Source organism: Kitasatospora sp. NPDC005748 (assembly GCF_040630735.1).
Lineage (GTDB): Bacteria > Actinomycetota > Actinomycetes > Streptomycetales > Streptomycetaceae > Kitasatospora.
In genome coordinates this window covers 113852-170423 of the sequence record NZ_JBEXYD010000009.1, presented here as the reverse complement: position 1 = coordinate 170423, position 56572 = coordinate 113852, and the positions used below count along the sequence as shown (strand labels likewise).

48 protein-coding genes and 2 pseudogenes (1 of these 50 only partly in view) are annotated in these 56572 nt (G+C 75.0%); 20 read left to right on the top strand and 30 right to left on the bottom strand.

The genetic code is table 11. From position 1 onward, the window contains the following. From ABZ495_RS10465 to ABZ495_RS10455, 3 genes and pseudogenes are all read left to right on the top strand, one after another. Positions 1-391: pseudogene (locus tag ABZ495_RS10465) on the top strand (glycosyltransferase family 2 protein) (its annotated part extends 302 nt beyond the left edge of the window); the annotation flags it as partial. After that, positions 371-1123: a DUF2064 domain-containing protein gene (locus tag ABZ495_RS10460; protein ID WP_359835313.1), complete on the top strand. Its 753-nt coding sequence runs from the start codon at positions 371-373 to the stop codon at positions 1121-1123. The pseudogene ABZ495_RS10465 and the gene ABZ495_RS10460, both read left to right, overlap by 21 nt. Then, the gene (locus ABZ495_RS10455; RefSeq protein ID WP_359804565.1) at positions 1120-1788 is read left to right on the top strand and encodes a class I SAM-dependent methyltransferase; all 669 of its coding nucleotides are present in this window, start codon (positions 1120-1122) and stop codon (positions 1786-1788) included. Before ABZ495_RS10460 ends, ABZ495_RS10455 begins: the two co-directional genes overlap by 4 nt. Here the strand turns inward: ABZ495_RS10455 and ABZ495_RS10450 are convergent. From ABZ495_RS10450 to ABZ495_RS10440, 3 genes are read right to left on the bottom strand one after another with little or no spacing between them, the layout of a single operon-like run. Beyond that, positions 1763-2416, bottom strand: coding sequence for a cytochrome b/b6 domain-containing protein (locus ABZ495_RS10450; RefSeq protein ID WP_359835275.1), 654 nt, complete (start codon positions 2414-2416; stop codon positions 1763-1765). The genes ABZ495_RS10455 and ABZ495_RS10450 overlap by 26 nt on opposite strands. After that, a complete protein-coding gene (locus ABZ495_RS10445; protein ID WP_329485856.1) occupies positions 2400-3113 on the bottom strand; it encodes a molybdopterin-dependent oxidoreductase in 714 nt (237 codons plus the stop codon). Before ABZ495_RS10445 ends, ABZ495_RS10450 begins: the two co-directional genes overlap by 17 nt. A 53-nt stretch (positions 3114-3166) precedes the next feature. Beyond that, on the bottom strand, positions 3167-4555 hold the full coding sequence (locus tag ABZ495_RS10440; RefSeq protein WP_359835273.1) for a hypothetical protein: 1389 nt from the start codon (positions 4553-4555) through the stop codon (positions 3167-3169). A gap of 178 nt (positions 4556-4733) precedes the next feature. On the opposite strand from ABZ495_RS10440, the gene ABZ495_RS10435 reads away from it, so the two are divergent. Continuing rightward, entirely contained in the window at positions 4734-5846 is a 1113-nt protein-coding gene (locus tag ABZ495_RS10435) for a molybdopterin-dependent oxidoreductase (protein ID WP_359804615.1), read from the top strand. Further along, the gene (locus ABZ495_RS10430) at positions 5843-6274 is read left to right on the top strand and encodes a hypothetical protein (RefSeq protein ID WP_359804561.1); all 432 of its coding nucleotides are present in this window, start codon (positions 5843-5845) and stop codon (positions 6272-6274) included. The genes ABZ495_RS10435 and ABZ495_RS10430 overlap by 4 nt, the downstream gene beginning before the upstream one ends. Here the strand turns inward: ABZ495_RS10430 and ABZ495_RS10425 are convergent. Continuing rightward, positions 6240-7097: an S-methyl-5'-thioadenosine phosphorylase gene (locus ABZ495_RS10425; RefSeq protein ID WP_359835271.1), complete on the bottom strand. Its 858-nt coding sequence runs from the start codon at positions 7095-7097 to the stop codon at positions 6240-6242. The genes ABZ495_RS10430 and ABZ495_RS10425 overlap by 35 nt on opposite strands. Positions 7098-7415: 318 nt before the next feature. On the opposite strand from ABZ495_RS10425, the gene ABZ495_RS10420 reads away from it, so the two are divergent. Beyond that, the gene (locus ABZ495_RS10420) at positions 7416-8021 is read left to right on the top strand and encodes a GDSL-type esterase/lipase family protein (protein WP_359804560.1); all 606 of its coding nucleotides are present in this window, start codon (positions 7416-7418) and stop codon (positions 8019-8021) included. 33 nt (positions 8022-8054) lie between these two features. On the opposite strand, the gene ABZ495_RS10415 is transcribed toward ABZ495_RS10420, so the two are convergent. The 3 genes from ABZ495_RS10415 to ABZ495_RS10405 form a co-directional block, all read right to left on the bottom strand. Next, on the bottom strand, positions 8055-8483 hold the full coding sequence (locus ABZ495_RS10415; RefSeq protein WP_359835269.1) for a DoxX family protein: 429 nt from the start codon (positions 8481-8483) through the stop codon (positions 8055-8057). 195 nt (positions 8484-8678) lie between these two features. Next, positions 8679-9440 carry a hypothetical protein gene (locus ABZ495_RS10410; RefSeq protein ID WP_359804558.1) on the bottom strand — a complete coding sequence of 254 codons (762 nt, stop codon included), beginning with the start codon at positions 9438-9440 and terminating at the stop codon, positions 8679-8681. A gap of 16 nt (positions 9441-9456) precedes the next feature. Then, positions 9457-10905: a hypothetical protein gene (locus tag ABZ495_RS10405; protein WP_359835268.1), complete on the bottom strand. Its 1449-nt coding sequence runs from the start codon at positions 10903-10905 to the stop codon at positions 9457-9459. Between the two features lie 368 nt (positions 10906-11273). On the opposite strand from ABZ495_RS10405, the gene ABZ495_RS10400 reads away from it, so the two are divergent. Both ABZ495_RS10400 and ABZ495_RS10395 read left to right on the top strand, forming a co-directional pair. After that, a complete protein-coding gene (locus ABZ495_RS10400; RefSeq protein ID WP_359835266.1) occupies positions 11274-11912 on the top strand; it encodes an ATP-dependent Clp protease proteolytic subunit in 639 nt (212 codons plus the stop codon). Between the two features lies 1 nt (position 11913). After that, positions 11914-12516, top strand: a complete 603-nt coding sequence (locus ABZ495_RS10395; protein WP_359835264.1) for an ATP-dependent Clp protease proteolytic subunit — start codon at positions 11914-11916, stop codon at positions 12514-12516. A gap of 103 nt (positions 12517-12619) precedes the next feature. On the opposite strand, the gene ABZ495_RS10390 is transcribed toward ABZ495_RS10395, so the two are convergent. From ABZ495_RS10390 to ABZ495_RS10380, 3 genes are all read right to left on the bottom strand, one after another. Continuing rightward, positions 12620-13078: a helix-turn-helix domain-containing protein gene (locus tag ABZ495_RS10390; RefSeq protein ID WP_359835263.1), complete on the bottom strand. Its 459-nt coding sequence runs from the start codon at positions 13076-13078 to the stop codon at positions 12620-12622. 249 nt (positions 13079-13327) lie between these two features. Continuing rightward, positions 13328-14308 carry a zinc-binding dehydrogenase gene (locus tag ABZ495_RS10385; protein WP_359835261.1) on the bottom strand — a complete coding sequence of 327 codons (981 nt, stop codon included), beginning with the start codon at positions 14306-14308 and terminating at the stop codon, positions 13328-13330. Between the two features lie 87 nt (positions 14309-14395). Next, positions 14396-14980 carry a helix-turn-helix domain-containing protein gene (locus ABZ495_RS10380; protein WP_359835259.1) on the bottom strand — a complete coding sequence of 195 codons (585 nt, stop codon included), beginning with the start codon at positions 14978-14980 and terminating at the stop codon, positions 14396-14398. Positions 14981-15293: 313 nt separating this feature from the next. Here ABZ495_RS10380 and ABZ495_RS10375 point away from each other — a divergent pair, with 313 nt between their 5' ends. After that, complete coding sequence (locus ABZ495_RS10375) at positions 15294-16442, top strand: beta-propeller fold lactonase family protein (RefSeq protein WP_359835257.1); 1149 nt, start codon at positions 15294-15296, stop codon at positions 16440-16442. A gap of 90 nt (positions 16443-16532) precedes the next feature. Here ABZ495_RS10375 and ABZ495_RS10370 read toward each other — a convergent pair whose 3' ends face one another. The 3 genes from ABZ495_RS10370 to ABZ495_RS10360 form a co-directional block, all read right to left on the bottom strand. After that, the gene (locus tag ABZ495_RS10370; protein ID WP_359835255.1) at positions 16533-18386 is read right to left on the bottom strand and encodes a S8 family serine peptidase; all 1854 of its coding nucleotides are present in this window, start codon (positions 18384-18386) and stop codon (positions 16533-16535) included. 223 nt (positions 18387-18609) lie between these two features. Further along, positions 18610-19362: an alpha/beta fold hydrolase gene (locus tag ABZ495_RS10365; protein ID WP_359804551.1), complete on the bottom strand. Its 753-nt coding sequence runs from the start codon at positions 19360-19362 to the stop codon at positions 18610-18612. Between the two features lie 124 nt (positions 19363-19486). Then, positions 19487-20170: an AAA family ATPase gene (locus ABZ495_RS10360; RefSeq protein WP_359804550.1), complete on the bottom strand. Its 684-nt coding sequence runs from the start codon at positions 20168-20170 to the stop codon at positions 19487-19489. A gap of 191 nt (positions 20171-20361) precedes the next feature. Here ABZ495_RS10360 and ABZ495_RS10355 point away from each other — a divergent pair, with 191 nt between their 5' ends. The 5 genes from ABZ495_RS10355 (at position 20362) to ABZ495_RS10335 (ending at position 25439) form a co-directional block, all read left to right on the top strand. Beyond that, positions 20362-21972, top strand: a complete 1611-nt coding sequence (locus ABZ495_RS10355) for an AMP-binding protein (protein ID WP_359835253.1) — start codon at positions 20362-20364, stop codon at positions 21970-21972. Positions 21973-22213: 241 nt separating this feature from the next. After that, a complete protein-coding gene (locus ABZ495_RS10350) occupies positions 22214-22399 on the top strand; it encodes a hypothetical protein (RefSeq protein WP_359804548.1) in 186 nt (61 codons plus the stop codon). A gap of 97 nt (positions 22400-22496) precedes the next feature. Then, positions 22497-23528, top strand: coding sequence for a TIGR04222 domain-containing membrane protein (locus tag ABZ495_RS10345; protein WP_359835251.1), 1032 nt, complete (start codon positions 22497-22499; stop codon positions 23526-23528). A gap of 212 nt (positions 23529-23740) precedes the next feature. Further along, complete coding sequence (locus tag ABZ495_RS10340) at positions 23741-24550, top strand: aldolase (RefSeq protein ID WP_359804546.1); 810 nt, start codon at positions 23741-23743, stop codon at positions 24548-24550. 1 nt (position 24551) lies between these two features. Continuing rightward, on the top strand, positions 24552-25439 hold the full coding sequence (locus tag ABZ495_RS10335) for a dihydrodipicolinate synthase family protein (protein WP_359804545.1): 888 nt from the start codon (positions 24552-24554) through the stop codon (positions 25437-25439). Between the two features lie 7 nt (positions 25440-25446). Here ABZ495_RS10335 and ABZ495_RS10330 read toward each other — a convergent pair whose 3' ends face one another. From ABZ495_RS10330 to ABZ495_RS10315, 4 genes are all read right to left on the bottom strand, one after another. Beyond that, the gene (locus tag ABZ495_RS10330) at positions 25447-26010 is read right to left on the bottom strand and encodes an XRE family transcriptional regulator (protein ID WP_359804544.1); all 564 of its coding nucleotides are present in this window, start codon (positions 26008-26010) and stop codon (positions 25447-25449) included. A gap of 124 nt (positions 26011-26134) precedes the next feature. After that, complete coding sequence (locus ABZ495_RS10325; RefSeq protein WP_359804611.1) at positions 26135-27070, bottom strand: ABC transporter ATP-binding protein; 936 nt, start codon at positions 27068-27070, stop codon at positions 26135-26137. A 214-nt stretch (positions 27071-27284) separates the two neighbouring features. Next, positions 27285-30158, bottom strand: a complete 2874-nt coding sequence (locus tag ABZ495_RS10320; RefSeq protein ID WP_359835249.1) for a hypothetical protein — start codon at positions 30156-30158, stop codon at positions 27285-27287. Continuing rightward, the gene (locus tag ABZ495_RS10315) at positions 30155-33427 is read right to left on the bottom strand and encodes an FtsX-like permease family protein (protein ID WP_359835247.1); all 3273 of its coding nucleotides are present in this window, start codon (positions 33425-33427) and stop codon (positions 30155-30157) included. The genes ABZ495_RS10320 and ABZ495_RS10315 overlap by 4 nt, the downstream gene beginning before the upstream one ends. A 356-nt stretch (positions 33428-33783) precedes the next feature. Between ABZ495_RS10315 and ABZ495_RS10310 the strand changes: the two genes are divergently transcribed. Then, a complete protein-coding gene (locus ABZ495_RS10310) occupies positions 33784-34494 on the top strand; it encodes an ABC transporter ATP-binding protein (protein WP_329485883.1) in 711 nt (236 codons plus the stop codon). Positions 34495-34609: 115 nt separating this feature from the next. Here the strand turns inward: ABZ495_RS10310 and ABZ495_RS10305 are convergent, their stop codons facing one another. From ABZ495_RS10305 to ABZ495_RS10295, 3 genes and pseudogenes are all read right to left on the bottom strand, one after another. Further along, positions 34610-34885 carry a hypothetical protein gene (locus ABZ495_RS10305; RefSeq protein WP_329485884.1) on the bottom strand — a complete coding sequence of 92 codons (276 nt, stop codon included), beginning with the start codon at positions 34883-34885 and terminating at the stop codon, positions 34610-34612. A 614-nt stretch (positions 34886-35499) separates the two neighbouring features. Next, positions 35500-35649: pseudogene (locus ABZ495_RS10300) on the bottom strand (LUD domain-containing protein); the annotation flags it as partial. An 87-nt stretch (positions 35650-35736) separates the two neighbouring features. After that, entirely contained in the window at positions 35737-36279 is a 543-nt protein-coding gene (locus ABZ495_RS10295; RefSeq protein WP_359835245.1) for an EF-hand domain-containing protein, read from the bottom strand. Between the two features lie 261 nt (positions 36280-36540). Here ABZ495_RS10295 and ABZ495_RS10290 point away from each other — a divergent pair, with 261 nt between their 5' ends. Further along, positions 36541-37890, top strand: coding sequence for a hypothetical protein (locus ABZ495_RS10290; RefSeq protein ID WP_359835243.1), 1350 nt, complete (start codon positions 36541-36543; stop codon positions 37888-37890). Here ABZ495_RS10290 and ABZ495_RS10285 read toward each other — a convergent pair. Together ABZ495_RS10285 and rho are read right to left on the bottom strand one after the other, a co-directional pair. Then, positions 37815-38345, bottom strand: coding sequence for a terpene synthase family protein (locus ABZ495_RS10285; protein ID WP_359835312.1), 531 nt, complete (start codon positions 38343-38345; stop codon positions 37815-37817). The two genes, ABZ495_RS10290 and ABZ495_RS10285, sit on opposite strands and share 76 nt — an antisense overlap. Before the next feature lie 35 nt (positions 38346-38380). Continuing rightward, the gene (gene rho, locus ABZ495_RS10280; RefSeq protein WP_359835241.1) at positions 38381-39823 is read right to left on the bottom strand and encodes a transcription termination factor Rho; all 1443 of its coding nucleotides are present in this window, start codon (positions 39821-39823) and stop codon (positions 38381-38383) included. A 632-nt stretch (positions 39824-40455) separates the two neighbouring features. On the opposite strand from rho, the gene ABZ495_RS10275 reads away from it, so the two are divergent. The 3 genes from ABZ495_RS10275 (at position 40456) to ABZ495_RS10265 (ending at position 47587) form a co-directional block, all read left to right on the top strand. Continuing rightward, a complete protein-coding gene (locus ABZ495_RS10275) occupies positions 40456-41715 on the top strand; it encodes a phospholipase D-like domain-containing protein (protein WP_359835239.1) in 1260 nt (419 codons plus the stop codon). A 320-nt stretch (positions 41716-42035) separates the two neighbouring features. Next, positions 42036-42536, top strand: a complete 501-nt coding sequence (locus ABZ495_RS10270; RefSeq protein ID WP_359804538.1) for a hypothetical protein — start codon at positions 42036-42038, stop codon at positions 42534-42536. Continuing rightward, complete coding sequence (locus ABZ495_RS10265) at positions 42533-47587, top strand: tetratricopeptide repeat protein (protein WP_359835238.1); 5055 nt, start codon at positions 42533-42535, stop codon at positions 47585-47587. The genes ABZ495_RS10270 and ABZ495_RS10265 overlap by 4 nt, the downstream gene beginning before the upstream one ends. A 176-nt stretch (positions 47588-47763) precedes the next feature. On the opposite strand, the gene ABZ495_RS10260 is transcribed toward ABZ495_RS10265, so the two are convergent. From ABZ495_RS10260 to ABZ495_RS10250, 3 genes are all read right to left on the bottom strand, one after another. Further along, complete coding sequence (locus ABZ495_RS10260) at positions 47764-48741, bottom strand: alpha-L-glutamate ligase (RefSeq protein ID WP_359835236.1); 978 nt, start codon at positions 48739-48741, stop codon at positions 47764-47766. Between the two features lie 308 nt (positions 48742-49049). After that, positions 49050-50927 (bottom strand): asparagine synthase (glutamine-hydrolyzing), encoded by a 1878-nt coding sequence (asnB, locus tag ABZ495_RS10255; protein WP_359835235.1) that lies wholly within the window; start codon positions 50925-50927, stop codon positions 49050-49052. Between the two features lie 36 nt (positions 50928-50963). After that, entirely contained in the window at positions 50964-52223 is a 1260-nt protein-coding gene (locus tag ABZ495_RS10250) for an MFS transporter (protein WP_359835233.1), read from the bottom strand. Positions 52224-52314: 91 nt separating this feature from the next. Here ABZ495_RS10250 and ABZ495_RS10245 point away from each other — a divergent pair, with 91 nt between their 5' ends. Beyond that, positions 52315-52854: a TetR family transcriptional regulator gene (locus tag ABZ495_RS10245; RefSeq protein ID WP_352294059.1), complete on the top strand. Its 540-nt coding sequence runs from the start codon at positions 52315-52317 to the stop codon at positions 52852-52854. Positions 52855-52998: 144 nt separating this feature from the next. Here ABZ495_RS10245 and ABZ495_RS10240 read toward each other — a convergent pair whose 3' ends face one another. The 5 genes from ABZ495_RS10240 to ABZ495_RS10220 all read right to left on the bottom strand — a co-directional run bounded on the left by ABZ495_RS10240 (position 52999) and on the right by ABZ495_RS10220 (position 56412). Next, a complete protein-coding gene (locus tag ABZ495_RS10240; RefSeq protein WP_359804532.1) occupies positions 52999-53421 on the bottom strand; it encodes a holo-ACP synthase in 423 nt (140 codons plus the stop codon). Positions 53422-53506: 85 nt separating this feature from the next. Continuing rightward, on the bottom strand, positions 53507-54667 hold the full coding sequence (locus ABZ495_RS10235; protein WP_359835231.1) for an acyl-CoA dehydrogenase family protein: 1161 nt from the start codon (positions 54665-54667) through the stop codon (positions 53507-53509). Further along, positions 54660-55301, bottom strand: a complete 642-nt coding sequence (locus tag ABZ495_RS10230) for a hypothetical protein (RefSeq protein ID WP_359835229.1) — start codon at positions 55299-55301, stop codon at positions 54660-54662. Before ABZ495_RS10230 ends, ABZ495_RS10235 begins: the two co-directional genes overlap by 8 nt. Further along, on the bottom strand, positions 55301-56146 hold the full coding sequence (locus ABZ495_RS10225) for a hypothetical protein (RefSeq protein ID WP_359835227.1): 846 nt from the start codon (positions 56144-56146) through the stop codon (positions 55301-55303). The genes ABZ495_RS10230 and ABZ495_RS10225 overlap by 1 nt, the downstream gene beginning before the upstream one ends. A gap of 11 nt (positions 56147-56157) precedes the next feature. Then, the gene (locus ABZ495_RS10220) at positions 56158-56412 is read right to left on the bottom strand and encodes a phosphopantetheine-binding protein (RefSeq protein ID WP_329485900.1); all 255 of its coding nucleotides are present in this window, start codon (positions 56410-56412) and stop codon (positions 56158-56160) included. Positions 56413-56572 lie beyond the last annotated feature (160 nt).

Sequence of the window (56572 nt, the reverse complement as noted above, 5' to 3'; positions counted from 1 at the left end):
GCCGCGGGTGGCCGCGCCGGTCCTGGCCGGTTCGGCGGACCTCGTGCTGGGGCGGCGCATGCCGGCGGCCGCCGGGGCCTGGCCGCCGCACGCCCGGCTGGCCAACGCCGTGCTGGCCCGCCGGCTGCGGGCGCGGACGGGGGCGCCGCTGCACGACCTCGGGCCGATGCGGGCCGCCCGCCGTGAGCGGCTGCTGGCCCTGGGACTGGGCGACCGCCGCTCCGGCTATCCGCTGGAGATGGTGCTCGCCGCCTCGGCGGCGGGGATGCGGATCGCCGAGACGCCCGTCGACTACCTGCCGCGCACCGGTCGCTCCAAGGTCACCGGTACCGTGCGCGGCACCCGGCAGGCCGTCCGCGACATGCGGGCCGTGCTGGCCGCGCCGCCGGCCACCCTGCTGGTGATCGCCAAGTCGCCCGTCCCGGGGCGGGTGAAGACCCGGCTCACCCCGCCCTGCACACCCGAGCAGGCCGCGGCGCTGGCCGAGGCCGCGCTCGCCGACACCCTGGCCACCCTCGGCCGGGTGCCGGCCGGGCGGCGGCTGCTCGTGCTGGACGGCGAGGCCGGGCGCTGGCTCCCGCCCGGCTGGCAGGTCGTGCCGCAGCGGGGCGGCGGGCTGGACGAACGGCTGGCGGCCGCCTTCACGCACGCCGCCGAGGCCGCCCCGGAGGCGCCGGCGCTGCTGGTCGGCATGGACACCCCGCAGGTGGACGCGGCGCTGCTCGCCGAGCCGCTGTCGCCGGCCCGGCGCGGGGGCGCCGACGCCTGGTACGGGCCGGCCGCCGACGGCGGGTTCTGGGCGCTCGGGCTGGCCCGGCCGACCGGGGAGCTGGCCCGGCGGCTGCTGCTGGGGCTGCCGATGTCCACGCCGGAGACCGGGCGCGCCCTGCTCGGCCGGCTGACGGCCGAGCGGCTCGCCGTCCACCACCTCCCGGTGCTCACCGACGTGGACACCGTCGCCGACGCGCGGCTGGTCGCCGCCGAGGCTCCGCACAGCGGCTTCGCGGCCCGCCTGCGCGCGATGAGGCTCGCCGACGCGATCGAGGCGGCCGACGCGCTCGGGACAGGTGGCCCGGAGCAGGCCGACGACGCGCACGGGACCACCTCGGAGGTGACGCGATGACCGTCGCCGCCGGAGCGTGGGTGGACGACCCGTTCGCCGAGGCCGTCCGCGCCGGGCGGGGCCCGCTCTGGCTGCGCGGCGAGGACGGCCACCGGATCCCGCTCGACGTCGAGCGCTGGTGCGCACCCGCCGCCGGGGCGGACCACGGGCTGCTGGAGCGCTGCCGCCGGCTGACCGCGCCGGTGGTGGACCTCGGCTGCGGACCCGGCCGGCTGGTCGCGGCCCTGCTGGAGCTGGGCGTACCGGCGCTCGGCGTCGACATCACCGGAGCGGCGGTGGACCGCACCCGGCGCCTCGGCGGCCCGGCCCTGTGCCGCTCGGTGTTCGACCGGCTGCCCGCCGAGGGCCGCTGGGGCGGGGCGCTCCTCGCCGACGGCAACCTCGGCATCGGCGGCGACCCGGGGCTGCTGCTGCGCCGCGGCGCCGAACTCCTCGCGCCGGGAGGCGTGCTGCTGGTCGAGGTGGATCCGCGGGAGATCGACGAACGGATCACCGTCCGGGTGGAGGGCTACGACGGGCGGCTCGGGCCGCCGTTCGCCTGGGCCCGCTGCGGCGCGGCGGCCACCGCCCGCCGGGCCGAGCGGGCCGGGCTGGCCGAGACCGAGCGCTGGTCCGCCCTCGGCCGCCGGTTCCTCGCCTTCAGGAGGGCGGACCGTCCCCGCTGACGGGCACCGCTTCGGCGTCCGCCGCCGGGCGCTCCTCCGACCACAGCGGGTGCTCGCGCTCGGCCCAGCGCCGGTCGACCAGCCCGGTCCGCATGCCGCGCCGGGCCTCGGGGTCCCGGACGGCCATCCAGACGTGCCCGGCGGTCACCGCGGCGATGGCCGCCGCGAGCCAGTCATGGACGAAGGTCGCGCCGGTCCGCCAGGCCGTCGGCGCCAGGTGGGTGAGCCACATCAGCAGGCCCGTCCCGAGGATCACCAGCATCGCGCCCAGCGTCCACTGGGCGTAGAGCTTCTGCCCGGCGTTGAACTTCCCCGCCGGGCGGTACGAGGCTCGGGCCCGGGTCGCCCGGAGCCAGACCCAGTCCACCGGGTGGAAGCGGCTCAGCCTCGACACGTCCGCCCGCACCGCCCGGAAGGCGAGCCCGGGCAGCAGCGGCACCGGCAGGGCCAGTCCGCACCAGACGTGCACGGTGACCACCAGGCGCCGGCGGCCGACCAGTTCGGCCAGCGGCGCCAGGTAGAGGCAGGCGGCGGTGGCCAGGCAGACCAGCATCAGGGCCGCGGTGGTGCGGTGCACCCAGCGCTCGACGCGGGCGAAGCGGAGCAGGAGGTCAGGCGGTCGGGGCATCGTCACGTCCGTTCGAGCGGCCGACCCAGGCGTCGACGTCGTAGCCGTTGCGCTCCCAGTACCCGGGCTCCACGGTGTCGGTCACGGTGATGCCCGACAGCCACTTGGCCGACTTGTAGAAGTACATCGGCGCCACGTACAGGCGCACCGGTCCGCCGTGGGAGTGGGAGATCGGGGCGTCCTGGAGCTTGAGCGCGACCACCACGTCGTCCCGCCGGGCCTGCTCCAGGGTGAGGCTCTCGGTGTACTCGCCGTCGAAGCAGCTGAACCGGACCGCCCGGGCGCCCGCCGAGACGCCGGCGGCGTCCAGCAGGTGTGCCAGCGGCACGCCCTCGAACGGGGTGTTCGGCACCCGCCAGCCGGTCACGCACTGCACGTCGCGCACGATCCGGCGCTGCGGCATCGCCTGGAGGTCGGCCAGCCGGTAGCTGCCGGGGCGCTCCACCAGGCCGTCCACCGTGAGGCTGTAGGTGTCGGGGCCTCGGGAGGGCACCGAGGCCACCACGGAGTAGTACCGGAAGCCGCCGCCGCCCGGCAGCAGGCCGGTGAGCCCGGTCGGGTCCTGGCCGGCCAGTGCGTCCTGGGCGCGTTGGAGAAAGGGTCCGGCCGCCACGCCGGCGGCGCCGAGGCCGACCAGGCCGAGCACCACCCGCCGGCCCACCGGGGTGCCCCGGGATCGCTTCGCTCTACTGTCCACGGCTCGATTGGAACAGCCGGCCCGTACCCGCGACCAGCCCCGACGCCGAGCCGTCAGGCTTTCGTCATCTCCCGCGCGCCCGCCGAGGCCCGTTCCCCGGCCCCGCCCCGCCGGGCGCGCAGGAGCCCGCGCACCGCCGGCACCCCGAGCACGCAGGCCAGCGCGGCCCCGTACGCGGCCTGCTGCGCCGGCCCGCCGCCGACCAGGTAGAGCACCTGCCCGGCGGCCGGGACGGCCAGCCACTCCCAACCGCCGTCGAGCGCGACCAGGGCCACCACCAGCAGGCCGTACCAGGGGTAGGCCGGCGCGACGAGCAGCAGGGCCGTGCCGGTCACCGGCAGCGCGCCCCGCCACGGGCGGCGGGGGTCGCCGTGCCGCAGCACCCGCCACACCACCGCCGCCAGCACCAGGGCCGCCGCCCACGGCGCCCAGCGGTCGGGCACCGCCAGCCGCAGCAGCCCGAACCGGTCCAGGTGCCCCTGCTCGTAGCCCTCCTCCCGCAGGTAGCCCGGCAGGTACCCGAGCACCGCCGGGCCCGAGACGGCGACATGGGGCAGGTACGCCAGCCCGAACGCCCCGATCGCCGCGCCGAGGACGGCGACGTCCCCGCGGGTCGGACGGCGGGCGAGCGCCCCCGACAGTGCCCCCGACAGCGCCCCGGGCAGGGCGAGGGCCGGCAGCAGCTTGGTGGCGACCGCGGCGCCGAGCAGCACGCCCCCGGTGCCGGGCCGGCGGCCGGCCACGTAGCCCAGCCCGACGGTCATCAGCAGCGCGCCGAGGGTGTCGACGTGCGCGTCGTTGACCGCCCACACGGTGATGCCGGGGCACCACCCCCAGAGCGCCGCCCGCCGGCCGCCCCGCCCGACCACCAGCAGCGCGCCCGTGGTCGCGACCGCCAGCAGCGCGCCGCCCACCTGCACCCCGCGCACCCCGCCCCCGAAGGGGTGCACGGCGAGGAACCAGGCCTGCGCGACCGGCGGGTAGATGGTGCGCACGGCGGGCCGGTTGATCCGGGTGCAGTCGCCCGCCGCCGTCCGCCGCTCGTCCCACCCCCTGCAGCCGTCCGTCACCGGGAACAGACCCGGGTCGCGCAGCCGGGCCAGCGCCGGGTCGTCCGGGGCGTGCGCGTAGGGGGAGATGCCGGCCGCCTGCACCCGGCCGTCCCAGACGTACCGGTAGGCGTCGTCGCTGGTCCGCGGCGGTGCGAGCAGTCCGACGGCGGCGACCGCCACGCTCCCGGCCAGCACCAGCGGCGCCACCCGGCGGGCCGGCACCCGCCGCAGGAGCAGCAGCGCCAGCACGAACAGACCCGCGTCGAGGGCGTACCAGCCGTGGAGCGGGCCGCGGTCGGCGAGCGTGCCGCCGCCGGTCACGGTCGTCGCCAGGGCCGCCACCAGGGCGGCGAGGGCGAGCGTGCAGGGCAGAAGGGTCCGAGTGGCCACCCGCTCACCCTGCCACCGCGGCGGCGGCGCGAACGGCCGCAGCGGCCCCCGTTCGACTTCCGTAAGCACGTCGTACCCGCCGCGCGGGGCCCGGTGGCGCTTCGATGAGGGCGTGGATTCCAAGCACCCCGGCGCCCGGCGCCGCCCCCGCCTCGCCCTCCCGCCGCCGCCCGCGTCCCTGCGCCGCGGCCCGTTCCGGGACGGCGTCTTCCGCTCGGCCCTGCACGAGCCGCGCACCGCCGTCGTCCTCGGCCGGTGGCTGGGCGCCGCGCTGGTGGTCTGCTTCCTGACCGGTCTCCTCAGCCACCTGCTCCAGGACCCGACGGGCCGGCTCGCGGGCCTGCTGCCCGCGCGCCCGGTGAACGGCTACCGCGTCACCCAGGGGCTGCACGTCGTCAGCGGGATCGCCGCCGTCCCGCTGCTCGGGGCCAAGCTCTGGACGGTCTACCCGCGGCTGTTCGAGTGGCCGCCGGCCCGGAGCGTGGCGCACGCGCTGGAGCGGCTGGGCATCGCCGTCCTGGTGGCCGCCCTGCTGCTGGAACTGTTCACCGGCCTGCTGAACACCCTCCAGTGGTACCCGTGGCCGTTCCCGTTCCGGCAGACCCACTTCTGGGTCGGCTGGCTGGCCACCGGCGGCCTGCTGGTCCACCTCGCGGCCAAGGCGCCGCTGATCGCCCGGAACTGGCGCCGGCCCCGGCTCACCGTCCCCGGGCGGCGCGCCTTCCTGACCTCGGTCGCCGCGGCGGTCGGCGCGGTGACGCTCACCACGGCCGGGCAGAGCGTGCCCTGGCTGCGCCCGCTGAACCTGCTGGCGCCGCGCCGGCCCGACCTGGGCCCGCAGGGGCTCCCGGTGAACCGCACCGCCGCGCAGGCCGGGACGGTGGAGGTGCCCGCCGGCTGGCGGCTGCGGGTGGACGGCCCCCGGCCGTACGAGATCGGTCTCGACGAACTGGCCCGGCTCCCCCAGCACGAGGCGGTCCTGCCGATCGCCTGTGTGGAGGGCTGGAGCGCGAGCGCCCGCTGGGGCGGCGTCCGGGTGGCCGAACTGATGGCCCGGGCCGGTGCGCCGGCCGGCTCCGCCGTGCGGGTCACCTCGCTGGAGGAGGAGGGCCCCTACCGGGTGATGGAGATGCCCGCGCAGTACGTCGACGACCCGCTCACCCTGCTCGCCCTCCGGGTCGACGGCGAGACGCTGGACGCCGACCACGGCTTCCCCGCGCGCGTCATCGCGCCGAACCGCCCCGGCGTGCTGCAGACCAAGTGGGTCGCCCGGCTGGAGGTGTCCCGATGACCGGCTGGCTCCGCGGCACCGCCCTCGCCGCCGGTCTCGCACTGATCGGCTACGGCCTCTACGGCCTGCTGACCGACGTCTACCTCACCGACCCGGCGCAGGTCCTGGTCTGGGGGATCGGGGCGCTGGTCCTGCACGACGGGGTCTGGCTCCCGCTGCTCTGCCTGGTCGGCGCCCACCTGGCCCGCGGACCGGTGCTGCGCGGCTGGCTGGTCGTGGCCGCCGCCGTGACCGCCGTCGGACTCCCGGCCGTGCTGCGCGCCGACGACGACCACGGCAACTCCTCGCTGCTGCCGCTGCCCTACCTGCGCAACTGGCTCGCCGTCCTGGCCGCCACCGCCGTACTCGCCCTCCTGATCGGGCTCGTCCGACGGTGGCGCCGGCCCCGGCCGGTCAGTCGCCCGGTACGCCGGGAAGACCGGTCGTGAGGCCGTCCAGTGCGTGACCGCACGGGCAGGCGCGCTCGGTGGGCAGCAGGCCGATCGTCTTGAACAGCACCGTGCGCAGCCGCTCGACGTTGCGCGCGAAGACGGCGAGCACCTCCGCGTGGGTGACCCCCTCGCCGCTCTCCACCCCCGCGTCGAGGTCGGTGACCAGGGCCACCGAGGTGTAGCAGAGGCCGAGTTCGCGCGCCAGGACGGCCTCCGGGTGGCCGGTCATCCCGACCACCGACCAGCCGTTGGCGGTGAACCACCGGGACTCGGCGCGGGTCGAGAAGCGGGGGCCCTCGATCACCACCAGGGTGCCGCCGTCCACGGGCTCCCAGGCGGCGCCGGCCGCCGCCGAGAGCGTGGCCCGGCGCCCCTCGGGGCAGTACGGGTCCGCCATCGACACGTGCACCACCTCGGGCACCGAGCCGTCCGGCAGCGGCAGTCCGTCGTAGTAGGTCTGCGCCCGGCCGCTGGTCCGGTCCACGAACTGGTCCGGCACCAGCAGCGTCCCCGGTCCGTACTCGGGCCGCAGCCCGCCCACCGCGCAGGGCCCGAGCACCTGGCGGACGCCGAGCGAGCGCAGCGCCCAGAGGTTGGCCCGGTAGTTGATCCGGTGCGGCGGGAGGCGGTGGCCGCGGCCGTGCCGGGGCAGGAAGGCGACCCGGCGGCCGGCCACCTCGCCGACGAACAGCGCGTCGCTCGGCTCGCCGTACGGGGTACGGGTCCGCACCTCGACCATGTCGTCCAGCAGCTCGTAGAGCCCGGAGCCGCCGATCACCCCCACATCCGCGCGGGGCACGATGATCTGATCGTCCGTCACTGAATCCACCTCTCTCACCTGACTGTGCCGCCACTGTAGGAGCCGGCGCCGGGAGATCCCGTGCGGACGGCCTTACGATCCGCGAACGGCTGCCGGGCGGACCGCGTGAGTGGCGTCGCCGCCCGGTAAGGACGCGCCTCCTCGGGCCCGCGACGGGCGGTTGCTCTTGCGCCCTCCTGCCCTGCTCCCTGCGCCCTCCTGCCCTGCTCCCTGCTGCCCTGGCTCCGGACCCCTCGGGAACGCCGGCCCATATGATCAACTTCTCGGGGCACCGGCCGAGGGCCGCCGCCCGTACATCGAATACAGGGGGATGATCACATGGTCGAACTGTCCACCGGACCGATGACCTGGGTGATGGCCGGCGACAGCATCACCCAGGCCGTCCTGCACACGCACGGCGCCCGCGGGTGGGTGGAGCACGTGCACGAACGCGTCGGCTGGCAGCTCGACCGACTGACCGACATCGTGGTCAACACCGGGGTGTCCGCCTGGCGCGCCACCGACGTCCTCGGCGCGTACGACCATCTCATCGGCCGGTTCGCCCCCGACGTGCTGTCCATCTCGCTGGGCACCAACGACGCCCGCGCCGGGCTCGACGGACTCGCCGAGTTCCACGCGTCGATGCGCGCGATCATCGCCAGGACCGACGGTGCCCAGATCGTGCTGCACACGCCCCTCGTGGTCAGCCGGGCCGGACGCGCCGCCCGCGCCGAACTGCCCGCCTACTGCCAGGCGGTGCGCGAGATCGCCGCGGACACCGGGGCCCTGCTGGTCGACCACGAGGCCTACTGGCTCGCCCACTTCCCCGACAGCGACCCGATCGCCTGGCTCGACGACCCCGCGCACCCCAACGCCGTCGGCCACCGGCACATGGCCGACCTCACGCTCCGCACCCTGGGCCTGGGCGAACTCACCGAGCTGTGACGACCCCGGGCCACCGGGCCACCGGGCGGCCGGTCACGGCCGGTGGGCGAGCAGCCCGACCGTCCCGGCGCGCCGGTTCCAGGCGATGACGGCCAGCGGCACCATGAAGACGAACGGCGTCCCGGCGTTCTCGCCGTGCATCGCGGTGAGCTGGGTGACGAACGCGAACGCCAGGAAGACGATCAGCGCCATGGCGGCCGGCCCGGCCAGGCGGCGGACCAGCAGGCCGACCGCGCCGGCCAGTTCCACCAGCCCGGTCAGGTACATGAACCAGTGGCCCGCACCGATCGCGTCGAAGACCTCCGTCGCGGCGGGCAGTGCGAGCAGCTTCGGGAGCGCGCTGGCCAGGGCGAAGAAGAGGGCGAGCAGCACCCGCAAAGCCAGGACCACACCGGCCATGGCCCTGCCGGACCTCGCGGTGGTCGTCACATCAGGGGCGGTGAGGGTGGTGATGTCGGACATGTCAGGTCTCCCCGGGTAGCGGGCGATGCTTTCCCAGGTTTGACCGCCGCCACCGCCCGAACTCATCGGTCCCGGAAGAACTGTTTCGTCCGCCGCCCCGGCAGCCCGCTCATGCCCCCTGACGACCCCGGCGACGAGGACGACCGGCTCCGTGCGGCGCGCGCCCGGGCCGTGGCGGCGTCGCCGGAGTGCGGGTCAGACGAACGGGAAGTACCGCGTGAAGGCCTGCGGAGTGACGGCGAGGAAGCCGTCGAAGGGCGCGTCCAGCTGCTGGATCAGCAGGATGGTGAACGCGATCAGCCCGGTCAGACCCATCACCATCACCACGTGGGTGGCGCTGCGCTTGATGCCGAACAGGAACATGAACGCCACCGTGAGTGTGCCGCCGATGACCAGCCCGACCCAGAGCACCGTGGAGAGGCTGCTCATCGCCGACGCCTCCCGGCCCCGGCGGGCGTCGTCGAGGGTGGTGAGGACGGCGAGCATCTCCTGCGAGGCGTTCTGCTGCGTGGGCGTGTCGTCCTGCGAGGAGGCCTGACTGACCGTCCGCAGCTGGTTCAGCAGCCCCCAGCCGTCCGGGCCGAGCGGCTCGCGCGCCGCCATCCGCGGCCACTCGGCGTGCACGACCTGGACGGCGTAGGCGGTGGCCGTGGTGCGCAGCGCGTCGCGGCGGTCCGGCGGCAGGAGGTCGGCGAGCAGGTAGGTCTGGTGGAGCGCACCGGCCTCGTCCTGGGAGTGGTTGAGGGCGCCGCTGTGGATCTCCCAGACCGAGACCATCGAGAGGCCGAGCACCAGCGCGTACAGGACGCCGACCATCATCGCGATGTACTCGGCGACGTCCTCGCGCGGCTCGGCGTCCTCGGGGACGGGGAAGAAGCGCCCCTTCAACAGGACGATGGCGGCGGCCACCAGGGCGACGCCCAGGACGACGGCGAGTGTCTGCAACAGGTTCGACACGGTGGTTCCCGGGGTTTCAGCGGCGGAAGCGGGAGAGCGCCGCGACCGCGGCGGCGGCGGGCAGCAGGACGACCAGCAGGACGGAGGCGACCGGCAGGGCGTCCGGCGAGCGCCCACCCGGGCCCGGGGTGCGACCGGACCCGGCGGCGTGGTGCGGGCCGACCGGGGTGGCGGCGGCAGTGGGGGTGGCGACCTCCACCGAGGGGTTGCCGGTGGCCGCGGGCGACGGGGACGGCTCCGGGGAGGGGGCGGGGACGGTCGGAGCGGAGGGCGCGGGGGTCGCCGCGAGCGCCGCAGGCACCGGGACATCGGCGGGCAGGGCGGGCAGGGCGGGCACCGCAGGCACGGCGGGCGGCTCGGGGGGTGGCGCGGGAGCCCGCGCGGGGGCGGGGGCTGGGGCGGGAGCAGGAGCAGGAGCGGGAGCAGGAGCAGGGGCGGGAGCGAGAGCCGCCGGGGCGGCCGGGGCCGGCACCGCGGCTCCGGGCCCGGGCGGCGGCACGGCGGGGGCATCCGCCGGGGCCGGCTCGCCCGGTGGGGTCGTGCCGGGCGGCGGTACGGCCGGCGCCCCCGGCACCGTGGTCCCGCCCGGTGTGGTCCCGGGCGGGAGCACGGGCCCGGGGGCGGTGCCCGGCGGGTTCTCCGGCGGGTTCTCCGGCGGGTTCTGAGGCGGGTTCTCCGGCGGGTACTCCGACGGTCCGGCGGCCAGCGTGACGTCCGTCCCGGCGCGCGCGACCAGCAGCGGCGGCGGCACCGGCTCACCGCGCGGGCCGACCGTGGTGATGCCGTCCGAGCCCGTCACCTCGGCCGCGCTGCGGTACGTTCCGGGCGGCCGCCGGAGCACCGCCGCGCACCGCACCGTCCGGCCGGGCCCGAGCGCCAGCGGCGCCGCCGGGCCGTCGCCGCAGTCGATCCCGTCCGGCACCAGCACGTCACGCAGCCGCAGGTCGTGCAACGGCCGGTCACCCAGGTCGGCCACCGTGTAGCGGAGGTCGGCGGTGCCGGATCCGGGCGCGCCGGGGGCGGCGTCGACCGCCAGGCCGAGCGCGCTGACCACGCCGGTGTAGCCGGACGGGGCGGTGGCCGCCACCTCCCTGTCGGAGTGTCCGGACCGGCCGCGCGCGGTGGCGGTGGTGTCGTGGACACCGGCCTCGGCGGTGAGCCGGAGCGTGCAGACGACGGTGGCGCCGACCGCCAGCGGTCCGGCTTCGGGGCAGGGCACCGGCCGTCCGGCGTCGGTCACCCGGATCCCCCGCAGGCCGGTCTCCCCGGCGTTGGTGAGCCGGTACTCCTTCACCACGGCCGTGCCGCCCCGGACGGCGGGGCCGGGCGGTCCGGTGACGGTCACGGTGTTCACCCGGACGGCGAGCGCCAGCCCGGCGCAGTCCCCGTCCCCGGCAGATGTCGCCGCCAGGCTCGGCAGTGCCAGCAGGAGGAGGAGCAGGAGCCGACCGCCGTGGCCACCCATCCGTGCCCCCTCGGTATCCGACGATCCGCCAACCCGTTCATCCTTGGGTCCGACCATCCTCCGAACCGGTCCGGAACACGCGGCCCCCGTCCGACACGCCGCCCGATTCACCCGGCCGGCGCTGCGGGGCGCCCGGGACCGCTCCGCCCTCGGCCGGCGCGGCCGCCGTCCGCCGCACGCCCGCCCCGCGCCCGCACGCCGCCGTGGACCGGAGGCGAGCGGGAGGGCGCGGTACCCGGCCGGCGAGCGCGGGCCGTCCCGTCGGCTCTGCCCTCGGCGAATCTGCGGCGGGCAGAGAATCGCCCTGCGGGGATCCTCCGGGGGCAAGAGTGGGGTCGACGGCATCCCGCATCGACAAGGAGATCCCGATGACTCCCCTCACCACGGCCCCGCCCCGCGCGGACGAGGGCTCCCGGCCGCCCACCCGCTTCGACGACCACCTCGCGGCCCAACTGCTCGCCCAGCGGATCGTCCTCCTCGGCACGGAGGTCGACGACGTGTCGGCCAACCGGGTCTGCGCCCAGCTGCTGCTGCTGTCGGCGGAGGACCCGCGCACCGACATCTGCCTCTACATCAACAGCCCCGGCGGCTCGGTCACCGCGGGCCTCGCCATCTACGACACCATGCGGCTCATCCCGAACGACGTCTCCACCCTGGCGATGGGGTTCGCCGCCAGCATGGGCCAGTTCCTGCTCACCGTCGGGACGTCCGGCAAGCGGTTCGCGCTGCCGAACGCGCGGATCATGATGCACCAGCCCTCGGCGGGCATCGGCGGCACCGCCGCGGACATCGAGATCCAGGCGGAGAACCTCCAGTTCACCAAGAAGGCCATCGAGCGGATCATCGCCGAGCACACCGGGCAGAGCGAGGAGACGATCACCCGGGACGGCGACCGGGACCGCTGGTTCACGGCCGAACAGGCCCGGGAGTACGGGATGGTGGACCGGGTCCTGGAGTCGCTCGCCGACGTCCGCCCGGCCTCCTCGCGGCCGCGGATGGGGCTCTGACATGGGGTCGTACACGGTTCCCTACGTCATCGAGCGCACCGCACAGGGCGAGCGGTCCTACGACGTCTTCAGCCGGCTGCTGAACGAGCGGATCATCTTCCTCGGCACCGAGATCGACGACGGCTTCGCCAACGTCGTCATCGCCCAGCTCCTGCACCTGGAGTCGGAGAACCCGGAGCGCGAGATCTCGCTCTACCTCAACTCGCCGGGCGGGTCCTTCACTTCACTGATGGCGATCTACGACACGATGACCTTCGTGCAGGCGCCGATCTCCACGTTCTGTGTCGGACAGGCCGCGTCGACGGCGGCGGTGCTGCTGGCCGGCGGAGACCCCGGACGGCGGTTCGTGCTCCAGCACGCACGGGTCCTGCTCGGCCAGCCGGCCAGCGGCGGCCGGCAGGGGACCGTCTCCGACCTCAGCCTCGCGGCCAAGGAGATGGTCCGCATCCGCTCCCAGGTCGAGGAGGTCCTCGCCCGGCACACCCGTCACGACGTGGCGACGCTGCGGGCGGACATGGACCGGGACAAGGTGCTCAGCGCCGAGGAGGCCGTCTCCTACGGCCTCGCCGACGAGGTGCTGAGCCGGCGGAACGTGCTCGTCTGACCCCGCCCGGGGCCGTGGGCGCGGGCCGGTCGGACGGCGAGCGCACGGCGGCCGGCCCGGCGGCGTGTGCCGCCGGGCCGGTCCGCGCGACGCGCGGTCGCGGTCAGGCCGCGAGGCAGAGACCGTCGTGGCGCGACGGGGACGACACCCGCCCCCGGCCCACCGAGCCGTGACCCACCGAGCCGTGCGCCACCCGGCCGCGCCCGCCCCGGGCCAGCTCGTCCTGGGCCAGCGAGAGCAGGTCGGCGAGGCCGAGGCCCAGGGAGCGGGCGGCGGCCGCGAGCACCTCGGAGGAGGCTTCCTTCCGTCCGCGCTCCAGCTCCGACAGGTACGGCACCGAGATCCGGGCCGCCTCCGCGACGTCCTTCAACGTCCGCTCCTGGGCCAGCCGCTCGCGCCGCAGCGCGTCGCCGACGAGGTCGCGCCACAGGGGTTCCCGGGGCGCGGGGGTCGGGGGGACCCCCGCCGGCCGCTGCGGGGGGCGGGCGGCCGCACCGGGGCCGGGTGAGACCGGCGGGCGCAGCGGGATGACGCGGGCTTCGTTCGGCGTAGGAGTGCTCACACCTTCAGCCTAGGGATCCCGGGCGCCGTGGGAAGGGCACGGCGTTCTGCCCTGGGTGAAGCCGCGGGGAACCGCGACCGGGCCGCGGCTCCCGCCCGTTGTCCGGGGCGTGTTCGATCGGCCGTCGACCGCTGAGGCGCCGCGCCGGCGTGGCGGGCCGCCCCGGCGCCGGACCCGCCGGCGGGTCAGCTCCTCGGGGGTGCGTCCGGCCCGCGGTGGCGGCCGGCCCGGCTCCGGGCCGGGGCCGCGTCAGTCGACGACGACGACCATCTTCCCCAGGGCCTGCCCCGCCTCCATCACCCGATGGGCCTCGACGATCTCGCCGAAGCTGAAGACCCGGGTCGGGCGGGCCTTCAGGACGCCCGCCTCGACCTCGGCGCAGATCGCCTCCAGGGGCACGTCGGCGAGCGGGAACGCCGGTGTGCCCAGGACGAAGGCACTGCCGAAGAAGCTGAGCCCGACCGCACCGGGCAGGTCGGCCATCGGGTCGAAGTCGGCCACCGGTGCGAAACCGCCGAGGAAGCCGACCTGGCAGACCCGGCCCCGCGGGCGGACCGCGGCCAGCGAATCGCGCAGCACGCTGTTGCCGACGATGTCGAGCAGGGCGTCGACGACGAGGCCCCGGCGGCCGACCTCCGCGGCCAGGTTTCCGTCGTCGATGAGCACGTCGACGGCCCCGAGGTCCTTGAGCAGGGGCCCGTGATCCGGGTTGCGCGTGGTGGCCAGCACGTCGGCGCCGTGCCGGACGGCGAGGTTGACGGCGGCCTGCCCGAGCGAGGAGGTCGCGCCCCGGACCAGCAGCGTCTCCCCCGGCCGGAGGGCGAGGTTGCCGTGCAGGGCGCTGTGGGCCGTGGCGTACACCTCGGGCACGGCGGCCAGATCGGCCCAGGAGAGCCCGGACTCCACGGCCACCACATGGGTGGCCGGGACGGTCACCAGCTCGGCGTAGCTGCCGTTGCGGGTCCGCCCCATCCCGCCGAGGATCGCCACCACCCGGGTGCCGACGGGGAGTTCGCCCGAGGGGTCGGCCTCGACGAGGCCGGCGCACTCGATCCCGGGGACGGCCGCCACCGGGCCCCAGGCCCCGCTGCGCATGTACGCCTCGGCGTGGTTGAGACCGAACGCCTTGACCCGGACGAGGACCTCGCCGTCGGCGGGTACCGGGTCGGGCAGTTCGGTGACGGCGAGCACCTCGGGGCCGCCGTGGGCGGAGATGACGATGGCCTTCATGTCCGAACCTCATTCTTGAGTAGTCATTCAACTATGGGGCCGAAAAAGAGGGCCACCGCGTACGGTGGCCCGGGAACGCCGCGCCCGTCAGGAGAGCGCGACGAAGGCGCTGTCGACGACGGCCCGCAGGACCGCCGCGTCGGGGTTGGCCTTGCCGACGACCATCAGCCCCTGGCAGGTCGCCACCAGCAGCTTGGCGCTGCCGGCCGCGTCGAGCGAGCTCCTGACCTCGCCCCGGCGGACGGCGTTCTCCAGGGCGTGGGTCATGCAGCGCTCCAGGCGCGCCAGGTGGCCGCGCACGACGGCCGCCGCCTCGTCGTCCTCCGCGGCCTTCTCGATGGCGGTGTTGACCAGGAGGCAGCCCTGCCGCCCCTCGGGGCTGAGCAGGTCGCGGATCAGCCCGTCGAAGTAGCCGCGCACCTGCGCCACGGAGGCGCCCGGCGCCTCCAGCTCCCCGAGCTTCTGCGGGACGACCAGCTTCGAATAGCGCTCCAGGGACTTCACGAAGAGCGCGTGCTTGCCCCCGGGGAACGCGCTGTAGATGCTGCCGGGCTTGACCCCGGTCGCCTTCACCAGATCCTCGATGGAGGTCGCCCGGTAGCCGCGCTCCCAGAACCGCCGCATCGCCTGGTCGAGGACGGCGTCGGGGTCGAACTCACGTGGCCTGGGCATGGGGAAAACATACCTGAGCGCTCATTCAAGAACAAGCCCCGCACCACCCGCCGCGCGCGGTGGTCCCGCGGCGCGGCGAGGCCGAACCCGGCAATTCCGTGGTTCCCGACAAACCGTCACCTATCTTGTCAGCGCAGGGCAGTGCCCGGGGCAGCAGCGGGCGAACCGTCGTCGGTCCGCCTCGCGAGGACGCCCGGCGCAGCCCTCGTCCACGTCGTCTCGGCTCGCGGCCACGGTGCCCGGTTCCGGCTCGACCGCAGACGCGGGACCTCCCGCGAGACGTCGCTCCCGATCCGCAAGGAGGCAGTACACCGTGCAGAGAACCACACGTCTCGCCCTGGCCGTCGCGACCGCGCTCGCGACGGCCGTCGCCGGTGCCCCGGCCGTCGCCGCCTCGACCCCCGAGGCCGACCCGCACACCCGAGGCGGCCACCACGCCGTCTTCGTCCAGACCGACGACCCGGCGGGCAACCGGATCATCGCCTACCGGCGCGCGGACGACGGCCGGCTCACCCCGGCGGGCAGCTACGACACCCAGGGGCTCGGCGGCGTGCTGGACGGGTCGGTCGCCGACCACCTCGCCTCGCAGGGGTCCCTCACCTACGACCCGGAGCACGCCCTGCTGTACGCCGTGAACGCCGGGAGCGACACCGTCTCGGTCTTCTCCGTGGACGGCGACCGCCTCGCGCTGCGGCAGGTGGTCGGCTCCGGCGGACGCTTCCCGGTGAGCGTCGCCGTGCACGACGACGCGGTGTTCGTGCTCAACGCCCTGGACGGCGGCTCGGTCCAGGGCTACACCGTCCACGACGGCCGCCTGCACGAGCGGGCCGACTGGAACCGCTGCCTGGGGCTCGACCCGAACGCCGCGCCCCAGTTCACCAACACCCCCGGCCAGGTGGGCTTCACCGGCGAGGGCGACCAGTTGGTGGTCACCACCAAGGCCAACGGCAGCAACCTGCTGGTGTTCGGCCTCGACCGTTCCGGCACCCCGGCCGACTCCCCCGTGGTGACGCACCTGCCCGGCGCCGTGCCCTTCGCCTTCGTCCCCCACGGCCGGCACGGCCTCCAGCTGGCCGAGGCGGGCACCAACGCCGTGGCCACCTTCGCCGTCCACCCGGACGGCACCGCCTCGCAGCAGGCCTTCGCGGCCACCGGCCAGTCGGCGACCTGCTGGATCGTCGCCGTCCGCGACCTGCTGTACGCCTCGAACGCGGGCAGCTCGACCCTCAGCGGCTTCCGGACGGCCGACCACGGGCGGCAGTTGACCGCGCTGGGCAACACGCCCACCCACCCCGGCACCGTCGACGCGGCGGTGTCCTCGGACGGGCGCTACCTCTACGCCCAGACGGGGGTCGACGGCGTCGTGGACGAGTTCGCGATCGACCCCGACGGCTCGCTCACCGCGCTGGGCTCGCAGACCGTGCCCCAGGGGGTCGGCGGCGAGGGCATCGTCGCCTTCTGACGGGCGCGCCGGCAGCTCCCGGAACGCCTGTGCTCCGCCGCCCGGGCGGGCGGCGGAGCACAGGGCTGTCGGGCGGGACCGGACGCGGGATCAGAAGGTGAGGTTCCAGGCGTCGATCGTGCCGGTGTCGCCGGAGGCGCCGTCCTTGACCCGGAGCTTCCAGGTGCCGTTCGCCGCGCTCGCGGAGGCGTTCACGGTGTACGTCTTGGCGACGTTGTCGGCACTGTCGCCGTTCGCGAAGTCCTCCAGCAGGTAGACCGTGCCGTTCGGGGCGACCAGGGAGATCACCAGGTCACCGCGGTAGGTGTGCTTGATGTCCACGCCGACCTTGAGGGCGGCGGGGGCGTTGCCGGTCACGCCGGTGACGGCTATCGGGCTGTCCACCGTGGCGTTGTCGGCGATCGCCGCGTCGGTCAGGTTCTCGAAGTACGTGCCGGTCGGCGGCGTGGTGGTGCCGCCGACCGCCTTCAGCGCGTCGACCTGGCCGTCGCCGAAGAAGGCGTTGTTCGCGGTGGTGCCGGTGCAGCGGCCGTCCGAGCCGGGGCAGGCCACGTCGTTGGCCTGGGTGGCGAGGCGGGCCCGGATGCCGGCCGGGGTGAGCGTCGGGTCGGCACTGGCGATCAGCGCGGCCACGCCGGTGACGTGCGGGGAGGCCATCGAGGTGCCGCTCTTGGTCCCGTACTTGCCGCCGGGCAGGGTCGAGTAGACGCCGTTGGCGCCGTCGCCGCCGGGGGCCGCGACGTCGATGACGCCCCTGCCGAAGTTGGAGTAGGAGGCCTTGGCGCTGCCGCTGCCCACGGCGGCGACGGTGACCACGCCGGGGAGCTCGGTCGGGATGTCCAGGCAGGCGTTGCTGATGGTCCGGGTGACCGGCGTCGAGTCGTTCGGGCTCTCGCTGTCGGTCGTCTTGTTGGCCAGGTCGTAGTCGGAGTTGCCGGCCGCGGCGACCTGGAGCGAGCCCTTGCCCTCGGCGTACTCCTGGGCGCGCTTGACGCCCTCGATGATGGCCGCCTGGTCGACGTTGTCCGGGCAGTTGAACTGCCACGGGTCGGTGTAGTAGCTGTTGTTGGTCACCTTGAAGCCGTGGTCACCGGCCCAGACGAAGCCGCAGACGGTGTTCTCGGCGTAGAAGAGGGTGCTGGTCGGTTCGGCTATCCGGACCGAGGCTATCTTCACGCCCGGGGCGACGCCGACGACGCCCTTGCCGTTCTTGGCCGCCGCTATGGTGCCCGCGACGTGGGTGCCGTGGGTGTCGACGTCCCGCCAGGCGCCGGTGCGGGTGTCCGCCTTGCCGTAGGCGCAGGAGGCCGAGTCGGCGGCGTCGAAGTTCGGCGCGAGGTCCTGGTGCTGGTCGTCCACCCCGGTGTCGAGGACGCCGACCTTGACGGTGGCGGAGCCGGTGCTGACGGCCCACGCCTGGTCGGCCTTGATCTGGGTCATGTCCCAGCGGTTCGACTCGGTGAGGGTGGTGGCCGCCTGGGCCGGGTTGGCGGGAAGCGCGGGGTTGTAGGCGTCGGCCGGCACGTCGGAGGTGCGGGTCGCGCCGACCTGCTGGACACCGGCGGCGCCGCGCACCGCGGTCGCGAAACCGGCCGAGGTGGAGTGGGCCACGATCACGCCGATCGCGTCGTAGCTCGCGAAGACCGTGCCGCCGTTGGCGGTGACGGCGCTCCTGGCGGCCGCGGTGTCGGCGGGTGCGCTGATCACCAGGTAGGCGCGCGTCCCGGCGGCCCAGCCGGCGGCGACCTGCGGGGCGGTGGCGGCGGCGGGCGCCGCGGCGGCGGTCGGCACACCGGCGGCGGCGGGCACCCCGGCGGCCGTGGGGGCGGCGGCCGCGAGGGGGGCGGCGGTGGCCGTCACGCCGGGGACGGCGAGCGCCAGGGCCGAGAGGACGGCGAGCGCGGCGGCCGGGCGACCGAGCCGCCGGGATATCAGGGGTGACACGTGTGTCCTCCGATCGGCCCGTGCGTGAGGGGTTCGCACGGAGTTTGAACGCAACATGCCAGATCAGTGAGCACTTGGGGAAGGCTTTACGCGTGACGGCTTGTCACAAGCGTGTCAACTTTTGATGTCGCCCCGGGGCCGCCGCCCGCGCCCGCGTCGCCCGGCGCCCCCGCCGCCGGGCTCGTTCGTGCACGAGCCCGACTCCCCCCGCCCCCGCGGCCGTTCACCCCCGGAGCCGCGCGGTCACCACCTCCAGCACCGCGTCCCGCTGTTCGGCCAAGTAGAAGTGGCCGCCCGGGAACACCTCCAGCTCGAAGGCGCCGGTGGTGTGGCGGGCCCAGCCGCCGGCCTCGTCCAGCGAGACCCGCGGGTCCGCGTCCCCGGTCAGCGCGGTCACCGGCGGCGACACCACCGCGTCCGGCGCGCACCGGTACGTCTCGATCGCGGTGTAGTCGCTGCGCAGCGCCGGCAGGATGACGGCCCGCAGCTCCGGGTCGGCGAGGACCCGTGCGTCGGTGCCGCCGAGCTCGGACACCTCCGCGAGCAGCTCGTCGTCCGGGAGCCGGTACACCGCCGACTCCCGGGGCCGGGAGGGCGCGCGGCTGCCGGAGACGAACAGGTGGGCCGGGCCGGCCGCGCCGTCCGCTTCGAAGCGGCGCGCCACCTCGAAGCAGACGGCCGCGCCCATGCTGTGCCCGAAGAAGGTCAGCGGCAGGTCGGTCCAGGGCAGCAGCGCCTCGTACACCCGGTCGGCGAGACCGGTGACGGAGTCGATCCCGGGCTCGCCGAAGCGGTCCTGCCGGCCGGGGTACTGGACGGCGAGCACGTCGGCGTACGGCGCGAGGGCGGTCGCGTAGTCGAGGAAGTAGCTCGCCGACCCGCCCGCGTGCGGGAAGCAGACGACCCGGGCGGGCGCCGTGTCGTGGGAGTGGAACCGGCGGAACCACGGGCTCTCGGTGGCGGTACTGCGGGCCATGCGGGACGACCTCCCTGAAGACGGGTCAGCTGCTGCGCTACCTCCCCAGTGTCCCCTGCCGCCCCGCCGCGCACCACGGGCCACCCGGCACCCGCGACCGGCCCGTCGCCGCGGCGCAGCCGCGCTACCGGGCCGGCTCGGCCGGGCCGAAGCGGACGGCCTCCGCGCGTTCCCGGGAGACCCGGTCCAGCAGCAGCACCGAGGCGGCCTCCGGGGTGGGCGTGCCGGCCGCGCCCGCGGCGTGCCGGGTGAAGGCGGCCAGCAGCCGGTCGAGGCCCCGGCGGTGGCGGGCGAAGGCCCGGCGCGGGGCCCAGCGCCCGCGCTCCCGCTGACCGGCGAGCGCGGTGACGGCGCCGACGTCCAGCAGGACGAGGTGCAGTTCACGGCCCTGACGGGCGGCGACGCCGGACAGCCAGCGGCGCATCCAGGCCCGGCTGCCGCAGTCGTGCACCAGCAGCGGACCGCCCCGGCGGACGGAGGCGCGCAGCAGGCGGAAGTGCTCGATCCGGGCCCACGGCCGGTAGACCGCGTACGGCAGGGCGGCCGGCATCACCGCCGCGCAGGCCTCGTGCACGGCCCGGGGGTCGACGGTGGCGGCCGCCCCGCTCCGGTCCGACCAGCGGCGCAGCAGGGTGCTCTTGCCGCTGCCGGGGAGTCCGGAGACCACCACGACCGCGCCCGGCGGATAGCGGACGGTGAAGGACTCACCGTCCGCGCCCCTGAGATCGACCAGGCCCCGCGGTTCCATCGCTGTCTGCGCCCCCTGCCGTACCGCGGTCCGCCCGCCCGGCGTGGTCGGCCTGTCCATGGTGCTCACTCATCCCCGTCGGTGCCCGACCTGGAACGATAACAACACCGACCGCCCTCCGGACCGCACGGTCCCCGGCCCGGCCCCCCGGCCGCTCCCCCGACCCGCTCCCCCGGCCCGGCCGCCGGACGGCGGGGTGATGTGATGGACTGTCAGATCGGACGCGGGTATCGGGAGTCGGGAGACGGCGCGTGACGAGGACGCGGACGGCGGGGACGGCGGGGCCGGCGGCGGGCACCGGGAGGGCCACGCACACCGGGCTCGTCCTCGACGGGCTGGCCCGCGATCCGGCCCGGGTCGCGCTGCGGTACGGCGAGTCGTCGCTGACGGCGCAGGAGTGCCTGGACGACGTGCACCGGTTCGCCCACGCGCTGGCCGCCACCGGTCTCGCGCGCGGCGACGGCGTCACCGTGCTGGCCGGGAACCGGCCGGAGGCGGTGCTGGTGCGCCTGGCGGCGAACCTGATCGGCTGCCGGGTCGCGATGCTGCCCACCGACCGGTCGGTGGCGGACCAGGTCGCGATGGCCGAGGAGGCGCGGACCGCCGCCTTCGTCTTCGCCCCGGAGCGGTTCACCGCGGCCGCGCGCCAGCTCGCCGGGGCGCTCCCCGCCGCGCTGCCGCTGGCCCTCGGCCCCACCCCGGTCGGGGCGGACCTCACCGCCCTGGCCGCGCCGCTCCCGCCCGTCCCGCCGGCACCCCGCTGGCGGCCGGACGACGTGATGGCGATCCGGTTCACCGGCGGCTCGACCGGCCGGCCGAAGGGGGTGCTGCGCCGCTTCGCCCGGCCGCCCCGGCCGGAGCTGGTGGCGGCGTCCACCTTCCTGCTCTGCACGGCCCTGTGCCACGGCGGCGGCACCACGGCCGACCTGGCCCTCGCGGCGGGCGGCACGGTGGTGCTCCAGGACGGCTTCGAGGCCGAGGCGGTCCTGGCGGCCGTCGAGCGGTACCGGGTGTCACGGGTGTACCTGCCGCCGCACCTGCTCTACCGGGTGCTCGACCACCCCGCACTCGCCCGGACCGACACCGGCAGCCTGCGCCGGGTGACGTACACCGGGTCCCCGGCCGCCCCGGAACGGCTGGCGGAGGCGACCCGCCGGATCGGCCGGGTGCTGCACCAGACGTACAGCCTGACGGAGTGCGGGCCGGTCACCCGGCTCACCCCGGACGAGCACCTCGATCCGAGGCTGCTGACCACCGCCGGGCGGCCGCTCCCGGACACCGAGGTCCGGATCGTGGACGAGGCGGGCGCGCCACTGCCGGCCGGCCGGACCGGGGAGATCTGCGTGCGGACGCCGACGGTGATGTCCGGCTACTGGCGTGATCCGGCGCTGACGGCCCGGGTGCTGCGCGGCGGCTGGCTGCACACCGGGGACCTGGGCAGCCTGGACGCGGCCGGGTACCTGACGGTGGCCGGGCGGCTGGGGCCGATGGCGATCGTGGACGCGCACAACGTCTTCCCGCGCGATGTCGAGCGGCCGCTGCTGGCGCATCCGGCGGTGCGGGAGGCGGTGATGTTCGCGACCACCGGCCCGGACCGGCTGGAGCGGGTGCACGCCGCGGTCACCACCCGGCCCGGGGCGGGGGTGACGGCGCGGCAGCTGCACCGGTGGGCGCGGGAGCGCGGCGGTCCGCACGGTGATCCGTCGACGATCCTGGTGCTGCCGGAGCTGCCGCTGAGCGCGACCGGGAAGCCGGACTTCGACGCCCTGCGGACCCTGCTGGCGCAGGCGGGACCGGAGGAGGGACGGGAGGCCCCGGGGGCGGACGACGGGGTGACGGGCGGCGGGGCCGCGGGCGGCTGACGGGGTCGCGGGGGCGGGGTCACGGGCGGCGAGGCCGCGGGGGGCTGACGGGGGCGCGCAAAGGCTCCGGGGGCGCGTGGCGAGGAACACCGCGCGCCGCCGACGCTTCGAGTGCCCGCGCGTGCTCCCGGTGCTGCGGCGGATGTCCCACGGAACCGCCCGTGGACACTCGATCCTACGGCGCGTCCTGCCGATATCCCCGGCACAACTCCCGTCGCACCGCCCACCGGAGGCATCTGCCGTGACCTGGCTCCGCGTCCTCACCGCGCTCGGCATCCTCGCCGTGGCGGCCAGCGCCGTACTCGTCTTCGCGCTCTGCACCGCCGCCGCCCGGGGCGACCGCGGCAGGCGCGGCGAGCCGGAGCGGGACCTCCGCTCCGAGGCCGAGCGCAGCGGGCTGATCCGACGCATCGGCGACGACGGCTGACCTCGCCTCGCCACTTCCAAACCCCTTGCCCGGCAGACCAGTTGGCAGGACCCTCAAGCCATGGGCGCGCGCGGCGCCGCGGCAGGGGGGCCGAGCGATGGGGTGGGACGCGTACTTCTGGATCTCGGCCGGGCTGACGCTCGCGGCCTGGCTCGTCGGCCTGGGTGGCGCGATCGCGAGGGACCACGCGGTCGAGCGGGCGGTCCGCCTCGACCGGCAACTGCCGCTGCTCGACGTGGCCTTCCTGGCCGGCGGCCCCGGCCGGGTGGTGGACACCGCCCTGGTCGCCCTGGAGGGCGGGGGACGGCTGGTGGTCTCCCGGGCGGGGCAGGTCACCCTGACCGGCACCGGCACCACCGCCGACGACCCGGTCGAGCAGGCCGTGATCGACGCCACCGGCCCGCTGCGGCGCGCGGAACTCGCCACCCTGCGGGCCGAGGTCGCCCGGAGCGCCGCCGTCCAGAGCATCGGCGACCGACTGGAGGCGGATCGGCTGCTGATCAGCCGCAAGCTGCGGCGCCGCTACGCCCGCAGCCGGCTGGTGCTGCTGGCCGCACCGCTCGGCCCGCTCCCGGTGGCGGCCGTAGCGGGCGCGGTCGTCCTCCTCGACGGCTCCGCGCACCGGCCGAACTGGCCGGGCATGCTGATCGTGACGGGGGCCGCGGTGCAGATGACGGTGATCGTCCGACTGGTCGACCCCGGAGGCGACCGGGTACCGCGCTGGGTGCGCCACAAGCTCCGCGAGATCGGCGCCTCGACCAGCCGCTCGACCCAGTTCAACCGCGAGTACGTCGTTCCGGAGGTCCTGTTGGCCACGGGCCTGACGGTGCTGGGCGCGGTCGCGGTCAACGGGGTGCTGTCGGTGAAGGACGAGGCGCTGCAGACGGCCCTGGTGGCCGCTGCCGCCCAGCAGGCGGCCGTGCCGGGCCAGATGGCGTCCGGCACCGGCCGGCAGGGCGGCGACGGCGGGGCCGGTGTCGGCGGATGGTGCGGCGCCTCCGGCGGCGACGCGGGCTCGGGGCACGGGTGCGGGGCGTCCGCCTGCGGCGGGTCCTCGGGGTGCGGCGGCTCCTCCGGCTGCGGGGGGAGCGGCTGCGGAGGCTGTGGCGGCTGCGGGGGCGGCATCTGACGTCGCGTCGAGCGGCCGGAAGCGGGTAGCGGGTAGCGGGTAGCTGCTTCGGGCCCACCCGTAGCGGGCACGCTATCGACGCCAGGACACAAGGTGTCCTAGGGTGAACGATGTGTCCTCGCCCGTCGCTCCCGGCGGGCGGCACGGCGGCCACGCCTGCCCAACGGCCGCGCCGTGCCCGGGCGTTCCCCTACGAAGGAGAAGCACAGCCGATGGCAGAGACCCTCACGGCCACCAAGGCGGAGCTGGTGGACCTCGCCCACCGCAGAATGCAGAGCGCCATCCCCGACAACGGCTGGACCACCCGGCAGAAGCTCGCGCTCACCTGCCGGATCCTGTTCGACGCCGGACACGACTCCGGCCTGGCCGGCCAGATCACCGCCCGCGCCGAGGAACCCGGCACCTACTACACCCAGCGGCTCGGCCTGGGCTTCGACGAGATCACCGAGTCCAACCTGCTGCTGGTGGACGAGGACCTCAACGTCCTGGCGGGCGAGGGGATGGCCAACCCCGCCAACCGCTTCCACAGCTGGGTCTACCGGGCCCGCCCGGACGTCGAGTGCATCATCCACACCCACCCGCTGCACATCTCCGCGCTGTCGATGCTGGAGAAGCCGCTGATCGTCTCGCACATGGACCTCTGCCCGCTCTACGACGACTGCGCGTTCCTGGAGAAGTGGCCCGGCATCCCGGTCGGCAACGAGGAGGGCGAGATCATCACGGCCGCGCTCGGCGACAAGCGCGCCCTGCTCCTCGCCCACCACGGACAGCTGGTGGCCACCGGCACCGTCGAGGAGTCCTGCGTCCTCGCGGTGCTGTTCGAGCGGGCCGCCCGGCTCCAGCTGCTGGCCTCGGCCGCCGGACGGATCCAGTTGATCCCCGAGCTGCTGGCCCGCGAGGCGCACGACTGGATCTCCACCCCCAAGCGCGGCCAGGCGTCCTTCGCCTACTACGCCCGCCGCGCCCTGCGGGCCGGCCACGGCGACGCGCTCGACTCCCTCGCCCCGGAAGGCGGTCGCTGACATGGCCGGTCCGACCCTGGAAGGGATCATCGCCTACCCGGTGACCCCGTTCTCCCCCACCGACGGCGGTCTCGACACCGCACGCCTGGGCACCCTGATCGACCGGCTGGTCGAGGCCGGCTGCCACGCCGTCGCCCCGCTCGGCTCGACCGGGGAGAGCGCCTACCTCGACGACCAGGAGTGGTTCACCGCCGCCGAGGCCTCGGTGGCGGCGGTGGCCGGGCGGGTGCCCACCGTGGTGGGCATCGCGGACCTCACCACCCGCAAGGCCGTCCGCCGGGCCCGGTTCGCCGAACAGGTCGGCGCCGACGCCGTGATGGTCCTGCCGCTGTCGTACTGGAAGCTGGACGAACGCGAGATCGTCCGCCACTTCACCGAGGTCGCGGGCGCCGTCTCCGTCCCCGTGATGATCTACAACAACCCGGCCACCAGCGGCGTCGACCTCTCCCCCGAGCTGATGGTCTCGCTGGTCGAACGGGTCGAGAACATCACCATGGTGAAGGAGAGCAGCGGCGACGTGCAGCGGATGCACCGGCTCAGCCAGCTCACCGGCGGCGAGCTGCCGTTCTTCAACGGCAGCAACCCGCTGGCCCTGGAGGCGTTCGCCGCCGGCGCCGCCGGCTGGTGCACCGCCGCGCCCTGCCTGATACCCGAGGCGGTGCTCGAACTCCACCGGGCGGTGCGGGTCGGCGACCTGGACGCCGCCCGGCGGTCCTTCTACCGCCAGCTGCCGCTCCTGCAGTTCATCCTGCGGGGCGGCCTGCCCACCACCGTGAAGGCCGGCCTGGCCCTGCGCGGGCTGGACGTCGGCGTGCCACGCCAGCCGCTGCTACCGCTGGACGACGAACGCACCAGCCACCTCAGCGAGTTGCTCGCCGCACTGGACTGACGACGCGTCAGGGCAGGCTGGGCACCCGGTCCGACGGGCCGGCCGGGTCGTCGTGGATCACCACGAGGATCGCGGCCGGCTCCGGACCGGTGCTCCGGCAGCGGTGCGGCAGCGACGAGTTGAAGTAGACGCTGTCCCCCGGGGCGAGCCGGACCGTCCGCTCGGGGAACTCCAGCTCGACCGCCCCGGCATGGACGAAGAAGAACTCCTCACCCGCGTGCGACTTGAAGGGCGAGTCGCCCAGCTCCAGCGGCGGGTACATCATGAACGGCACCATCCGCTTGCCGCTGAGACCGGTCGCGATGCCCTCGTAGTGCGGGGCGCCGGGGCCCGTGCCGTCGGCCATCGGCGTCCGCTCGCCGGCCCGGACCACCGTGATCAGCTCGGGCTCCACGTCCTCCGCGAACAGGCGGCCGACGTCGACCTTCAGCGCGTGTGCCAGCTTGAGCGCGGTCGAGATGGAGGGGTCGCTGAGCCCCCGCTCCACCTTGGAGAGGTAGCTCTTGGTCACCCCGACCTGGGCCGCCAGCGCCTCCAGGCTCAGCCGGTTCTGCTTTCTCAGCACTCTCACGCGGCTGCTCATGCGGTACCTCTCGCCCCGGAACGTCCGGTCCAGTATCCCATCGCGCCCGGCCCGCCGCCCCGGGGCCGGGCGTCGGGGGCGGCCGGGCGGCGGGTGCGGCCGGGCGGACGCGTCAGTGGCCCGCGATGTCGTCCGGGCGGACGGCGATGTGGTCGGTGCCCAGGTCCACCGCGACCCGGTGCTCCATCCCCAGCGCCTCCAGGAACTTGACCGGCAGCTGCACCCGGCCGGTCCGGTCCAGCATCACGTACTCGGTCTCGTTCACCGACTCCTCGCCGTACTCGTCGGTCACCGTCCGCCGCAGCACCTCACTGCTGGTACGGCCGTCCCGGATCGCGACCGTACGGCGCACCTCACCGGCGACCATCGGGTCGTGGGTGACGATGACGACGGTGGCACCCAGCTCGCGGTTGACGGTGCGGAAGGTCTCGAAGATCCCCGCCGCGGTCTCGGAGTCGAGCTCACCGGTCGGCTCGTCGGCGAGCAGGACGGGCGGGTTGTTGGCCATGCCGACGGCGATCGCCACCCGCTGCTGCTGGCCGCCGGAGAGCTCACCCGGGCGCCGGTGCGCGAGGTCGCCCAGGTCCATCGCCTCCAGGAGCTCGGCGACCCGGGCCGCCTGCTGCCGGGAGCGGGCCGCGCCGCCGCCGCGGCCCCGCAGCTGCATCGGCAGCGCGATGTTCTCGGCCGCGGTGAGGAACGGCAGCAGGTTGCGGGCGGTCTGCTGCCAGATGAACCCCACCACCTCGCGCCGGTAGCGCAGCCGCTCCCGCGCCGACATCTCCAGCAGGTCGCAGCCCGCCACGGTGGCCGTCCCCGCGGTCGGCACGTCCAGCCCCGCCAGGATCGTCAGCAGCGTCGACTTCCCGCTGCCCGACGCGCCCACCAGGGCCACCAGGTCGCCCTGACGGATCGTCAGCTCAAGGCCCTGGAGCGCCTGCACCTCCACGCCCTCGGCGCTGAAGATCCGCACCAGGCGCTCGCAGACGATCGCCGCGTCCCCCGCGACCACCCGCGGCGCCGAGGCCGCCAGCGCCCGCTCCCGCAACTCGTCGAGCGTCGGGCCCTCGACGACCGCCCCGCCCTCGGACACACTGCTCACCACTGATCTCCTGTCGCCGCTGCGCCTGGGTGCGCTCCTGGTCGCGATTGCCACGCGTTGGTCCCCCTGCCGAACGCCCGGCCGGGGGCCCCGCCACCGCCGGACGCCCCGCCGCCGAACGCCCCGCCGCCGGCCGGTGGCCGCGCGGGCCGGGTGCCGGTCATCGCTGGTCCCCCGCCCGCAGTTCGGTGCTGATCTGGCGCCGGCCGGAGATCAGCGCCTCGGCCAGCACACCCGCGGTGACCAGCGCCGCCAGACCGAGGACCTGGAACAGCACCGGCAGCAGCGCCGGCCGCAGCCCGGTCGGAACCGGTGCGCCGACCAACGCGGACAGGTCGATCGCCGGACCGAGCAGGGCGACCGCGATCCACGCCACCGCGCCGCCGCCGACGGCCGCGACCAGGGTCTGCGGCAGCGTCTCGGCCACGATCAACGCCAGCCCCTGCCGGGGCCGCAGCCCCATGGTGCGCAGCCGTGCCAGCACGGCCGCCCGTTCCGGAGCCGCCCGGAGCAGCGTCAGCAGGACGGCGAGCAGCGCGAACCCGGCAGCACCGATCACCGCCGCCCAGAACAGCCGGGCCGCCGAGTGCTGCAACGGGTCGTTCGCCAGCTCGGCGGAGCGGGCGGCACTGGTGCGGACCAGGTACCCGGTCGGCACCGCGTCGACGTCCGACTCGGCCGGTGCCTGGGCCGCCGGGGCGGCCCCGGACGGCGAAGGCGCGGCGGTCGGCCCGGGCGTCGACGCCGAGGCCGAGGCCGACACCGCGGCGCCCTCCGGGGAGCCGTCGCGCAGCCCCACCGGTGCCAGCTCGCGCATCAGCCCCTTCAGCTGCCGCTCGTCGATGTCGCCGGTGGCGAACCACAGGTTGGCACGCTTGAGTTCGGGAAAGCGCGCGGTCGAGGGGCCGGCCGGGAGCACCACGAAGCGTCGGGTGGAGCTCTCCAGTGCCGGGGTGCCGTCGAGGGTACCGGCCGATTTGGCGAGCAGCTCCCACCCGTTGGGCATCCGCAGCCGGTAGCCCCCGTCACCGATCCTCCGCGCGAGTTCGGTGCTGAACAGGGCCGGTACGGGGGTGTCGATCCCGCCGTCGTCACCCGCGAGGACGGCCGGGTCGAAGGCGCCGCGACCGACGGACCGGGACAGCTCGGCGTACGTCCGCGGGTCCACGACCAGGGTGCTGACCCGGATCGGCCCGGCGTCGCTGCCCAGCAGGAACACGTCGTTGTCCCACCACACGGCGGTGGCCGTCCGCACCCCGGGCAGCGCGCCGGCCGCCGTGAGGAAGCCGGGCGGGAGCACGGCGCCGGTCGGTGCCCCGACGACCGCGTCGCCACCGACCGCGCTCCGGACGGCCTGCGCCCGGCCACGGTCGACGGCGTCCAGCACGGTGGCGCCGAAGCCGGCCGTCGTGACCGCCAGCATCAGCGCGAACACCGGCAGCACCGACGGACGCGGCCGGCCGCCCGATCCCCGCGCGGCCCGCGCCAGGCCCAGGAAGCCGACCACCCCCGAACCCCGGCCCGCCGCCCGCGCCAACAGGCCCACCAGCACGGGCTGCACCCGGGCCAGCACCAGCCCACCCGTCAGCGCCAACAGCAACGGCGCCGCCACCAGCAACGGGTCCAGCCCGTCGCCGGGCGGCACCACACCCCGGCGCCGGACCTCCAGCACCGCCGCGACCGTCACCGCCCCGACCACCAGCTCACCCACCAGCCGGCGCCAGCCACCCGGCGCACGCCGCGCCGACCACAGCAGCGCCGCCCGGACCGGCAGACCCAGCGCCGCGAGCAGCAGCACCACCAGCGCCGCGACCATCGATCCCCACCACCGGGGGGTCGGCAGCCACCACCACACCAGTCCGGTCGCCACCACCGCGGCCGGCACCACGGTCACCGCGCCCTCGCCGAGCAACCGCCGCACCACCCCGCCCCGCGAACCGCCGCGGGCCTGCAGCAGCGCCAGCTCACCGTGCCGCCGGTCCCCGGCCAGCCCCGCCGCCAGGCAGAGCACCACCACGGCCACCCCGGCCAGCCCGGCCGGACCGACCGCCGCCAACGGCGCCGCCGCGTCCCGGCGCGCCACCGCCTGCCCGAACAGCTCGGGCAGCTCCGAGCCGACCCGCAGGTCCTCGCGGCCGGTCAGCGCGGTGAGTCGCAGCGCCGTGGAGCCGGCGAGGTAGGAGGAGATCTCCTCCTTGGTCCGGTCCAGCTGGTCGGCGCGCAGGGCGGCGGTGTCGACCGGCAGCCGCCAGAAGTCCGTCGCGCCGCCGCCCCACGGGGCGATCCGGTCCGTCGCGTCGGGGGAGACCACACCGCCGGTGCGCCATCTGACCTTGGCGGTGGCCTCCCGACAGGCCCGCTCGGGGCACGGCAGGCCCACCCAGTACGGGTCGTCGGGGTCGTTGGCCACGTAGACGCCGACCACATCGGCCCGGACCGGCTCGCCGGTGAGCGAGGATCCGGCGTCGACGAGGTCGCCGAGGTGCATGCCGATGGTGTCGGCGGCGGCCTTGCTGATCGCGATCGGCACCGGGCCGTCGCCACCGCCGGCGCCGGGCCACTGGCCGGCCACCAGGGTGACCCGGTCGGTGAGGCCGTGCAGCGAGACCAGGTCGAGCTGGGGCGGCACCTCGTCGGGGCGTGCGTACCCGGTGTTGAGCATCGGGCGCGACTTGTTGCTGCGCGTTCCGTAGACCGGGCCGCTCGCCGCGAACCGGAAGGTCTCGTTCGGGTAGGAGGCGAGCTTCGCCGCCACCCTGTCCAGGTCGGCGGCGTCGTACTGGTGGCGCCCGGTGGCCAGCAGGCTGGTCCAGGACGGGCCTCGGTCGTGCAGGAACTCGCGCAGCGCGTCGTCGGTGCCCCGGTCGACGGCGCGCGGGAAGGCGGCGGCCAGCAGGACGGTGACGAAGGCCAGCGCGGCCATCAGCGCGGCGGCCAGCGGCGCCGTCCGCAGCCTGGTCCGCACCCAGGGCGCGGGGCGGTGCTCCGGCCTCGGCGCGGGGCGAGGGGTACCGGTGTCGGCCGGGGTGGTCACATCTCCTCCACGTACCGCAGCCGGGCGGCCACGTCTCGACGGCGGCGGCGCCCACTCAGGGAGGCCGACAGCAGGGCAACGGCCGTGATCGCGGCCGCGAGCAGCAGGGCCGGGCCCAACGGCAGGTCGACCAGCACCTCGGGCACCGGCCGGTGGGCGGACGGGGTGAGCACCACCAGCGGCACCACCAGGTGGACGGTCAGGGCGCCCAGGGCCAGCCCGACCAGGCTGCCCAGCGCGACCAGCACGCCCTGCTCGGCGGCGACCGTCCGGCTCAGCCGGCGCCGCGGGGTGCCGAGCGCGAGCAGCACGGTGAACTCCCCCGCGCGTTCGCGGGCCGAGGCCGCCGCCGCCGCGGCGAAGCCGATCGCCGCCAGCACGGCGCTGACCAGGGCGATCGCGGCGAGCGCGTTCTGCGGCGCGGCACCGACCGGGTCCGCGAGCAGCTCAGCCGCCACCTCGTCGCGGACCACCAGCTGCTGCCCCCCCGGTTCGGCGCGCAGCTTCGCGGCCGCCGCCGCCGGCACCCCGTCCCCCGGCCCGGTGGCGGGCAGCCACCACTCGGAGACGGCCGGCAGCTGCCGGCCGCCCGCGCCGATCTGCCGCGCGACGGTGGCCAGGTCGACGACGACCGCCCGGTCCCCGACCACCGGCAGCGACTCGACCACGCCCGTCACCTCGACCTGAAGCGTGACGCTCGCGAACGGCACCTGGACGAGGTCGCCGACCGCCGCTCCCACCGCGGTCAGATAGGCGCGGGTGGCGACCCCGGAGATCCCCTTCGGAGCCGGGGCGCCGGCGGGGGCGACGATGGCCTCCGCGCTGTTCCTGCCGCCGTGCCCCTTCTCGTAGTGGAGCTTGAGCAGCTGCCGCTCGCCCTCGCCCTCCGCCACCGGTAGGACCGCGGAGGAGGACAGCTCGTCGTCCGAGGCGGCGACGGTGGTCCAGGCGAGGCCGGCCGGGGCGGCGACGGGGGTGGCCGGTCCGGTGGCGCTGTCGGCGAGGCCGATCCGCCCGACGGTCAGCGTGCCGCTGAGCGGGACGACGCGGTCCGAGCCGAACACCACGACCAGCCCGGCCATCGTGAGCGGCGCGGCGGCGGAGCCGACCGGCGCGCCGGTCAGCGCCGAGAGGTCGGCGGTGGCCACCGCGCCGCCCTGCTCGGGGACCCCGGCCAGCGGGGCCCGGAAAGTGGCGCCGAACCGGTCGCGCAGCATCAGCCAGACCTCGGGGCGCGCGTCTGCCTGGGCGGCCGGCACATTGGTGAGCTCGACGTCGATGCGCCGGGGGCTGCCCGGCAGCGGGAGCCCGGCCTGCGCCCCGGTCGGGGCCGGCCCGGCCAGCGGCGCGAACACCTCCCGGGCGCTCTGCCCGCCCAGCAGGTCCGCCCGCACCGGCACCCGGTCCGCGAACCCGGCGGCGTCCAGCGCCAGCAGCTGACCCGCCGCACCGCCCGGCAGCGAACTCTCCTGCCGGACCACGGGAATCAGCCGCTCACCGCCCGGCAGCGCCCCGTACCGGCCGCCCTGCCCCATCGACGCCGTCGCCGACCCGAAGATCCGCAGACCGCCCGCCGACACGAAGTCCGCCTGGTCCCGCTGCGATCCCGACCAGCTGGCATGCTGACCCAGCGCCAGCACCCCCGTCGACACCGCCAGCACCAGCAGCAGCACCGGCCCCGCGGCGCGCCCGGGCCGGCGTGCCAGCTGCCACCCCGCCAGGGCCGGCGCCAGGCCCCGGCCCCGCGCCGCCAGCCTGCCGCCCAGCCGGGCGGCGAACGGCAGCAGCCGCAGCACCAGCAGGGTGCCGGCGCACAGCAGCAGCGTCGGAGCCGCCACCAGCACCGGGTCCAGGCCCAGCTTGCCGTCGGAATCCGCCGACAGCCCGCCGCTGTAACGCGCCAGCTGGAAGTAGGCCAGCACCGCCAGCGCCACCACCGCGAGGTCGGCACCCGAGCGCACCGCGCCCGCCACCAGCGCCTGCCGGCGCCCCGCCCGGCGCAGCACCGCGCCACCCGCGCCGCGGAACACCGCCGGAGCCGCCGTCAGCACCACACAGGCCAGCGCGCACACACCCGCGACCGGCCACAAGGTCCAGCTCAGACCGGTGTCCAACGGCACCCGGGACAACGCGCCGAACCGAGTCAGCGCCCGCAGCAGCACCGGGACCAGCAACGGCGCCAGCACCGCCGCCGGCAGCGCCAGCAGCACCGACTCCGCCGCCGAGAACGCGCCCAGCCGCACACCCGAGGCACCGCGCGCCGCGAGCAGGGCGTTCTCCCCCACCTGCCGGGCCGCCATCAGGTGCACCACCAGCAGGAGCACCGCGGCGGCGAGCACCACCAGTTGCAGCGCGCCGATCAGCAGGGTGGACCGGGCGACCAGCGCGCTGGAGTCCAGTTCCTGGAGGAACAGCGGCAGTTCGGTCGAGACCTGGAGGCCGGCCGAGGTGCCGAGCTCCGCGGCGAGGCCCGCGGCACGGTTCCAGACGGCGGCGGCCTCGGCGGCGCGGACGGTGGAGAAGTCGGCGCCGAGCAGCCAGCTCCGGCCGTTCTGCGGAACGCCGGCGGCGGTGAAGGCGCTGTCGTCGACCAGCAGCGGCCCGTAGGTGGTGAAGCCGCCGACCAGGATCTCGCGGCCGCCCACCGGGTCCAACCGCCAGTACGGGTCGGCGAGATCGGTGGCGCGGTAGACGCCCGTGAGCCGGACGGTGAGCGGCGCGCCGCTCAGGCGGTCGTCCAGCCGGACCTCGGCGGGCAGCGCCCCGGCGCTCAGGCCCAGCCTCGCGAGCGCCGCCTGTGGCACGGCCGCCTGGACCGGCCCGGCCCCGGCCGCCGCCGGCCACGCGCCCGCCACCAGGGTGACCCGGTCGTGGTCGAGCGTGGCGAGCAGGGTGAGATCGGTCTGCTTCGCGGCGGCCTGGCCGGCGGCGGGAGCGGTGGCGGTGGCGGCGGCCGGAAGGCCGTAGGAGCGGCTGCGGGTCAGGCTCTCGTGGTGCACGGGCAGTCCGCCGAAGAGCCGGCCGGCGTAGCCGGCGACCGCCGCGTCGTCGGCGGCCCGCTTGTCCTGGCCGTGCTCGGCCTTGACCAGAACGGTGGTCCGGGCGGCCTGGCCGGGTGCCTGAAGCGCCTGCCGCAGCCCCGCCTCCCCCACGGTGCGGTTGAAGGCCACCAGCGCGGTGAGCACCGCCGTGGTGATCAGCACCGTGAGCAGGACGGCGCCGGCCAACGGCAACCGCCCGCGCAGACGGCGCACGACGAAGCCGAGCATCCTGTTGCCTCCCCCGGAACATCCCGGTCGCGCCCGGCGCCGCCGTCCGGGCACTCTCCAGCCACGGGATGGACGCCTGTTACGCACCGCTACGGTGATCACCGGCGCTTGATCACCGGATAGCGGACGATGCTGTCAGATTCGCTCTCCAAACGGAAGGGACTTGCGCGAATCATGTAACTAGTGAGCAAATTCTCCGCGTTGGCAGTACATCGGACCCCCACCCGGCGGGACAGCAACAACGGGCCGGCCGTGGCACGCGGTTCAACGTTCGATCAAAATGCCATGCACACCTCAGCTTGAACGCCCGTCATCAGTACTTCACTTCAGTCGAGGAACACCCAGGGGGACGCCCAATGACGCAGCAACCGGCCGCCACCGTCACCACCGACATGGTCACCGTCACCGACCTCACCCACAGCTTCGGCACCGGCGACCGCACCGTCCACGCCCTGCGCGGCGTCTCCTTCACCGCACGGCGCGGCGAACTCACCGCCCTCAAGGGCCGCTCCGGCTCCGGGAAGACCACCCTCCTGAACCTGGTCGGCGGCCTCGACACCCCCACCGGCGGCACCATCACCCTCGACGGCACCGACCTCGCCGGCCTCGACGAGAACCAGCGGCTCGCGCTGCGCCGCGACCGCATCGGCTTCGTGTTCCAGTCCTTCGGCCTCATCCCCGTCCTCACCGCGAGCGAGAACGTCGGGATCCCGATGCGCCTGCGCAACGTCCCGACCCCCCAGCGCGAGGAGCGCGCCCGCACCCTCCTCGCCCTCGTCGGCCTGAGCGACCACGCCAACCAGCGCCCCGCCGAACTCTCCGGCGGACAGCAGCAACGCGTCGCCATCGCCCGGGCCCTGGCCAACCAGCCCGACCTCATCATCGCCGACGAACCCACCGGCCAACTCGACTCCGAGACCGGCCGCGCCATCATGGAACTGCTGCGCGCCGTCGTGCGCAGCGAAGGCGTCACCGCCCTCGTCGCCACCCACGACCCCACCCTCATGGAACTCGCCGACCACGTGATCGAACTCCATGACGGCCGGATCACCGAACCCACCCCCTGACCCGGCGGGTCGGCCCTTTCGGGGCAGCGGACCGTGCCCGGAGAGGCACGGCCCGCTGCCCGGCCGGCCCCGGTCCACCAGCTCAGAGCGTCCTGAACGTCAGAGCACCCTGAACTCAGAGCACCCTGAGCGCGGACTCGCAGGCGCGGCACCGACGGGTCCGCTGGGACGGCGGGTACCAGGGCTGCCCCGGCCCGGACGGCCGGTAGTTCTCGCGCTCCAGGTCGCCCGTGCCGATCCCGCAGAACGTGACCGGCCCCGGGTCCTCCGGCACCTCCGGGTCGGCCGGGGCCGCGTGCACCCAGCGGATCCGGGCGCCCACGTCGACCTCTCCCGCGTCCAGCACCTCCGTGGACGGCTCCAGCTCGACCAGTACGATCACTCCGCTCATACCTCGACCCTGCCCCCGCCCCGCACCGGCCGCATCCCGACCGCCGGGGCGGCGCCCGGAATCCCCGCCGGAGCGAATACCCGAATCCGGAGCCGGACCCGCCGGAATCCGCCCCGCACCGGAATTCCCGCGGGCCCGGACAAGGCGGAGCGCATTCCGAAGTACGGCGGCTCGCAATTCCCGGACCGCACCGCCGAGCGGCCGAAATCCCCCCGCCACCAGGGCCTCACCGCGGAACACCCGGTCCGTCGCCGGGAATCACCCCTGCCCCGGGAGAACGCTTTCCCCGGACGGGAGCGCGGGGCGCCGGACGGCGGCGGACCGGGCATTCCTCAGGCGCGCTGCCGGTCGATCTCGGCCTGGGCCTGCCTGGCCGCGTCGGCGAGGATCTGCGCCGCGTCTCCCCCGCCGACGACCTTCACGGCGGCCGCCGCGAACAGGGTGTTCACCGTGCCGTTCCACAGGGCGGGGCTGTACCTGCCGCACTTGGCGGCCAGGTCGACGGCCTCCTGCGCCGTACCCCCGCGCAGTTCGTCCGTGCTCGCGGCCGGCCAGCCACCGGCTGGCCGGCTGGCCGGCTGGCCGGCTGGGACAGCGTGTTCAGCCGTTCGGCCCACGACGACGTGCAGGGTGCGCGGGCCATGGACGCCTTCGGCGCGGTCGAGTTCGATGCCGCTGGTCGCGGAGGGGCCGCTGATCCAGGCGGTCGGCCGCACCGGGTCGAGCAGACCCATCGCGTCGGGGACGTCGGGAACGATCTGGTCGGCACGGTCGGCCGCCTCCCGCTCGCCGTCGCCGTCCTCCCGGACGGGCCCCGCGGGTGACGCCCGCCCGCCCGCTCGGCGGCGGCATCACCGCTTTGGGATGCGGCCGCACATCACGTTGCCGGGCTCCGCCGGGTCGGCGCTGATCCAGAACTGCGCCCACAGGAGCGCGAATTCGGCCCGGCTGAGGTACCCGTCACCGTCCAGGTCGAGCAGCTCGAAGACGTCGTCGGTCGCCACGCTCCGGCCGTGCCAGATGTCGACCAGACTGCGGTGCTCGGCGCGCGAGATGCGGCCGTCCCCGTTCTCGTCCACGGCGTCGAAAACGGTGTCGGCGGTCGCCGTGACGACCTCGCGCAGGGCGGGGAGCCGGTCGACGAGCGCCAGGAACTCGTCCATGCCGACCGTGCCGTCGTGGTCGGTGTCGGCGACCGTGCGCAGGTGGTCCCACCAGCCCGTCATGAGCGCCTCGACCCTGGCCCGCAGCCCCGCGTCCCGCTGGACGGCCGGCAGTCGGCTCCACCGTTCCGCCAGGGCCCCGAAGTCGCTCTGCCGCAAGCAGCCGTCCCCGTCCGTGTCGAACGCGGCGAAGACGTTGCGGAGCTTGCGCTGCTGGAACTCGCTGGCCATCGACGGGCCTCCCCTGTGCCGAACCGCTGCCGTACCGAAACCACTGCCGTACCGAACCGCTGCCGCCACCACGCGTGGTGACAGGATGGTGACGATAAGCGGCCGAAGCGGGCACCCGCCGGACTTCGGCGAAGAACCGGAGAATCCCGGCAGATCCACCGCCACCTGTGCTAGAAGCCGCCCCGTCCAGGGAGTTGAGCGACCCTCAGGCCGGGGTACGTGCCGGGGACGGCGCTCGGCCGGGCGGGGAAGGAGCAGACTGTGTCGGAGCAACGGCGGTCCGTCCTGCGGTACACCTGGCGCGGGAGCGAACGGGTGGCGACCGAGGTCGTCGCCTACGGCGTCGAGGGCGAGCCGCTGCCCGGCCGCCCGGGTGCGCCCCCGTGGGAGGCCGTCGGGGGGCGCACCACCGACCGGGTGCGCCTGACGGTGACGGACGACGAGGTGCGCCGCTGGCAGGACGCGCTCGCCGCCTACGTCCGCGCGGTCGATTCGGCCTCCGCCCGGCTCAGGGAGGTCTGGGCGGAGGTTTCCCGCCGGGGCGCGCTCAAGAGGGTTCCGGGAGCCCGTCGGCGCGGGGCGGTGCGCCTGGGCCGCGCCGAGGAGGTGTACACCGCCCACCTGGCGGCCGCCACCCTGGCCTACCGTCCGGTGCGTCAGGAGGTCGAGGCACGCGTCACGGTGGCGCGGGAGGAGGAACGAGCGGTCCGCGCTCGCGAGCGGGACCGCGCGGAGGCCGCACGGCTGGCCCACATCGCCGCCCTGCGGCAGTGGAAGCAGCGGTGGACCGACCTCGCCCGGGCGGCAGACCTCCGGACGTGGACCTGGCGCTACGAGGAGCAGACCCTCCTCGTCCTTCCCCAGGACGCCGGCCGGCCCGGGCAAGCGCCGCTGACCGCGCGCGAGGTGGCGAAGCTCCTCGTCGTACTGGCCGGACACGGGTGCACCCGCGTGGAGTGGGAGCGGGAGGCCCGCCGCTCGGTGGAGGAGATCGTCGGCCCCGGGCAGTTCCCCGCATGGTGGCGGGACGTGCTGAGCGCGACGGTGAACACCCGGGCCCGGGAGGCGGCGGAGCAGGAGATCACGTCCACGGCCGAACGGCTGGGCGCAGCCCTCGACACGGCCGGCCGACCCGGCATGCGGGTCTTCACCGTGGGCAGCCGGCAGTCCGTGTCCGGCTGGCACCTCGCCCTCGACCGGCCGCCGCGCCTCACCCGGCCGGGCGTCGAGCTGCCGGTCGTCCCCTCGGAGCCCGCCAATCGCGGCTGGAGACTCTGGAACTACGACGGCAGGGTCCTCCCCTACGACACGCTGACCCTGACGCTCGACCGGTCGCGGCGCGATCCGGTCGGCTTCGCCGAGGTGACGAAGGAGACCGTCTACAGCACCTTCACGCGCTCGGTGTGGTACCGCCGGACCCCGGCTCAGTTCGCCCGGTCGTTCCTCGACGACGAGGCCAGGCACTACAGCCCCTGGCACGAGAACGACCTGAGATTCCGCCTCGCCGACCACGCGGACGCCCGCGAGTTCGTGCCCTACGTCATGGCGCTCGCAGGGATGGTGACGTCCGCCCTCCTCGGCGTCGCCCAGCACCACGGCGTGGCGCTCTGACCGGCTTCAGGCCGGTGGACTCCACGAAGGACACGGCGCCGACGCCGACCGCCGGGACCGGCGTGGCCGGCCGTCGGTCGGGGCCCGCCAGGCGGCGCGGAGTCACGCGCCGACGGCGTACCGGCGGGTCTGCGGGTACCTGGCGTGATCACCCGCCAGCCGGTCCGTCGAGTCGTCCGCGCAGGCCGACAGCGCCCGGGGGGCGTCCGGGGTGTTGCCGTCGCGTTCGACCTCGCTCTCCTGGCGGTGGGAGTGGAGGTCGCGCGCAGGTCCAGGTTGTCCGCGAAGGCGTCGATGAGTGCCTGCACGGTGGCATGGCCGGGAAGTTCCGCCGGGAGGTCCCGCCCGTGGGCGTAGCGGGGCAGGATCGTGGAAAGCGAGGTCCCGGCGGGTCGGCGGCGCGTCCGGAGGTACTCCACCGGGTCGGGGACGCGGCCGTGGAGGGTGTTCGACAGCGGTAGGCCGTCAGCAGTCCGCGGGTGTCTTCGGTTCAGACCGTGCGGGCCGGGGAGCCGATCGCCACCTGGCGCAGGAGTTCGTCGTTGCCGCCGGTCCGCTTCAGCCGGTCCAGGAGCAGCTCGGCGGCCTGCTGGACGTCGAGAGCGCTCAGCGCCCGGCGCAGGGTCCACGCCGCGGGCGTGCGGGCGGGGCCGAGGAGGAGCTCCTCGTGACGGGTGCCGGAGGCCTTGACGTCGACTGCCGGGAAGACGCGCTTGTCGGCGAGACGGCGGTCGAGTCGGAGTTCCATGTTCCCGGTGCTCTTGAACTCCTCGAAGATCAGGTCGTCCATCCGGGAGCCGGTCTCGACCAGGGCGGTGGCCAGGATGGTGAGCGAGCCGCCGTTCTCGGTGTTGCGGGCCGCGCCGAAGAGCTTCTTCGGGAGCTGGAGGGCCGCGGCGTCGATGCCGCCGGTGAGGGTGCGGCCGTTGGCGGGGGCGGCGGAGTTGTGGGCGCGGGCGAGGCGGGTGAGGGAGTCGAGCAGCACGACGACGTCGTGGCCGAGTTCGACCAGCCGCTTGGCGCGCTCGACGGCGAGTTCGGCGAGCGCGATGTGCTCGCGGGCGGGCCGGTCGAAGGTCGAGGCGATGACCTCGCCCCGGACCGAGCGCCGCATGTCGGTGACCTCCTCCGGACGCTCGTCGACCAGGACGACCATCAGGTGCGCCTCGGGGTGGTTCCGGGCGATCGCCGCCGCGATCGACTGCACGACCATCGTCTTGCCCGCCTTCGGAGGTGCCACGATCAGACCGCGCTGGCCCTTGCCGATCGGGGCCACCAGGTCGACGGCCCGGCCGATCAGCTCCCGCGGACCGGTCTCCAGGCGCAGCTGCTCCTGCGGGTACAGCGGCGTCAGTTCGTGGAACGCGGGCCGGTGCCGGGCCCCGTCGACGGCGCGGCCGTTGACGGTGTCGATGCGGGTCGATGCCGGGCGGACGGTGCCGCCCCCGCGTGGGGCGGACGTGCGCGGGGCGGGCGTGCGCGGGGCGGGCGTGCGCGGGGCGGGCGTGCGCGGGGCGGTCGCGCGCGGGGCGGTCGCGCCGGTCAGCACGTCGCCGGTCCGCAGGCCGAGTGCGCGGACCTGGTTGGCGGGCAGGTGCACGTCGGTGGGCCCGGGGAGGTAGCCGGAGGTGCGCAGGACGGCTTTCCCCTCGCGGATGTCCAGCACGCCGGCGACCGGTACGAGGTCGCTGTCCGCGGCGGCGGCCGGCTGCGCGGGCCGGCTGCCCGGGCGTTCCGTAACCGCGGGCCGGGAACCGGACGCCGGCACCGGTGGCCGGCCGGGAGAGCGCTTGGCGATGATCGCCTCGACGAGTTCGTCCTTGCGCAGCCGAGCGGCGCCCGGAACGCCCAGGGCGGAGGCGAGTTGGTGGAGGTCGGTCTTCAGCAGGCCGTCCAGCGGCGCGGGGGTCGACGGTTCGGTGGTGGTGGTCACGAGAAGGTACTCCTGTGCTGTCGGATGATGGCGAAGGGTGAGGGGCGCCGGGCGGCCCCGGTGGGGCGGCAGGAACCGGCGACGAGCTGTTCGGCCCGGCGGGGCGCCCGGAGCGGGCTGCGGCGGTGCTCGGGCGGGACAAGCGGCCCCGGCGCGGCCACGAAGGGGCCGGGTACACGAAGGGGCCGGGCAGGGAAAGTTGGCTGCCTGCCGGGCGGGCACCGGTCGGGTACCGGCGATGCGTCGGGCAGGAGACCGCCGGAAGAAGCGGTTGGTATGACGGGATCCGGGCCGCTACGGCGGGGACTCCGGTGTGCAGTGGCGCCTGGTTCCCGCACCCTGAGGGTGGGCTTCCAGCATCGCCATAGGCAGGGTAGCACCTCGGGGCCTCGGCGTGACGCGGCATTTCCGTGCCACCCGGCCACGGCGCCGGCACCGGGGTACCCGCTGCCGCCCGCCCCTGCCCGGGGTGCCAGCTGCCCCCCGCCCCTGCGCGGACGGATGCGGTGAGCTGGGCGTGCCGGCGTACCACCCACCCCTCGCCCCTCTGTTGACCGGCCCATGATCACTCTTAATGATCATGGGCGGTACAGTGACCTCCTGTATCGATGTGTCGACAGAGGGGGATACAGATGAAGGTCCGTACGACGGCGGGGCTGGCGGCGCTGGTCGTGGGCGCGTCGCTGCTCGGGGTGCCGATGGCAGCGGCCGAGGACACGCCGGTGGCGCTCACCACCACGTTCAACAACCCGGCGGGGCCGGCCGCCTCCCAGGACGCCATCCGCAACCAGCTGATCTCCCTGATCAAGCGCACGCCGGCCGGAGCCGAGATCAACGGCTCGATGTACCTGTTCACCGACGGCGGTGTCAGCGCCGCGCTGATCGCGGCCAAGCAGCGCGGCGTGAAGGTCAGGCTCGTCGTGGACGGGGACGCCGTGCCGGCCTACGAGCCCGGCAGCAACCCGCCCAAGGCCACCGGGTCCGAGTACGCGACGCTCGCCGCGCCGACCGGCCTGGGCACCGACCAGAACGCCGACTCCTGGGTGCTGGCCTGTCCGGACACCCGCGGCTGCATCGGCAACCGGGCGCTGAACGACGACGACGACGGCGCGATCAACCACAACAAGTTCTTCCTGTTCTCCAAGGTCGGCAGCACCGAGAACGTGGTGTTCCAGACCTCTGCGAACCTCACCACCAGCCAGCGCAAGAACCTCTTCAACAACGCCGTCACCATCCCCGACGCCGGCTCCGGCCTCTACGCCGCCTACCGGACGTACTGGCAGGACCTCGTGACGTACGGCTCCTCCGGCAACGGCCTGGCGACGAACTACCTGAGCCAGCAGGCCGGCCCGTACAAGACGTACTTCTTCCCCCGCCAGGAGAGCGCGGGGACGGCCTACAACGACGACGCGTCCACCGACACCGTCGTCTCCCTGCTCGGCAACACGGACTGCGCGGGCGGCGCCACCCGGATCCGGATCGCCATGTACGCCTTCACCCGGGTCCAGGTCGCCGACAAGCTGGTCGAACTGAAGAAGGCCGGCTGCCAGGTGGAGCTGCTGCACAACGGGGAGAGCGGCAACCTCGGCACCACCGTGAAGAACGCGCTGGCCGGCAAGCTCGACCTGGCCGCCCGCTGCTGGGGCACCGCGCCGAACGGCGACGGCACCACCCGGTCGATCGGCATCCACTCCAAGTACCTGCTGATCGAGGGCACCTACCTGGGCGCCGCCAACCGCAAGCTGGTGTTCACCGGGAGCCACAACTACACCTACCCGAACCTGCGGTCCCACGACGAGACCCTGCTGAAGATCGACGACCCGGCCGTCCACGACGCCTTCAAGGCGAACTTCGAGGCGATCAGGACGAGCGGAGCCTGCACCGCCTGGTGACCTGCCGCCGCACCGGCCGGCCGCGGGCAGCCAGGAGCGGCCGAGCCGACCGGTGCGGCCGGGTCTGCTGAGCGGTCGGCAGACCCCCGGCCGCACCGCGAAGGCAGCCGACCGGAATCTCCGACGGTGGGTCGACCGCGAACCTCGGTGCTCGGCGAAGAGCTCCGCCGAGGTGGGACAGCCCACGCACGGACGGCTTCGGCCAGGGTGATGCCAGGACCCCTGTGACCGCGCTCACCCCGCTCGTTCCGCCTCCACCGCCCGCCGCTGATAAGCCGTCACTTGTACGCTGTCGGCACCGGAAGTCAACGGAGGGGGCAATGATGACCAATCTGCCGACCACGGTCGACGGACTCGGAGGTCTTGCCGAGGAGGGCGCCATCGTTCTCGCCGGTGCCCTGGCCACGGGTGCGTTCGGTGTGGCCCGCGCGAGGATCGCCGCGATGTTCGGACGGCTGGGCCCGAACCACGAGGCGGGCGCGGAGACACAGTTGGACTCCGACCAGGAGCTCGTCCGTGACGCGGCCCCGGAGGAGCAGGACGAGGTCCGCCAGGACATCGCGCCCGTCTGGCGGCGCAGGCTCGCCCGTCTGCTCAGGGACTGCCCCGAGGTCGAGCCCGAGTTGCGCGACCTGCTCGCCGCGCTCCGCGAGGCGCTGCCCGAGGAGCGCCGGGGCTGGGTGCAGACGATCGTGGCCCGCGACAACGCCACGGTCTACGGCGCGCAGGGCGGGAACGTCATCCACTACCAGGGCGCCCACGCCCGTGAGGTGCCACCCCCGGACGGCGCTGCCGCGGACGGCGGGCAGGCCGAGGCGTGAGCGACGCCCGTACGGGACGCGCCGACGGGACCCCGCCCGACCGACAACATGCCACACCGCCCGGGCCGGCCCCACAGGCCCTGCCCGCCCAGCGGGTCCAGGGGGCCCGGCACGTCCAACACGTCCGTGCCGAGGGCGGCTTCGCCTACGGTGCCGTCGGCGCCGACATCCACGTGTTCGGTGACGGTACGCCGGTCTACCTGCTGCTGCGCCACCGGCGCCCGGCCGGTCCCGACCCGGCCTGGCTCAGGTCGCAGCCCAGCCGACTGCTGGACGCGCGGGCCGAGGTCGTCGACTTCACCGGCCGCGACACCGAGCTGGCGGAGCTGCTGGCCTGGCGTGACGCCGAACCGAGGTTCGCGGTGCGGTGGCTGCACGGGGAAGGCGGCCAGGGCAAGACCCGGCTGGCCGGGCGGCTGGCCGAGGAGTCCGAGCGGGCGGGCTGGGTGGTCGCGGAGGCCGTCCACGGGACGGACACCCATCCGCCGGCCGACGGCAGCCAGGATCTGCGTCTCGACGGGAGCGCCGGGGTGCTGGTGCTGGTCGACTACGCCGACCGGTGGCCGCTGTCCGACCTGAGCTGGCTGTTCCACAACATGATGCTCCGGCAGCCGGTCCCCGCGCGGGTGCTGCTCATCGGCCGGTCGGCGGGCCAGTGGCCCGCGCTACGGGGCAAGCTGGACCGGCTGCGGGAGAGCATCCACACCTCCGACCAGCTGCTGCGGCCGCTCGCCGACGACGGACAGCTCCGGGGCGCGATGTTCGACGCGGCCAGGGACTGCTTCGTCCGCCACTACCCCGAACTCGGCGCCCCGGCCCCGATCCGGCCGCCCCGGGACCTGCGTCACGCCGACTTCGGGCTGACGCTGGCCCTGCACATGGCCGCCCTCGTCGCGGTGGACGCGGCGGCCTGCGGCCGCACGCCACCGACGGACATGATCGGCCTCACCACCTACCTGCTGGACCGCGAGCGCGAGAACTGGAGCCAGCTCCAGGAGAACAGCGGCCGGGGCCTGGACTACGGCACCCCCGACGAGGTGATGGCGCGGACGGTGTTCACGGCGATCCTCTCCGGGCCGGTCCCCCGCACGCGAGCCGTGACCGTCCTGGAGCGGGTCATGCCCGGCGTGCCCGCCGACCGGGCTCTGGCCGACCACGCCGTCTGCTACCCGCCCTCCGACCGCGGCACCGCGCTGGAGCCACTGTTACCCGACCGGCTGGCCGAGGACTTCCTCGCCCTGCTCCTGCCGGGCCACCCCGTCACCGGCTTTCCCACGGACGCCTGGGCCACCGCTGTCCCCGCACGGCTGCTCACCGACGATCGCACGGCCTTCTGCGCGCCCCGCGCCGTCGCCTTCCTGGCCGCCGCGGCCGACCGGTGGCCGCATGTGGGCGGCACCGTGCTCTACCCCGTGCTGCGGGACCGGCCCGACCTCGCGCTCCGAGCGGGCAGCGCGGCCCTGAGCGGCCTCTCCGCCATCGGCGCCGACAGCGCCCACGGCGCCCACGGCCGCCCGATCGACCCGGAGCTGCTCACGGTGCTGGAGCACGTGGAGCCGCTGCTGCCCGAGGGCGAGCACATCGACCTGGACGCCGGCGCCCTGGCCGTGGTCGAGCGGCTGACCGCGCACCGCCTGGACGGCCGCACGGACCCCGCCGAACGGGCCGGGCTGTACGGGACGCTGGGCAGGCGCCGGACCAACGCCGGCAAGTGGGGGCCCGCCCTGGCGGCGGCGGAGGAGGCCGCCAGGCTCAACCGGTGGCAGGCCCGGAACGACCCCCTGCACCGGGCCCGGCTGGCGGACTCGCTGACCGAACTCGGCAACGCCCTCGCCCGGCACGGGCGCTGGAGCGAGGCGCTGTCGCAGTCCCAGGGCGCCACCGCCCTCCTGCGCGAGCTGGCCGAGCACGACCCGGGCCACCGCCCCGCCCTGGCCCGGTCGTTGACGGACCTCGGAGGACGGTTCGCCGACTGCGGCCGGGCGCGCGAAGCCCTCGACGTCGCCGAGGAGGCGACGGCCCTGCGCCGGCGACTCGCGGCCGAGGACCCCGAGCGACAGTCGGCCCAGCTGGCCCGGGCCCTCAGCGGCCTGGGCGCCCTGCGCCTGCGACAGGGCCATCGGGACGAGGCCGTGGCGGCGGCGGAGGAGGCGGTCGCCGTGCTGCGCGGGCTGGCCGCGGTCCGGCCGGGCGACCACCTCGGGGATCTGGCACGGGCGCTGGGCAGCCTGGGGCGGGTGCGGCTGGAGGCCGGACGCCGCGAGCGGGCCGTCGAGGCGGCGCAGGAGGCGGTCGGCCTGTTCCGGCGCCTGGCCGAGGCCAATCCGGCCGTGCACCGGCCGCATCTGGTGACCTCCCTGGTCCACCTGAGCGCGACGCTCCCCCGCCGGACCGAACACGGCGATCGGACCTCCGGGCCTGCCCTGACCGCGGCCGAGGAGGCCGTGGTCCTGGCGAGGGAACTCGCCGAGGTCGATCCCGCGATCCACCGGCGCGGCCTGGGCCGGGCCCTGGAGGTGCACGGCGACCGGCTGGCCGAACTCGGCCGACGGGACGAGGCCGTCACGGTGCTGCGCGAAGCCGCCGACCTCTATCAGGCACTGGGCTCCGGCGGCAGCACGGCACCCTGGGAACTCACCGGCCTGCTGCGGCGGTTGGCGGCCCTGTACGGCGAGTCCGGGGCACCCGGCGACAAGGCGCACATGCTCCTCAACCTGAGCGCCCTGCCCTTCGGCGCGCCCGAGGAGCGCGTCGAGGCGGCCCGGCAGGCCGTCGAGCTGTACGCCGGGACGGACGAACGCGCCGCCGAGGCCGCCGCGCTGCTCAATCTGGGCACGGCGCTGGCCCGGGCCCGGCGGTACGAGGAGGCCGTGTCCGTCGGCCGGCGCGCCCTCGGGACCTCCCGCGAGCTGGGCTTCCGGGAGTTCGAGGCCGTGTCGCTCAGCAACCTGGCGGACCACCTGCGGCGCGCCGGGCGGTACGGGGAGGCGGTCGAGGCCGCCGACGCCGCCTGCGCCCTCGACGAGGAGCTCGGCCGGGAGCACGGCCACCCCTTCTACACCCGCGGTGAGGCCCTCCTCCAACTGGGCCGGAACGAGGAGGCGGTGGTCGCCCTGGAGCGGGCCGCCGACCTCTACGAGCGCACGGGCAGGCGGGAGTACGACGACAGCGGCGATCCCCTGGAAGAGGTCGACGCCCGGCACAGCCTCGGGACGGCGCTGTCGCGGAGCGGGCGACTCGCCGAGGCGACCACCGCGCTGCGACGTGCGGTAGCGCTCTACGAGGCCGCCGGAGAGCCCCGCCGGGCCAGGCAGGCCTCGCTCACCCTCTGCGCCAACCTGGTCGGTTCGGGGCAACTGGACCAGGCCCTCCCCCTCGCCGAGCGACTGCTCGCCCGCTGCCGGGCGGCGGGCGACCGGGAGCAGGAGGCCGTGGCGCTCTCCCAGTACGGCGCCGTCCTCCTGGAAGCGGGCCGGGTCGACGAAGCCCTCCCGCTGTGCCGCGAGGCGGCGGCGGCGCTGAACGGCCCGACCAGGCCGGACGATCCCCGCCACCCGGCGGCGGCCTGGCACAACCTGGGCCGGGCCCTGGAGCGCTCGGGGCGGCCGTCGGAGGCCGTCGCACCGTGGCGCGAGGCCGCGCGGATGTGGGCGGAGCTCGGCGACCGCCGGTACGAGCGGGACGCCTGCTACGGGCTCGGCGTCGCCTGCTTCGCCCTTCACGACAACGCGGAGGCCGTCGACGCCTTCGAGCGGGCCGTGCGGCTGAGCCGGCGGACGGCCGACCGGTCGAGCGAGGCCGGGGCCCTGCTCGGCCTCACCGGCGCGCTGGTGGACGCGGAGGAGTTCGCCGAAGCGGTCGACGCCGGGCGCCTTGCCGTCGAACTGCTGCGGGAGTTGGGCCAACACGGCAGCGAAGGACTGGCGCTCGGTCAGCTGCACGACGCACTCACCCGGCTCGGCCGACCGGACGAGGCCACCGCCGCACTGGAGCAGGCGGCGGCCGCCCACCGCGCCGATCGCGACGCACGTGGCGAGGCCGCGGCACTCGTGCGGCTGAGCAACAGCCGGATTCGGGCGGGCCGTCCCGACGAGGCGATCAGCGGTGCCCGGCGTGCCGTCGATCTCTACGCGGCGGCCGGCGACCGGCTGGGCGAGGGGTCGGCGCTTTACAGTCTCGGCACCGCGCTGTCGGACGGCCGGCGCTTCGAGGAGGCCGCGGCGGTCAACGGCCGCTGCGCCGACCTGATGCGGGACCTCGGTGAGCTCTGGCGCGAGGGGTCGGCCCTGCTCAATCAGTGCTCCGCGCTCCAGGAGACGCAGCGGTTCGACGCCGTGGCCGACGTGGCGGACCGGGCTGCGGCCGTCCATCGGACGATCGGCGACCGGCCCGGGGAGGTCAAGGCGCTGATCCTGCTGGCCATGGCGTCGCGGGAGACCGGCCGGGCCGAGGAGCGCCTCGCCGCCGCCGGCCGGGCCACGACGGTGCCGCTGGAGCTCGGCGACCCGCTCCGGGCGATGGCCTGGTTCGAGTTCGGCGCGGCGCTCCACCAGGCCGGGCAGCAGGAGCGGGCGGCCGGAGCCTTCACCGAGGCCGCCGCGTCGTACCGGGCCTCGGGCAACCCGCGCTCGGCCGCGACAGCGTGGCTGAACGCGGGCGAGATGCATCTGCGGATCGAGCAGTGGCCCCGGGCGGTCGACCCCTGCCGACAGGCCGCCGCCCTCTTCGCGGCTCCCCCCGCCGACCACGGGAACGAGCTCACCGCCCAGGTCTCGCTCGGCAAAGCCCTGCTGGGAGCCGGTCACTACGTCGAGTCGACCCCGGTGTGGCGGCGGGCGGTCGATCTCGCTCGGGCCCTGGGAGCGCGCGAGACCGAGGGCACCGCCCTGTTCATGCTCGGCGCGGTCCTGGTCGACCTCGGAGAACTGCAGGAGGGCATCACCGTCAGCCGCGAGGCCGCGGCGCTCCTCCAGGCCTGCGGTCTGCGCTCCCAGGCCGAAGGGGCGATCCGCAACATGCGGGTGGGACTGGGGAAGCTGCGCGGCGGGTGACCGGATCAGCTGGCCGCGGCGTGCGGGCCCGGCGGTGTCGGTGAGCCGCGGCGTTGGGGAGCCGCGGTGTCGGTGAGCCCGCGACGTTGGGGAGCCGCGGCGTTGGGGAGCCCGCGGTGTTGGTGAGCCGCACGCGGCCGAAGAAGCGGCAGGGGAACCGGGCAACGCGGCGGGGCTCACGCCGGTCGGCGGTCGCCTCGTCGGCCGGCACCGTTGGACGTCAGGTCCGGGTCTGCCGACAGGTGGGCGCGGACGTAGGGAATGGCGACAGTCTCCACGGGCCGGTCGGGGTTGAAGGCAGGGTGGACGTTCACTTCGAAGACGACACCGCCGCTCTGCGCGGCGAGGTCGACGCCGGCGAAGGGCAGTCCGACGGACGCGGTGGCGGCCACCGCGAGTTCGGCGAGCCTCGGGGGAAGCCGGTCGGGGCCCAACACGGTGGTGCCGGCCCCCTGGGAGACGTTGCACGGCCGGTCCGGGTCACTCTGGTGGCGTTCGAAGGCGTGGACGACCTTTCCGTTCAGCACGATCACACGGTGCTGGTTGCGGCGGCCGTCGGCCGTGAAGTTCCCCGCATCGCGGGAGATGAGCCAGCCCTGCCCGGTGCTCCGGTAGAAGGCAGCGGCGGCCTTCAGCTGCTCGGTGCCGGTGACGTGGAAGACGTCCGCTCCGCCCATGCCGAGTGCGGGCCGTGCCCACACGTCCCGGCCCAGGCGGTGGAACGCGCTCAGCATGTCGTGCCAGGAGCCGTTCATTCGCAGAGTCTCCATCTGCGCGACGGAGTCCCGGCTGAACCGCTCGACCATCAGGGACTTGTCCGTCGCGACCCGCCACGCCTCGGGATCCGCCGCGAGCGTCCGCGCCCCGAACCGGCGCAGCAGGTCCTGGAATCCTTCGAGGTGGCGTCTGCGGTGGGGAGGTATCTCGAAGACCACGACCACCGGTTCGACGGCCACCGGGGCGCGGCCCGGCCGGCGGACCGTGAGGAGGCCTCCGGCCCGCTCAAGGCCTGCCGTCACGGGCCCGTCGTCGTACAGGAGCCGTGCGTCCAGCCGCACCGGACCCTGGCCCGTCACCCGGGCGATGGCGTCGGCGAGGATCTCGCGGCTGCCCTCCTCGGACCCGTGGTCGGTCACCAACAGCAACGGCATCATCGTCTCAGTCAACACCATCGCGGCGCCAATTCCGAGTGAGAGAACACGAATTGGGCGGTGATCAGTTCCTGGTGGCATCCCTGTCCGGGCCTTCTGCCCGAGGCGTTCGTCGTTCGCGGACCGCCGGCGACCGCGACCCGCCCAGAGACCGGGGAGAGCGGGTACCCGGTGTCCCGAGTACCCGCTCTCACGGACGACTCGACGGTCGCCGATGGTCCCGCCGGCGCCCTGGCCGGGTACCGGTGCCGGACGGTCGGGCAGTCGGGCGGTCAGACGGTCACGCGTCACGCGGTCACGCGGTCACGCGGTCACGCGGTCAGGAGGCCGTCGTCGAGCCGGACGTCGTGGAGCCTGAGCCAGGCGTCCAGCCGGACCGGGGGCTCGGTGTACACCGATCGCTGCATCATGGAGTAGGCGTTCTCGACCGGCGCGGCGAGGTGGGACCGGACGGCGTCGAGGTTCAGTAGCGGCCGCGCCGGGGCGTCCCGGTCGCCGGCGATCCGGGCGAGTTCGCGGTTGATGGCCCGGTCGTAGCCGAGGTCCTGGGTCGAGGGGTAGGGGGCCTTTCGGCGCTGTGCGATCGACCGCGGCAGCAGGTCCTTGGTGGCGTGGCGCAGCAGGCTCTTCTCCCGCCCGTCGAAGGTCTTGAACGCCCACGGCGTGTTGTAGACGTACTCGACGAGCCGGTGGTCGCAGAACGGCACCCGGACCTCCAGGCCGGTCGCCATGCTCATCCGGTCCTTGCGGTCGAGCATCATCTGGAGGAAGCGGGTGATGTTGAGGTGGCTGGCGAGGCGCATCCGGCGTTCGAGGTCGCTGTCCCCGGGCAGGTGGGTGACCTGGCCGACGGCGGTGCGGTACTCGTCGGCGACGTACTCGGCCAGGTTGAGGGACTTGACCAGGCCGGGGTCGAGGAAGCTGGTCGCCTGCTCGCTCACCGGGACCCGGTTGATGGCGTGCCACGGGAAGGTGTCGGCCTGCGAGGCCACCGGGTCGTGGAACCAGAGGTACCCGCCGAAGACCTCGTCGGCCGACTCGCCGGAGAGGGCGACGGTCGAGCTCTCGCGGACCGCCTTGAACAGCAGGTAGAGCGAGGGGTCGTGGTCGCCGATGCCGTAGGGCAGGTCCCAGGCCCGCAGCACGGTGTCGCGGACGCCGGGGTCGACGAGCTGGGCGGTGTCGAGGAGGATCTCGCGGTGCTCGGTGCCGACGTGGCGGACGAGTTCGGCGGCGAACGGGGCGTCCGGCGCGTCCCGGAACTGCTCGGGCTTGAACTCCCCGGCCAGTCCGACGAAGTCGACGGAGAAGGTGCGGACCCGGCTGCCGTCCTTGGCGTCGAGCGAGCGCTGGGCCAGCGCGGTGAGGGCGCTGGAGTCGAGGCCGCCGGAGAGCAGCGCGCAGAGCGGTACGTCGGAGACCATCTGCCGGCTCACCGCGTCCTCGATGAGCTCGCGGACGGTGGCGACGGTGGTGTCGAGGTCGTCGGTGTGCGGGCGGGTCTCCAGCGACCAGTAGCGCTCCTCGCGCAGCCCGTGGCGGCCGACCCGCAGGATGTGGCCCGGTCGTACCTCGTAGAGGTTCTTCAACGGGGTCCGGCCGGGCACCCGGGCGAGGGCGAGGGCATCGCGCAGCCCGTCCAGGTCGAGCGTCGCGGTGCTCCGCGGGTTGGCGAGGATGGCCTTGGGCTCGGACCCGAAGAGCACGCCGCCGTCGATCGGGTAGTAGAAGAGCGGCTTGACGCCGAGGCGGTCGCGGACCAGGAGCAGCTCCTGCGTCCTCGTGTCCCAGATCGCCAGGCCGAACATGCCGTTGAAGCGGTGGACGAACTCGCTCCCCCACTGGAGGTACGAGCGCAGCACCACCTCGGTGTCGCTCCGGGTGAGGAAGCGGTGGCCGAGCAGGACCAGTTCCTCGCGGATCTCCTGGAAGTTGTAGACCTCGCCGCTGTAGCTCAGCACCACGAGCGGCCGGCCGTCCGGACCGGTCTCCGGGGTGGTCATCGGCTGGGCGCCGCCCTCGATGTCGATCACCGCGAGCCTGCGGTGGCCGAGCATCGCGTGCGGGGCGGTCCAGACGCCTTCGGCGTCGGGCCCCCGGCAGGCCATGGTGTCCGTCATGGCCTGCGCGGTCGCTCCCTCCCTGGTCAGGTCGCGACCGAAGTCCACCCAGCCGACTATTCCACACATCTCGGACATCCCTTTCGTCGAGTGATCGAGCGCGTTTCAGTGGTACGTATCGACCTTCGACGGCTCCGCCGCCGGGGTACGCGAGGACAACCGGTGCGCCAGCTCGGACAGGCCGAGGGCGGCCACCGCCAGCCCCGCTCCGATGAAGCTGATCCGGTCCGCGCCGATCGAGCTCATGCCGACCGCCCCGATGACGCCGGAGAAGGCGATGGCGAGGTAGAGGAAGGCCGCGTTGAGCGAGATCAGCAGGGGCGCGGACTCGGGTTCGAGGGTGATCAGACGGGTCTGCTGGGGGGCCGTGATGGCCCAGGCCGCGACACCGTACGCCACGATGACGACCAGCGCGGCCGGGTAGGAGCCCGTGGTCAGCGGGAGGACGACGAGGCTGAGGGCCAGCAGCACGATGGCGCCGCCCACCACCGGCCGGGCACCGATCCGGTCGACCAGCGCGCCGGCGTAGAAGTTGCCGACCGTCCCGGTGAGACCGAAGGCGAACATCAGGACCGCCAGCCTGGTGCCGCTGCCGCCGGTCGCGTCGGAGAACACCTCGGCCATGTAGGTGTAGACGATGTAGGCGGCGGTGAAGGCGACCAGCGTGGTCGCGAGCACGGTGACCACCCGGCGGTCGCCGAGCGGGGCGAGCCGCTGGCGCAGCCCGCCAGGGGCCGGCACGGACACCCGGGGCACCAGGGCCAGCACGCCGATCAGGCCCAGCGCCGTCAGCGCCGTGATGAACCACATCGTCGCCCGCCAGCCGAGGACGCTGCCGACCACGGTGCCGATCGGCGCGCCCAGGGCCGTCGCCGCCGTCAGCCCGGTGGTCACCGCGGCGATGGCCCGGCCCCGGCGTTCGGGTTCGACCAGACTGGCGGCCGTGACGCTGGCCGCGGGGATGTAGAGGCCGGCGCCCGCCGCGGCGATCATCTGCGCGACCAGGACGACCGCGAAGGACGGGGCGAGCCCGGTGGCGATCACGCCCGCCATGTAGAGCAGGACGGCGAGCTTGAGCACCCGGTGGCGGGGCCAGCCGGCGGTCAGGGTGCCGAGGACCGGCGACATCACGGCGCAGGTCAGCGCGAACACCGTGACGGTCTGGCCGGCGGTGGCGATCGAGACGTCCAGGGACTCGCTGAACTCGGGCAGCACCCCGGCGAGCACGAACTCGTCGGTACCGAGCGCGAAGGTGCCGAAGCCGAGCATCAGGACGGCTCGCCACGCACTCCTCGCCGATACCGCCTCGGGGTCGTCCTCGGCCATCAGCGCTGTTCCCGTGCCGGAATCGGTCAGCCGGGCCATGGGCCCTCCTTCATTCGGTACCGATCGGTTCTGTTTATGAGGACGGTACCGCTCGGTGCCGTTTGGGGTCAAGATCCGCTACCGTGGACCCATGGCGACCCATGCACGCGACCGCCTCCTCCAGACCGCGGAGGAGCTCTTCTACGCCGAGGGGATCCACGCCGTCGGCGTGGAGAGACTGCTGGCCGTCTCCGGGGTCGGCCGGGCGTCCTTCTACCGGCACTTCACCGGCAAGGACGCCCTGGTGGCGGCCGTCCTGACCCGTCGGGACGAGAGCTGGCGCGCCTGGCTCGAAGACGCCGTGGACGCCCGCGGGGGCGGACCGCTCGCGGTCTTCGACGCCCTCGCGGAGGGGGCGGCGGACGTCAACTTCCACGGCTGCGCGTTCATCAACGCCATGGCGGAGGTGTCCGACCCCGCCAGCGAGGTGTACCGGCTGGCGGCAGCGCACAAACAGGCGGTGACCGACTTCCTCGACCGCCTGCTCGAAGCCGCCGGGCACAGCCGGCACTCCGAACTCGCGCCGCAGTTCGCCCTGCTGATGGACGGCGCCATCGTCACCGCGATGCGCGAGCGCAACGCCGCACCGGCCCTGCTGGCCCGCCGGATGGCGGAGCGGCTCCTCGACTGAGCGCCGCCCCCGTCCCGGGAGGACCGGCGCGGCCCCGGCGGCCCCCGCGTCGGTCGGGCGGGCGGGGCACCGGCCCGGGGCGGGCGGCGTCTGGGGCGGTGGTGGCACGGGCTCTCCCCCTCTCTCGACTGTCCGGTTCGTCGGTCAGGGCCGGTGCCCGGCCCGGGCCACCGGCGGTGCGTCCGCCGCGGCCCGGCCCGGTGTCCCGATGGCGGCGGCGATGACCAGACCCCGCTTGTGCGTGATCGAGACCCCGATGGCCGCGATGCCGCGCTCTCGGGCCCTCAGCGCGGCCTCGCCGCCGAGCCGGACCACCGGCGCCCCGCCGTCGGCGCGCAGGACGCTCACCTGCCGGGGGGTCACTCCCCCGCCGAAGCCCGTGCCGATCACCTTCAGCACGGCCTCCTTGGCGGCGAACCGGCCGGTGAGGAACTCCCGGGCCCGCTCCGCCCCGTAGGAGTCCGCGATCTCCAGCTCCGCCGGCGCGTAGGCGTACACCCGGAACCAGGGCCGGCCGAGCAGCGCCGCCAGCTCGCCCTCCTGGAGGACGTCGACACCGATCCACACGGTCAGCGCACCCCCCGCCGAGGCGGCCGGACGACGCCGGCCCGGACGGCGGGCACGGCGCGGACGACGACGGCACGGACCGGGCTCACCGGAGGAACGTGCCCTTGAGCACGCCCTGGAAGACGGCCAGCCGCTGGATGTGCCCGGTGCCCTCCATGAACTCGAAGGCCCGCGCGTCCCGGTACAGCTTGTCGAGCAGCGGATCCGCCAGCAGGGCGCCCGGGCCCAGCAGTTCGGCGGCGGCCAGGGTGCTGCGCTCGGCGAGCTCGGCGGCACGCGTCTTGACCCCGGCGATCCGGTCCGCTCCCGCCCGGCCCGCGTCGATCGCGGCGGCCACCTCGTAGTTCCGGTGCCGCAGCGCGGCGAGGGCGTCCACCAGCTCGTCCAGCCGCAGCCGGTCCGTACCGGTGAGCCCCGGTCGCTCCTCCCGCACGTGGTCCAGCACCGCGCGGACCAGCCCCAGCGCCGTCCCGGCGAGCACCGGACGGAACCGCTGCAAGGTCCGGATGGCGCCGACCAGCCCGCGCCGGCTGGGCTTGAGCGTCCCGTAGCCGAGGATCTGCTCGCGCTCCACCCGGACGTCCTCGAACCGGATCGCGGAGATCCGCGCGCCGCGCAGGCCGACGGTCGGGATCAGCTCGGCCCGCAGGCCGGGCGCCGTGGTGTCCAGCAGCACCGCCTCGATGCCGAGCGGTCCCGGTGCCCGGCGGCAGAACACCACGCCCAGCTGGGCGAAGGCGGCGTTGCCCACGTAGCGCTTGGCGCCGTTCAGCCGGAAGCCGTCCCCGTCCGGGGTGAGCGCCGTCTCCAGTTCGGCGGCGGCGGACCCCTTCTCGGGCTCGGTCAGTCCGAAGAAGGTCCAGGTCGATCCGGGGGCCGCCACCCGCTCGTAGTAGGCCTGCCGCTGCTTGTCGTCACCCAGCGCGGCGACCGCCACGCCGGACATCAGCGGGCCGGGGCAGGCGAGCATGAAGCCCGCGTCTCCATAGCTCAACTCCTCGATGGCAATCGAGTGTTCGAGGCAGGAGCTCATGTCGTAGGTGTGTCCGTCGATGCGCAGCGGCCGCTCCAGGTACTCCACCGGGACGGTGGCCTTGCGCATGATGTCCACCACGGGGAGGTGCAGCCAGCGGTCGATCGCCTCCGGGTCGCGGTCGATCTCCAGACCGATCCCGCGCAGCTCTCCCGCGGACTCGCGGATGTGGGACCTGAGCGCGGCTGTCCGGTGCGGGTCCGGCTCACTCATTCCCGTCCTCGTCTCGTTCTCGGCGGTCCGGCAGGAGGTAGGTGTTGCCCAGCAGTTCGGCGAGGTACAGCAGCCGGCCGGGGCCGTCGGCCACGAAGCCGCTCGCGCCGTACAGCTTGATCGCGACGCGGCCCGCGTCCACCAGCCCGCGGTGGATCCGGTGGCGGCGCGCGGCGGTTCGGTCGGGGATCGCCAGCAGGTCGGCCGCCTCGGTGAGGGCCAGCGCGACGTCGGCCACCGCACTCCGCACCAGCTGACGGTTGAGCAGGGTGGCGCCCTCCGAGGTGCGGTCGTTGAGCCGGACCACGACGGCGTCGAGCAGCCCGCGGAGCAGCTCCCGGTGGAGCCGGAGCAGCCCGTCGGCGAACAGCTCCCGGGCCCGGTCCGGCGACGGCACCCCGGGGCCGGTCACGGCGAGCGCGTCGAAGCCGCCCGGCACCGGGGCGCCCTCCGGCAGGCGCCCGGCCGAGGCGACGGCCCAGCCGCCGGCCGAGCTGACCAGCGCGCCCGGGCCCGCCAGCTCGTGGCAGGCGTCGAGCGCGGCGGCGAAGTCCCGCAGGGCCGCCGCGGCCCCGGCGCTACCGGTGCCGGCGCCGCCGGGCGCCGTCCGGGGCGGGGTGTCGACCGGCGGCATCAGAGCGCTCCCTCACCGGAGGCCGCGGTCCCGGCGGAGTCCGAGGCCAGCACGGCCAGGTGGCTCTCGCCGGAGCGCGGGTCGGTGTCGCAGAGCAGCACCGTGGCGTACCGGTGCTGCCAGGAACGCCAGTTCCGGGCCAGTGCCAGCCAGACGCTGGTGCAGTAGCTGCCGGGCTCCACCCGGTGCCGGGGGCCGTCCTGGTCCAGCCCCCGCCGGTCGAACCAGGGCCCGGTGACCACCAGCGTGCCCGCCGGGTCCTTGGCGGCGAGCTCCCCGAGGCGGTCGAGGGGCGACTCGGTGGCGGGGATCGTCTCGACCCCCGCCACCCGGGGTCCGCCGGTGGTGCCGAGGACCAGCACCACCCCGGAGTCGACCAGGCCGTTGTCGTGGACCAGGGGGAACCGGGTCGGCAGGGTGGTCTGTTCGAGGACGGCGAGCACCGCCGTGCGGCTCCGGCCGGCCCGCTGGAAGGCGGAGACGACCCGCAGCGCGGTGAACGGTGCGGCCAGGCCCTGCTGGCCGATGCCGAGGTTGTTGGCGGACCCGCCGCCGAGCAGCCGGTCGAGGTAGGGCGCGATGGCGACGAACGGCGTCACGTCCGGCAGTGCCTGCGCCACGATCACCAGGTCGGGCGCGCTGTCCCGGACGCCCTCGATCGCGGCGAGCCGGTCGACCAGGTCGCGGTGGGTGACGTTCGGCGCGGCGCGCAGCAGGTCCGGCGCCACCTCCAGGCCGAAGGGCTCGACCAGGTCGCGGTAGTAGGAGAGCGTCGCCGGGTCCTCGTCGTACGGCCGGTGCGGCGGGGAGACCACCGCGCCGGCGCCCTGGAGGGTCGTGGACATCGCGGTCTCCCTCATGCGCCGTCGGCCTGGGCCAGGACGTAGTCGGTGAGGGTGCCCACCGACTTGAAGTCGTCCATGTCCAGGGCTTCCGGGTCCACCGAGATCTCGACCGTGTCCTCCAGGACCATCAGCAGTTCCAGGACGGAGGTGGAGTCAAGGTGCAGGTCCTCGAAGAGCCGGGCGTCCTCGGTGATACCGGTGACGGCCCGCTCCAGGACCTCGCTGAGAGCGGCCTCCACCGCGGACACCACGTTCTGACGTTCCATGTTCCGGTTCACTCCTCTGTGCCGGGGCTGTCGGGGCCGGTCTGGGCTTGGCTGGGCTGTCGGGGTTGTCTGGGCTGTCAGGGTTGTCGGGGCTGTCAGGGTTGTCGGGGCTGTCAGGGTTGTCGGGGTTGTCGGGGCTGGCGGTGGCTCTGCCACGTTC

What these genes read in the sequence shown, in the direction of transcription:
- ABZ495_RS10430 (WP_359804561.1), top strand. Translation starts at nt 5,843, where the DNA reads ATGACCGGCTGGCTCCGCGGCACCGCCCTCGCCGCCGGTCTCGCACTG.
- ABZ495_RS10250 (WP_359835233.1), bottom strand. Translation starts at nt 52,223, where the DNA reads ATGGCCCGGCTGACCGATTCCGGCACGGGAACAGCGCTGATGGCCGAG.
- ABZ495_RS10230 (WP_359835229.1), bottom strand. Translation starts at nt 55,301, where the DNA reads ATGCCGCCGGTCGACACCCCGCCCCGGACGGCGCCCGGCGGCGCCGGC.
- ABZ495_RS10415 (WP_359835269.1), bottom strand. Translation starts at nt 8,483, where the DNA reads ATGTCCGACATCACCACCCTCACCGCCCCTGATGTGACGACCACCGCG.
- ABZ495_RS10270 (WP_359804538.1), top strand. Translation starts at nt 42,036, where the DNA reads ATGATGACCAATCTGCCGACCACGGTCGACGGACTCGGAGGTCTTGCC.
- ABZ495_RS10245 (WP_352294059.1), top strand. Translation starts at nt 52,315, where the DNA reads ATGGCGACCCATGCACGCGACCGCCTCCTCCAGACCGCGGAGGAGCTC.
- ABZ495_RS10335 (WP_359804545.1), top strand. Translation starts at nt 24,552, where the DNA reads ATGGCCGGTCCGACCCTGGAAGGGATCATCGCCTACCCGGTGACCCCG.
- asnB (WP_359835235.1), bottom strand. Translation starts at nt 50,927, where the DNA reads ATGTGTGGAATAGTCGGCTGGGTGGACTTCGGTCGCGACCTGACCAGG.
- ABZ495_RS10420 (WP_359804560.1), top strand. Translation starts at nt 7,416, where the DNA reads ATGGTCGAACTGTCCACCGGACCGATGACCTGGGTGATGGCCGGCGAC.
- ABZ495_RS10305 (WP_329485884.1), bottom strand. Translation starts at nt 34,885, where the DNA reads ATGAGCGGAGTGATCGTACTGGTCGAGCTGGAGCCGTCCACGGAGGTG.
- ABZ495_RS10455 (WP_359804565.1), top strand. Translation starts at nt 1,120, where the DNA reads ATGACCGTCGCCGCCGGAGCGTGGGTGGACGACCCGTTCGCCGAGGCC.
- ABZ495_RS10225 (WP_359835227.1), bottom strand. Translation starts at nt 56,146, where the DNA reads ATGTCCACGACCCTCCAGGGCGCCGGCGCGGTGGTCTCCCCGCCGCAC.
- ABZ495_RS10395 (WP_359835264.1), top strand. Translation starts at nt 11,914, where the DNA reads ATGGGGTCGTACACGGTTCCCTACGTCATCGAGCGCACCGCACAGGGC.
- ABZ495_RS10235 (WP_359835231.1), bottom strand. Translation starts at nt 54,667, where the DNA reads ATGAGTGAGCCGGACCCGCACCGGACAGCCGCGCTCAGGTCCCACATC.
- ABZ495_RS10310 (WP_329485883.1), top strand. Translation starts at nt 33,784, where the DNA reads ATGACGCAGCAACCGGCCGCCACCGTCACCACCGACATGGTCACCGTC.
- ABZ495_RS10275 (WP_359835239.1), top strand. Translation starts at nt 40,456, where the DNA reads ATGAAGGTCCGTACGACGGCGGGGCTGGCGGCGCTGGTCGTGGGCGCG.
- ABZ495_RS10385 (WP_359835261.1), bottom strand. Translation starts at nt 14,308, where the DNA reads ATGAAGGCCATCGTCATCTCCGCCCACGGCGGCCCCGAGGTGCTCGCC.
- ABZ495_RS10380 (WP_359835259.1), bottom strand. Translation starts at nt 14,980, where the DNA reads ATGCCCAGGCCACGTGAGTTCGACCCCGACGCCGTCCTCGACCAGGCG.
- ABZ495_RS10295 (WP_359835245.1), bottom strand. Translation starts at nt 36,279, where the DNA reads ATGGCCAGCGAGTTCCAGCAGCGCAAGCTCCGCAACGTCTTCGCCGCG.
- ABZ495_RS10405 (WP_359835268.1), bottom strand. Translation starts at nt 10,905, where the DNA reads ATGGGTGGCCACGGCGGTCGGCTCCTGCTCCTCCTCCTGCTGGCACTG.
- ABZ495_RS10345 (WP_359835251.1), top strand. Translation starts at nt 22,497, where the DNA reads ATGGGGTGGGACGCGTACTTCTGGATCTCGGCCGGGCTGACGCTCGCG.
- ABZ495_RS10450 (WP_359835275.1), bottom strand. Translation starts at nt 2,416, where the DNA reads ATGCCCCGACCGCCTGACCTCCTGCTCCGCTTCGCCCGCGTCGAGCGC.
- ABZ495_RS10260 (WP_359835236.1), bottom strand. Translation starts at nt 48,741, where the DNA reads ATGATGCCGTTGCTGTTGGTGACCGACCACGGGTCCGAGGAGGGCAGC.
- ABZ495_RS10220 (WP_329485900.1), bottom strand. Translation starts at nt 56,412, where the DNA reads ATGGAACGTCAGAACGTGGTGTCCGCGGTGGAGGCCGCTCTCAGCGAG.
- ABZ495_RS10315 (WP_359835247.1), bottom strand. Translation starts at nt 33,427, where the DNA reads ATGCTCGGCTTCGTCGTGCGCCGTCTGCGCGGGCGGTTGCCGTTGGCC.
- ABZ495_RS10360 (WP_359804550.1), bottom strand. Translation starts at nt 20,170, where the DNA reads ATGGACAGGCCGACCACGCCGGGCGGGCGGACCGCGGTACGGCAGGGG.
- ABZ495_RS10340 (WP_359804546.1), top strand. Translation starts at nt 23,741, where the DNA reads ATGGCAGAGACCCTCACGGCCACCAAGGCGGAGCTGGTGGACCTCGCC.
- ABZ495_RS10365 (WP_359804551.1), bottom strand. Translation starts at nt 19,362, where the DNA reads ATGGCCCGCAGTACCGCCACCGAGAGCCCGTGGTTCCGCCGGTTCCAC.
- ABZ495_RS10400 (WP_359835266.1), top strand. Translation starts at nt 11,274, where the DNA reads ATGACTCCCCTCACCACGGCCCCGCCCCGCGCGGACGAGGGCTCCCGG.